Genomic DNA, 44,074 nt, shown 5'->3' with positions numbered 1-44,074 from the left:
GCCGATGGCGGGAACGCAGTCCAGCTGATCAAGCTGTTGCAGCGCTGCGCGGGCGCACAGGCGGCCGGCGAGGAATTCGGCCTGGCGCTTTGCCACCGAGCGCTGGATGCTGGCCGGGGGCGGCACGGCGCAGCGCAGGAAGTCGCCCTGCGCGAGCAGGGTGGGGTCGAAGCGGGTGCTGAGGAACACCGTATCCGGCAAAGGGTCGGGCAGCGGCCAATGGGCGTCGAGTGGGGTGCAGCAAGCGGGTAGGGGCGTCATGGGCGGTATTTTGCTTCAGTTGGCGCGCCAGAGGATAGCCCGCAGCGGTTCAGGCCCGGTTCAGAGCCCGTTCAGGGGGAGTTCAGGGGCGCCTGCGTAGTCTGGCCCTACAGCCAAAACGCGTAGAGGTAAGCCCCATGACTGCGATCAAAAAGCTGATGTTGGCGTTATCCATGCTCAGTGCCACTGCTGGCGTCCAGGCGTCCGATGGCGCCTTTGCGGCATTCGGTAGCGAGAAAACCAAGAAATCCAGCACGTTGATCCAGCGTGTCAGCTTTAAAGAAGCGGGCAGCCAGGCCGCGCCGTGGGGCCAGTCCCTGGGCCTCGTCACGCCGCAACCGGCCTACCGTACCGGTTATGAACACCTGACGGGCCAATACAATGGCATTAAACTGCGCCCGCAAGACCTGCAGGGCCGCTATGATATCCCTCTGTCGGACAGTTGAATCGCCTTGGAGAGCCTTATGAAATTGCTGGTGGTAGAAGATGAGGCGTTGCTGCGTCATCACCTGTTTACCCGCCTGACCGACAGCGGGCACGTGGTCGAAGCTGTGGCCAACGCCGAAGAAGCCTTGTACCAGACCGGGCAATTCAACCATGACCTGGCGATCATCGACCTGGGCCTGCCCGGCATGGGCGGCCTGGACCTGATCCGCCAACTGCGCACCCAGGCCAAGACCTTCCCGATCCTGATCCTTACCGCCCGTGGCAACTGGCAGGACAAGGTTGAAGGCCTGGCCGCCGGCGCCGACGACTACGTGGTCAAGCCGTTCCAGTTCGAAGAGTTGGAGGCGCGGATGAACGCCTTGCTGCGTCGCTCCAGCGGCTTTACCCAGTCGACCATCGTCGCCGGCCCGTTGCTGCTGGACCTCAACCGCAAGCAGGCGTCCCTGGATGAACAACCGCTGGCGTTGACCGCGTACGAGTATCGGATTCTCGAATACCTCATGCGTCACCACCAGCAGGTGGTCGCCAAGGACCGCCTGATGGAACAGCTCTATCCCGATGACGACGAGCGTGATCCGAATGTCATCGAAGTGCTGGTCGGTCGCCTGCGTCGCAAGCTGGAAGGCCCGGCCGGTTTCAAGCCGATCGATACCGTGCGCGGCCTGGGTTACCTGTTCAATGAGCGCTGCCGTTGATTCGCTCGCTTCGTGTGCGCTTGATGCTGGCGGCCGCCACCCTGGCCGTGTTGTTCATGCTCGGTTTGTTGCCCGCCATGCAAGGGGCGTTCAGCCTGGCGCTGCAGGATTCCATTGAGCAGCGCCTGGCGTCGGATGTCACCACGCTGATTTCAGCGGCGCGCGTTGAAAACAATCGCCTGTTGATGCCGGCGCAGTTGCCGGACGAACGCTTCAACCTCACCGATAGCCGCCTGCTCGGCTATATCTACGACCGCGAAGGCCACCTGGTGTGGCGTTCCCGCGCCACCCAGGAAGAAAACATCAACTACAAGCCGCGCTATGACGGGCGCGGCAACGAATTTGCGCGGATTCGCGAGGCCAATGGCCAGGAATTTTTCGTGTATGACGTGGAGGTCAAGCTGCTGGGCGGCAAGAGCGCGGCGTTCAGTATCGTGGCCCTGCAACCGGTGCGCGAATACCAGCTGACCCTCGAAGGGCTGCGCGAGAACCTTTACCTGGGGTTCGGCGCGGCCCTGCTGGTGCTGTTGACCCTGTTGTGGCTGGGGCTGACCTGGGGCCTGCAAGCCCTGCGGCGCCTGAGCCAGGAACTGGACCAGATCGAAGGCGGTACCCGTGGAAGCCTCAGCGAGGAACACCCGCGTGAATTGCTGCGCCTGACCGGCTCGCTCAACCGCCTGCTGCACAGCGAGCGTGAACAGCGCGCACGTTATCGCGACTCCCTGGACGACCTCGCCCACAGCCTGAAAACCCCGTTGGCGGTGTTGCAGGGGGTGAGCGAAGACATGGCCCAACGCCCGGAAGACCGTGGCCAGGCCTGGGTGCTGCAATCGCAGATCGAGCGTATGAGCCAGCAGATCGGCTATCAATTGCAGCGCGCCAGCCTGCGCAAAAGCGGCCTGGTGCGCCACCAGGTGCGCCTGGAGCCGGTGGTGCAAAGCTTGTGCGACACGCTGGACAAGGTGTACCGCGACAAGCGTGTGACCGTGGCCTTTGAGCTGCCCGAAGAATGCGATGTGCCGATCGAGAAGGGCGCCTTGCTCGAAATGCTCGGCAACCTGCTGGAAAACGCCTACCGCCTGTGCCTGAGCGAAGTGCGCATCAGCCTGGTGGAAAGCCTGGAGGGCACCGAGTTGTGCATTGAAGACGATGGCCCGGGCGTACCGCCCGACCAGCGTGCTCGGATCCTGCAGCGGGGCGAGCGCCTGGACCGTCAGCACCCGGGGCAGGGGATCGGGCTGGCGGTGGTCAAGGACATCATCGAAAGCTACGGCGCGCGGTTGACCTTGGGGGATTCGCCTTTGGGTGGGGCGGCCTTCAAGATTCACTTTCCGGCGGTGTGATCTCTATTGACCGTGCTGGCCTCATCGCAGGCAAGCCAGCTCCCACATGTTGAACGGTGAACCCCTTCGAATGTGGGAGCGGGCTTGCTCGCGAAAGCGTCAGTCGCATCAACAGTCATCTAGCGCCATCGCCGGCAAGCCGGCTCCTACAGTTAATGCGTTCACACACATTTTGAATTGTGAACGCGATCGAGTGTGGGAGCTGGCTTGCCTGCGATAAGGCCGACCCAGCCAACCCACCCCTAACTCTCCTGCGCCCGATACGCCCCCGGCGTCACCCCCGTCCACTTCTTGAACGCCCGATGAAACGCCGACGGTTCGGAGAACCCCAGCTGCTCGGCAATCTCCTGCAGCGACAAATCCGCCCGCCCCAAATGATAGATGGCGATGTCCCGCCGCAGCTCATCCTTGAGCGCCTGGAAACTGGTGCCTTCTTCGCGCAAATGTCGGCGCAGGGTCTGCGGGCTGATGTGCAGGTGCTGGGCCACGGCCTCCAGGTCTGGCCAGGGCGTGCGGTCACGGCTGAGCAAGCGGCGCAACTGGCTGCTCAGGCTGTCGCCCTCGTCCGGGCGGGACAGCAGATCGGCCGGGGAGCGTTCGAGAAAATGCTTGAGGGTGCGTTCGTCCTGCAGTAGCGGCAGGCTCAGGTAGCGGCTGGGAAATACCAGGCTGCTGTTCGGAGCGCCGAACACATGGGGGCAGGGGAACAGCAAGTCATATTCGCCCGCGTGGGCCGGCATCGGGTAGCTGAACGTGGCCTGGTTCAGGCGAATGCGCTGGCCGATCAACCAGCTGCCCAGGCGATGCCAGATCACCAGCAGGCATTCGCTGAGGAAGTGGTCCGGGTCCCACAGCTGTGAGTCGTCCAGGCTCAAGCGGGCCATGTCGCCCTCTCTTGTCAGCTGCCAACGCGGACCCTGCGGGAATAGACTATAAAAGAGTAAGCCGCGTTCCAGAGCCTTCTCCAGGGTGCGGCAATGGATCAGCGCATGGCACATCATGGCGAAGGTGCCGCGTTTGCTCGGGCCTTCGGCAAACCCCAGGTACTCGTCGTCCAGCGCCAGCCAGAGCATTTGCAACAGCCGGGTAAATTGCTCCGGTGCTATGCGGGCGCGGGGTTCGGTCAGCAGTTCGGGGGGGATGCCCACCTGCTGCAAAAGGCCTGAGTAGTCGAAACCCGCCCGGCGCGCACCACCGAGGGCTGCCCGGGCGTAGTGACTGGCGATGGTGCGTTCACGCATGTGAGGGCCTCGTCCATGGAGTGGCGGATGTTAGCCATCACTTGCCAGGGCGACAAGGCGGATATCCGCCATTTTGTAGGACAGGATTGGGCCTGCGGGCGGAAATCCGCCACCTCCCTGGATGGGCTGGCGAGGGTGTGAAAACCTCAAGCCCTGATGTCTAAAGGCCTTCAGGGTTTTTCGGCAAAGTGGCACGGCGTTTGCGATAAGGATTACAGCGCAGGCCTGCTTTCAAGGACCTCGCAAACAACAAATCCCTCCAGTGCAGGAGGGTTCGCAATTCAAGTGTCGTGGGCAATGGCGGATCTTTGCCACACGGGACGATTGAGGAACTTTGCAATGACGACTCGTCAGCCACTGTACAAATCCCTGTATTTCCAGGTGATCGTTGCAATCGTTATCGGTATTTTGCTCGGTCACTTCTACCCGCAGACCGGTGTGGCCCTCAAGCCACTGGGTGACGGCTTTATCAAGCTGATCAAAATGGTCATCGCCCCGATCATCTTCTGCACCGTTGTCAGCGGCATCGCTGGCATGCAAAGCATGAAATCGGTCGGCAAGACCGGCGGCTACGCGCTGTTGTACTTCGAAATCGTTTCCACCATCGCCCTGTTGGTAGGCCTGGTCGTGGTCAACGTGATCGAGCCGGGCGCCGGCATGCACGTCGACGTTACCAAGCTCGATGCGTCGAAAATCGCTACCTACGTGACTCAGGGTGCGGACCAGAGCGTTGTCGGCTTCATCCTCAACGTGATCCCGAACACCATCGTCGGCGCCTTTGCCAACGGTGACATCCTGCAAGTGCTGATGTTTTCGGTGATCTTCGGTTTCGCCCTGCACCGCCTGGGTGCCTACGGCAAGCCGGTACTGGACTTCATCGATCGCTTCGCCCACGTGATGTTCAACATCATCAACATGATCATGAAGCTCGCGCCAATCGGTGCCCTGGGCGCCATGGCGTTCACCATCGGTGCCTACGGTGTGGGTTCCCTGGTGCAACTGGGCCAGTTGATGATCTGCTTCTACATCACCTGCATCCTGTTCGTGGTCGTGGTGCTGGGCGCCATCTGCCGCGCGCACGGTTTCAGCGTGTTGAAGCTGGTTCGCTACATCCGTGAAGAGCTGCTGATCGTACTGGGTACGTCCTCCTCCGAATCCGCACTGCCACGCATGCTGATCAAGATGGAGCGTCTGGGCGCGAAGAAATCCGTAGTAGGCCTGGTGATTCCAACCGGCTACTCCTTCAACCTCGACGGTACTTCGATCTACCTGACCATGGCTGCCGTGTTCATCGCCCAGGCGACTGACACCCACATGGACATCACCCACCAGATCACCCTGCTGCTGGTGCTGCTGCTGTCCTCCAAAGGCGCTGCAGGTGTGACCGGTTCGGGCTTCATCGTGCTGGCTGCCACCCTGTCGGCCGTGGGCCACCTGCCGGTTGCCGGCCTGGCGCTGATCCTGGGTATCGACCGCTTCATGTCCGAAGCCCGCGCACTGACCAACCTGGTGGGTAACGCCGTTGCCACCATCGTCGTGGCCAAGTGGGTCAAGGAACTGGACACCGACAAGCTGCAAAGCGAGCTGGCGTCCGGCGGTACCGGTATCTCGGAAACCCGCGAACTGGATGACCTGGGCGTGGCCGAAGGCCCTGCACCTGTCGTCAAGTAAGCCGCTGATGGCGTGAACTGACGCCGCAGCCACCCACAAACGCCCCGACTTGTTCGGGGCGTTTGCGTTTCTGCCCGATCACTCCCGGGTTTTTTGGTTTACATTAAGTCATTGCTCCATCAAAGGCCCGGTGAAGATCCGTCTTCGCAAGAGAGCCTCCTTCAGCCTGAGCCCATCTGCGCGCACCGAACCAGTACCACCTCCCGCGCCGGATGGCTCGCCCCTCAACGCAGTGTGAATAGGCGGGCGTGCCCATGATTACCCTGAAACTCAACGGTCAAGACCATCAACTGGATGTCACCGAGGATATGCCGCTGCTGTGGGCGATTCGCGACGTGGCGGGCTACAACGGCACCAAGTTCGGCTGTGGTATGGGCCTGTGCGGCGCCTGCACCATTCATATCGACGGCTCGCCGGCGCGCAGTTGCATCACCCCGATCGGCTCGGTCAAAGGCCAGTCCATCAGCACCATCGACAACCTGCACACCGACCCCATCGGCCAGGTGGTGCAGCAAGCCTGGCTCGACACGGCTGTAGCCCAGTGCGGTTACTGCCAGGGCGGGCAGATCATGTCGGCCACCGCTCTGCTGAAAACCAACCCCAACCCCAGCGATGAGCAGATCGAAGAGGCGATGGTCGGCAACATCTGCCGTTGCGGCACCTACAACCGTATCAAGACAGCTATCCGCCAGGCATCGACCCACCTGCAGGGGGCCAAGGCATGAGCCAGTTACCTGCTGATTTCGTCCTGAGCAACCTCAGCCGCCGCGGCTTCCTCAAAGGTGTGGGCGCCACCGGCGCACTGGTGGTTGCCGCCAGTTGGGGCTTGCCCGATGCGTTCGCCGCCGATGCGGTGAAGAAATACGGTGGCGACGCCATGCCCAACGGGCTGATCGATGACCCCAAGGTCTACGTCAGCATCGCCACCGACGGTACAGTGACCGTGGTGTGCAACCGTTCGGAGATGGGCCAGGGCGTGCGCACCAGCCTGAGCCTGGTGGTGGCCGATGAAATGGACGCCGATTGGGCGCACGTGAAAGTCCAGCAGGCGCCGGGCGATGAAGTGCGCTACGGCAACCAGGACACCGACGGCTCGCGCAGCATGCGCCATTGGTATGAGCCGATGCGTCGCTGCGGGGCCAGTGTTCGGGCGATGCTTGAACAAGCGGCTGCCGATCAGTGGAAAGTCCCGCTGGCTGAATGTCGGGCGCAATTGCATAAAGTGATTCACCAGCCAAGTGGCCGTGAGCTGGGTTACGGCGAATTGGCAGCCGCCGCCGGCGCGCTGGCGGTGCCGGCGCGGGATAGCCTGCGCCTCAAGCCAGCGTCGGAGTTCCGTTATATCGGCAAGGAAGGCGTCAAGGCCATCGACGGCGCCGACATCGTCAACGGGCGCGCGGTCTACGGCGCGGACGTGCATTTCGACGGCATGCTCTATGCCACCATCGCACGGCCCAAAGTGTATGGCGGCAAGGTGAAATCCTTCGATGCCTCGGCAGCGTTGAAGGTACCGGGTGTGATCAAGGTGCTGGAAATCGAAAGCCGGCCCTTGCCCTCCGAGTTCCAACCCCTGGGCGGTGTGGCCGTGGTGGCCAGCAACACCTGGGCGGCGATCAAGGGCCGGGAGGCGCTGAGCATTGTCTGGGACGACGGCGTGAATGCTGGCTACAACTCCATCGACTATCGCAAGGAGCTGGAAGCCGCTGCGCTGAAACCGGGCAAGGTGGTGCGCAACACCGGCACCCTCGACCAGGCCATGGGCGAGGCCGACAGTACCCTGGAAGCCGCCTACTACTTGCCACACCTGTCCCAGTCACCGATGGAGCCGATGGTCGCCATTGCGCGCTTCGACAAAGGTGAGTGCCAGGCCTGGGGCCCGAGCCAGGCGCCACAGGTGACCCGCGAGCGCATCGCCGAGCGCCTTGGCCTGCCGTTCGATAACGTGACCTTCAACGTGACCTTGCTCGGCGGTGGCTTCGGGCGCAAATCCAAGCCTGACTTCATCATCGAAGCCGCCGTGCTGGCCAAGGAATTTCCGGGCAAGGCCGTTCGGGTGCAATGGACCCGCGAAGATGACATCCACAATTCCTACTTCCACACCGTATCGGCCGAGTACCTCAAGGCCGGCCTGAACAAGGATGGCCTGCCGTCGGCCTGGCTGCACCGCACCGTGGCGCCGAGCATCACGGCATTGTTCGCGCCGGGCATGAACCACGAAGCGGCCTTTGAGCTGGGCATGGGCTTTACCAACATGGCCTACGCGATTCCCAATGTGCGCCTGGAAAACCCCGAGGCGGCGGCCCACACCCGCGTCGGCTGGTACCGTTCAGTGTCGAACATCCCCCATGGTTTTGCGATCCAGAGCTTTGTCGACGAACTGGCCCACAAGGCCGGCCAGGATCCGCTGCAGTATCAGCTCAAGTTGCTGGGGCCAGACCGTCAGATCGATCCCAAGACCTTGAGCGATGAGTGGAACTACGGCGAATCCCCTGAACGCTACCCGATCGACACCGCACGCCTGCGCGGCGTGTTGGAAACCGCGGCCAAGGCGGCCGGCTGGGGACGCACGCTGCCCAAGGGCCGTGGCCTGGGCTTGGCGGTGCACTACAGCTTTGTGACGTACGTGGCGGCCGTGATCGAGGTGGAGGTCAAGGGTGATGGCACGTTGATCGTGCACAAGGCCGATATTGCCGTGGATTGTGGCCCGCAGATCAACCCGGAGCGCATCCGCTCGCAGTTCGAAGGCGCGTGCGTGATGGGCCTGGGCAACGCGGTGCTGGGCGAGATCAGCTTCAAGGATGGCAAGGTCCAGCAGGACAACTTCCATATGTACGAGGTGGCGCGCATGTCCCTGGCGCCGAAGGAAGTGGCGGTGCACTTGGTGACGCCCAAAGGTGAGGTGCCCTTGGGCGGCGTCGGTGAGCCCGGCGTGCCGCCGATTGCGCCGGCGCTGTGCAATGCGATCTTTGCCGCCACCGGCAAGCGTATCCGCAACCTGCCGGTGCGTTACCAGTTGCAGGGCTGGCAAGAGGCGAAGGCCTGATGGACAGCGTGGATCTGAATGTCTTGCGCAGCGTGCTGGAGTGGCGCCGCGCCGGGCAAACGGTGGTGCTGTACAGCGTGGTGCAGACCTGGGGCAGTGCGCCGCGCCCGCCAGGGGCGATGCTGGCCCTGCGCGGCGATGGGGTGGTGATTGGCTCGGTGTCGGGCGGCTGCATCGAGGACGACCTTATTGCGCGCCTGCAGGACGGTCGGCTGGCGGATGACGGGCCACCGGTGCAACTGGTGACCTACGGCGTGACCCGCGACGAGGCGGCCCGGTTCGGTTTGCCGTGCGGCGGCACGTTGCGCCTGACCGAGGAACGTGTGGTGGAATGGGCCTGGGTGGCTGAGCTGCTGACGCGTTGCGAAGCTCATCAGATCGTTGCGCGGGAGCTGGACCTGAAGACCGGTGAAGTCACCCTGAGCGATGCCAGCAAGACCGACGTGGTGAGCTTTGACGGCCAACGCCTGCGTGCGATCTACGGCCCGCGCTGGCGCTTGCTGCTGATCGGCGCGGGGCAACTGTCGCGTTATGTGGCCGAGATGGCGCGGCTGCTGGACTTCGACGTGCTGATCTGTGACCCACGTGAAGAGTTTGTCTACGGCTGGGAAGAGCAGCAGGGCCGCTTCGTGCCGGGTATGCCCGATGAAGCGGTGCTGAATATCCAGACCGATGAACGCACCGCCATTGTCTGCCTGACCCATGACCCGCGCCTGGATGACATGGCCTTGCTCACGGCATTGAATTCCAGGGCGTTCTACATTGGCGCGCTGGGGTCGCGGGTCAACAGCCAGAAGCGTCGGGAAAACCTGGCGCAGCTCGGCCTGTCGGCGGAGGCGATTGCGCGCCTGCACGGGCCGATCGGCGTGTATATCGGCAGCCACACCCCGGCGGAAATCGCTTTGTCGCTGATGGCGGAAATTGTCGCGATCAAGAATGGCGTGGCGGCGGTGCAGAAAAAACCGCTGCCGGTGCTGGCCGAGTGACAGTCACGGCGATTGTGCTGGCGGCAGGGCAGGGCAGGCGTTTTCGCGCTGAAGCGGGGGCGGATAAGGATAAATTGCTGGCCGATTGCACGGGCCGGGATGGCGTGACGCGAGCGGTTATCGAGCAGGTGCTGGCAAATCTGCCTGAGCGGGTTGCACGGCGTCTGTTGGTGACATCGCCCGAACGAGCGGACGTCATCCGATTGGCCAGGGCCTTTGGCTGTGAGGTCTTGCTGCTGCAATCGGCCGGCATGGGCGATAGCCTGGCGGCGGCGGTGGCGGCCAGTGCTCCGGCTGACGGTTGGCTGGTGGTGTTGGGGGATATGCCGTTCATTCAGTCGTCGACTATCGATCAGGTGGTCGAGGGGCTGGAAGCGGATCGCATCCACGTCCCGGTGCAGGCGGGGCAGTATGGTCATCCGGTGGCGTTTGGCCGCGCGTTCGGGCCGGGGTTGATGGCGTTGGCGGGTGATCGCGGCGCTCGCTCGCTGTTTGCCGCTGGCGCTGTCAGGGAGATCCCGGTGGATGACCCTGGTGTGTTGTGGGATGTCGACGTGCCCTCCCTCCTGAGCTACACCCCCACCTCCTGAACTGCCCTCCAGGTCCTGAATTGTCCTCGACCCTGTAGGAGTCCGGCTTGCCGGCGATGGCGTCCTCGAACATGTCGCATGGTTCAAGGGCCTCATCGCCGGCAAGCCGGGCTCCTACAGGGGGTTGGGGGCGGTCTTGGATTTTGGATTTATGAGGCCAATAAAAAGCCCCGCCTGATCACTCAGGCGGGGCTTTTCAGTTACGGCTGGACTCAGGCGAGAGGCTTGCTCTCGTGTTCTGCTTCCAATGCAGCAGCGGCGGCTGCAGCGGCCTCGGCTTCCTTGCGACGACGACGCACTTCACGTGGGTCGTTCGGCGCACGGCCGTTTTCGGTCAGGGCGCTGGCCGGGGCGGCTTCGACCACAGGGGCTGCCACTTCGGCAACCACGGGGGCTTCAACCACCGGCGCAGGCTCAACCACCGGAGCCGGTTCAACCACTGGGGCTGGCTCGGCAATCACGACTTCGGCAACCGGTGCAGGCGCTTCTTCTACCACTTGGGCAGGAGCTGGCGCTTCGACCTGAGCAGCTGGCTCGGCAGTCCATTGGAAGGCGGTCTGTTCTTCGCGAACTTCGCGCACTTGCGGAGCTTCTTCCACAACCGGTGCTTCAACCGCGGCTTCAATCACTGGCTGTGGTTCAACGACCGGCGCAGGCTCAACTGCTGCCACTTCAACTTCTGGCAGGGTTTCTTGAACCGGGGCAACCTCCACTTCCGGAACAACTGGCGCTTCGATCGGGGTAGTGGCCTCGACAACCGGTGCTTCTACCACAGGGGCTTCAACCACTGGCGTTTCGACTACGGGTGCTTCAACCACGGGCGCTTCGGCTGCTGGAGCCTCGACGACAGGTGCTTCAACAGCAGCCGTTTCTTCAACGGCCGCAGTGGCGCGTTCAGCCTGCTCGTGAGCCTGGGCTTCAGCAGGTGCACTGATGACCGAGCTGGCAACGGCAGCAGTCACGGCCAGGCCGGCAGCCAGTTCGGCGCCTGTTGGCTCCTGGGTGGTGCCTTCAGCGTTCTCGCCGGCTTCTTCCGAGCCTTCGATCACGTTGCCGTTGGCATCACGCTGACGCTCACGACGGTTGCTGCGACGACGCTGGCCACGGGAGCGGCGGCGCGGACGATCGCCTTCGGCGCCTTCCTGACCGTCTTCCTGCACGTGCTCTTCGCCGGTCAGTACTTCTTCTTCGCTGGCGGCAGCGGCCTGTTCGGCACGTGGCTGGCGTTCTTCGCGCGGGGCGCGTGGTTGACGCTCTTCACGTGGCGCACGTTCTTCACGCGGCTGGCGAGCCGGACGTTCTTCAGCCACAACGGCAGCGCCGGCAACGGCTGGGGCCGCGTCCAGAGGCTCGCGCAGTTCACGCACGCGTTCTTCACGCTCGCCACGCGGCTTGCGATCTTCACGTGGCGCACGTGGCGTGCGTGGTGCACGCTCTTCACGCGGTGCACGTTCTTCACGGGCTACGGCCGGGGTGTCTTCACGGGCTTCGCGAGGTGCACGTTCTTCACGCGGTGCGCGCTCTTCACGTGGGGCACGCTCTTCGCGCGGCTTGCGTTCTTCGTCACGGCGACCGTTGCGGTTACGGCTCTGCTGGCGACCGTTGCGACGTTCTTCGTTGCGTGCCGGGCGCTCGGCGGCTGGTTTTTCAACCACAACCGGTGCAGCAGGCTCTTCCTTGGTGGCGAACAGGCTGACCAGCGACTTCACCAGGCCCTTGAACAGGCTCGGCTCAGGCAGGGCGGCCGGTGCGGCAACCGGGGCGGCGGCTTCGGTTGGCACTGGAGCGTTGGCACGGGCCGGTGCAGTCTTGACCGCCGCTTCCTGGCGAACCAGGGTGCGTGTCGCGGCGGCGGGCTGGACTTCTTCCACTTCGGCAGCGGCAGCGGCGATTTCGTAGCTGGACTGGTTGTTGTGGGCTTCCGGGCTGTCATCACGCAGGCGCTGCACTTCGAAGTGCGGCGTTTCGAGGTGATCGTTCGGCAGGATGACGATGCGGGCACGGGTGCGCAGTTCGATCTTGGTGATCGAGTTGCGTTTTTCGTTGAGCAGGAAGGCGGCAACCGGAATCGGCACTTGGGCGCGGACTTCAGCGGTGCGGTCTTTCAGGGCTTCTTCTTCGATCAGGCGCAGGATCGCCAGGGACAGCGATTCAACGTCACGGATGATGCCGGTGCCGTTGCAACGCGGGCAGACGATGCCGCTGCTCTCGCCCAGGGATGGACGCAGGCGCTGACGGGACATTTCCAGCAGGCCGAAGCGCGAGATGCGGCCGACTTGCACGCGGGCACGGTCGGCTTCCAGGCATTCGCGGACTTTCTCTTCCACGGCGCGCTGGTTCTTGGCTGGGGTCATGTCGATGAAGTCGATCACGATCAGGCCGCCGATGTCACGCAGGCGCAGCTGGCGGGCGATTTCTTCAGCCGCTTCCAGGTTGGTCTGCAGGGCGGTTTCTTCGATGTCGCTGCCTTTGGTCGCACGCGCCGAGTTGATGTCGATGGACACCAGGGCTTCGGTCGGGTCGATCACGATGGAGCCACCGGAAGGCAGTTCGACCACGCGCTGGAAGGCGGTCTCGATCTGGCTTTCGATCTGGAAACGGTTGAACAGCGGCACGCTGTCTTCGTACAGCTTGATCTTGCTGGCGTACTGCGGCATCACCTGGCGGATGAAGGTCAGGGCTTCGTCCTGGGCTTCAACGCTGTCGATCAGCACTTCGCCGATGTCCTGGCGCAGGTAATCGCGGATGGCGCGGATGATGACGTTGCTTTCCTGATAGATCAGGAACGGCGCGGAGCGGTCCAGGGACGCTTCCTTGATGGCGGTCCACAGTTGCAGCAGGTAGTCGAGGTCCCACTGCATTTCTTCGCTGCTGCGGCCAAGGCCCGCAGTGCGCACGATCAGGCCCATGTCGGCCGGTGCGATCAGGCCGTTCAGCGCTTCACGCAGTTCGTTGCGCTCTTCGCCTTCGATGCGACGGGAAATGCCGCCGGCACGTGGGTTGTTCGGCATCAGGACCAGGTAACGGCCCGCCAGGCTGATGAAGGTGGTCAGGGCGGCGCCCTTGTTGCCACGCTCTTCTTTTTCGACCTGGACGATGACTTCCTGGCCTTCGCTCAGGACGTCCTTGATGTTCACGCGGCCTTCAGGGGCTTTCTTGAAGTATTCGCGGGAGATTTCTTTGAGGGGCAGGAAGCCGTGGCGCTCGGAGCCGAAATCGACAAAGGCAGCCTCAAGGCTTGGTTCGATGCGAGTAATACGGCCTTTATAGATGTTGGCCTTCTTTTGCTCGCGTGCACCGGATTCGATGTCCAGGTCGTAGAGGCGTTGGCCATCTACCAGTGCAACACGCAACTCTTCGGGTTGAGTTGCGTTAATCAGCATTCTTTTCATGTTGTACCGTCGGTTTCCGGGCTGCCGGAAACGGCGTTCGGCACACACGACTTCTCACGGTCGGTGTCAGGTGCGTCAAGAGTGGTTGGCCACTCCAGTGTCCAGCGACATCTGCCCAGAGGGGGCAAAGGCGCGACGGACGCGTCCTGCTTGTCTGCTGCGGCGCCACAGGCGCCACTTCAACAAAAGCTAAGGTCAGGAGGAGGAATCAACCGGCGACTGTGGACGAGATGAAGCGTCTAAATATAAGCCTAGTGCTACACGGTCCGACGGTTGTGCATCTCCACCCTACACGTATCCCTGATAATTCGGGTGCTGCCGCGCGCAGAATCCGCAGCGGGTTGGCATTTACCGTGTTCTCCAATGGGGAGTCCACGCTCATGGCTAAACAAGACTAGGTGTGGGCGACTGCGCTCTCACTCAGCTCTTAACAGGCGTTGTTTCCGAAGCATTCGCCGTGGTCTGGCTCAAGACTGACTGCACTTTGTGAACTGGCCGTAAATATCGGCGCAGAACGCGAGTTTTCACTCTGCGTGTCGCGCTCGCTTCAGGCCTCATGTCACCTGCGCTTGTTACAATCTAGAGCCTTCCAGGGTGGCGAAAGCCCCGTAGGACGGCCTCGCGTCCTGATGAATTGCGATGGTCAGGGCCGGCAGTTTGCCGCATGTCCTCTGGCCAGGCCGCTTTTGGCGGCGTTCGCGACTATAGCAGCAATGATTAAGTGCTTCAATTCCATAAAAAATTGTTATCATCGCCGCCATGACGACTCCCGACCCCCAGACCCCCAGCGTTCAGCTGCTTGAGGTCTCGCCGGAATATGCCGGCCAACGCATCGACAATTTTCTCCTGGCCAGGCTCAAAGGCGTGCCCAAGACCTTGATTTACCGCATCTTGCGTAAAGGTGAAGTGCGTGTGAACAAGGGCCGGATCAAGCCCGAGTACAAGTTGCAGGCGGGCGATATCGTCCGTGTGCCACCGGTTCGCGTGCCGGAACGCGACGAGCCTGTGCCGCTGGCCCAGGGCCTGCTGCAACGCCTGGAAGCCTCGATTGTCTTCGAAGACAACAAGCTGATCGTGATCAACAAGCCTTGCGGCATTGCGGTTCACGGCGGCAGCGGCTTGAACTTCGGCGTGATCGAGGCCTTCCGCCAGTTGCGCCCGGACGCCAAGGAGCTGGAGCTGGTCCATCGCCTGGACCGCGACACTTCCGGCCTGCTGATGATTGCCAAGAAGCGCAGCATGTTGCGTCACCTGCACACCGCCCTGCGGGGCGATGGCGTGGACAAGCGCTACATGGCGCTGGTGCGTGGCCACTGGGCCAGCTCGATCAAGAGCGTGCGCGCGCCGTTGCAGAAGAGCAACCTGCGTTCCGGCGAGCGCATGGTGGAAGTGGACGAGGAGGGCAAAGAAGCCCTGACCCTGTTCAAGGTGCTGCGCCGTTTCGGTGACTTCGCCACCCTGGTCGAGGCCAAGCCGGTGACCGGGCGTACCCACCAGATCCGCGTGCACACCCTGCATGCGGGCCACTGCATCGCCGGCGATACCAAATACGGCGACGAGGATTTCTCCAAGGAAATCCGCGACCTGGGCGGCAAGCGCCTGTTCCTGCATGCCTACATGCTCACCGTGCCGCTGCCCGATGGTGGCGAATTGAAGCTGCAGGCGCCGGTCGATGAAATGTGGGCCAAGACCGTGGAGCGTTTGAGTGTCGCACCTTGATTACAAGCTGCTGATTTTCGATTGGGACGGCACCCTGGCAGATTCCATTGGCCGCATTGTCGAGTCGATGCATGCGGCGTCGACCCGGTCCGGCTATGCGCTGTGCACCGATCACGCGGTCAAGGGCATCATTGGCCTGGGGCTGCCCGAGGCGATTCGCACCTTATATCCCGAGATCAGCGACGCTGAACTGGTCACGTTCCGTGATCACTACGCCGATCACTACATCGCCCTGGAAGCCACGCCTTCGCCGTTGTTTGATGGTGTGGTGCAGTCCATGGAGGCGTTCCGCACCGAGGGTTATCACCTGGCGGTCGCTACCGGCAAGGCCCGTCGCGGGCTGGACCGCGTGCTCAAGGCCCATGGCTGGGAGGATTATTTCGATATCACCCGTGCCGCCGATGAAACCGCCAGCAAACCTCACCCTCTGATGTTGGAGCAGATCCTGGCCCATTGCGGCGTGTCGCCACGCCAGGCATTGATGGTGGGGGATGCCTCCTTCGACCTGATGATGGCGCGCAACGCGGGCATGGACAGCGTGGCTGTCAGCTACGGCGCCCAGTCCGCCGAGGCGCTTCAGCAGTACGAACCGCGCCTGACGATCAATCATTTTTCCGAATTGCAGGCCTGGCTCAGCCGGGCCCGATAAGTCTTTGCTGGGGTTAATGGCATGAGTGACGAGTGGAAGGCGCCCGAAAAGGCTGAAAGCGGTGATGACAAAAGCTGGAAGCTGCTGGAGAAAACCCTCCTGGCCAGCGTTCAGGAGCAGCGTCGTTCGCGGCGTTGGGGGATCTTTTTCAAGTTGCTGACCTTTGTGTACCTGCTGGGGATGCTGGCATTGTTCAGTCCGCTGGTGGACATGGAGAAAAGCGCGGCTCGCAGCGCCAATTACACGGCACTGATCGAGGTGCGTGGCGTGATTGCCGACAAGGAGTCCGCCAGCGCCGACAATATCGTCAGCAGCCTGCGTGCCGCGTTTGAAGATTCCAAGGTCAAGGGCGTGATCCTGCGCATCAACAGCCCGGGCGGCAGTCCGGTGCAGTCGGGTTATGTGTATGACGAGATTCGTCGCCTGCGCGCCTTGCACCCGGACATCAAGCTGTATGCAGTGATTTCCGACCTGGGCGCCTCGGGTGCCTATTACATTGCCAGCGCCGCAGACCAGATCTATGCCGACAAGGCCAGCCTGGTGGGTTCCATTGGCGTCACGGCGGCCGGTTACGGGTTTGTCGGCACCATGGAGAAGCTGGGGGTGGAGCGTCGCACCTACACGTCGGGCGAGCACAAGTCGTTCCTCGATCCGTTCCAGCCGCAAAAGGCCGATGAAACCCAGTTCTGGCAGGGCGTGCTCGACACGACCCATCGTCAGTTCATCGCCAGCGTGAAGCAGGGGCGTGGGGATCGCTTGAAGGACAAGGATCATCCGGAACTGTTTTCCGGCTTGATATGGTCAGGCGAGCAGGCGTTGCCGCTGGGGCTGATCGATGGCCTGGGCAGTGCCAGCTCGGTGGCGCGGGATGTGATTGGCGAGAAAGAACTGGTGGATTTCACCGTTCAGGAATCGCCGTTTGATCGCTTCTCCAAGAAGCTGGGCGCCAGCGTGGCAGAGAAGCTTGCCTTGTATATGGGCTTCCAGGGCCCGACCCTGCGCTGATCTGACAGGCGCACCGATTCAACTGTAGGGGCCGGCTTGCCGGCGATGGCGGTGGTCCAGTCGACATTTATATTGGCTGATCCACTGCGATCGCTGGCAAGCCGGCTCCTACAGTTGTTTTTGGGGTGGGCTTAAGGGATTTGCACGCCTTCGATGAGTAGCATGTCCACTAGGCGGATAAGCGGCAGCCCGATCAGGCTGGTGGCATCTGGCCCCTCTGTGCTCTGAAACAAGCTCACGCCCAACCCCTCGGCCTTGAAACTGCCCGCGCAGTCATACGGCTGCTCGATTCGCAGGTAGCGCTCGATCCGTTCAGCGTCCAGCTCGCGCATGTGCACGGTAAAAGGCACGCAATCCACCTGGCAGCGCCCGGTCTGGGTGTTGAGCAGTGCCAGGCCGGTCAGGAAGCTGACCCGCTTGCCGCTCGCGGCCAATAGCTGATCCCGGGCGTTTTCAAAGGTATGCGGCTTTCCGATAATGCGGCCTTCCAACGCTGCCACTTGATCGGAGCCGATAATCAGGTGGCCTGGATGGCTGGCGGCGAGGGCGCGGGCTTTGTGTTCGGCCAGGCGTTTGACCAACTCCACGGCAGACTCATTTGCACGATGGCTTTCGTCGATATCCGGCGAGCTGCAGATGAACGGCAGGTGCAGGCGGCTCAGCAATTCCCGGCGATAAACCGAGCTGGATGCGAGTAATAAAGGCAGCATGGGCGTCTCCTCAAGGCAGCCGGGGATTCTAGCGGGGCGACCGGCTGACGCACAGGGCTGAATTTCCTTTGACATGGCCGGGTGCATCCCTATAATGCTGCGCCTATGTTGAATGACCCGATTCCACCTCACGTTGACCCGCGCAAATTGGCTGATCGTGGCACTTCCCTTCAAGGTGAGTTGCTGCTGGCCGATTTGGAGAGACTCTGCGACCCGCTTTCCGACACTGTCGGTACGGTGCAGGCCAAATTCGTTTTTGAACGAGATGAACGTAAGTCTGTGGTAATCCACAGCTTTATCGACACCGAAGTCAAAATGATTTGCCAGCGTTGTCTTGAGCTGGTCACCCTGCCGATCCATAGCGAATGCAGTTATGCTGTGGTGAAGGAGGGTGCGAATACCCAGTCGTTGCCGAAAGGTTATGACGTGCTGGAACTGGGCGAAGATCCTTTGGATCTGCATGCACTGATCGAGGAGGAGCTTCTGCTCGCCTTGCCCATTGTGCCTGCTCATCATCCGGAAGAATGCCAGCAGCCGGCGGGCCTCGATGACGAGCCCGAACCGAGCGAGGACGAGGTAACGCGGTCCAACCCGTTCAGTGTATTGGCGCAGTTAAAGCGTGACCCAAACGTTTAGGAGTTAATCAATTATGGCTGTTCAGCAGAACAAAAAATCCCGCTCCGCCCGTGACATGCGCCGTTCGCACGACGCTCTCGAGGCTAGCACCCTGTCCGTAGAAAAGACCACCGGTGAAGTTCACCTGCGTCACCACGTATCGCCAGAAGGCGTATACCGTGGCCGTAAAGTGATCGACAAGGGCGCTGACGAGTAATCACTTGTCTGCTCTAGTCATCGCGATTGACGCAATGGGCGGGGACTTCGGTCCCCGCAGCATTGTTCAGGCCTGCATTGCCAGCCTGTCTGCAACGCCCTCGCTGCACCTGACCCTCGTCGGTCAACCCTCCCTCCTTGAAGAATTGATTGCCAGCCATCCGGCGGTGGATCGCGCGCGCCTGACGATTACGCCGGCCAGCGAAACCATCGGCATGGATGAAAAGCCGGCGGCGGCCCTGCGTGGCAAGCCCGACTCTTCAATGCGGGTGGCGCTGGAGCTGCTGCGTGATGGCAAGGTGCAAGCCTGTGTCAGCGCGGGCAATACCGGCGCCTTGATGGCCTTGTCGCGGCATGTGCTCAAAACGTTGTCCGGCATTGATCGGCCTGCAATGGTGGCGGCGATTCCGACGCAAAAGGGCTATTGCCAGTTGCTGGACCTGGGGGCCAACGTCGATTGCAGTGCCGAGCACCTGTTCCAGTTCGCCGTAATGGGTTCGGTCGCCGCCGAGGCGCTGGGCGTGGCCCGGCCTCGTGTGGCCTTGCTGAATATCGGTACCGAAGACATCAAGGGCAATCAGCAGGTCAAGCTGGCTGCCACCTTGCTGCAAGGTGCGCGCGGCTTGAACTACGTCGGCTTTGTCGAGGGTGACGGTGTGTACCGGGGCGAGGCGGATGTGGTGGTGTGCGACGGGTTTGTCGGCAATATCCTGCTCAAGTCCAGCGAAGGCCTGGCGACCATGATCGCCACGCGCATTGAGGCATTGTTCAAACAAAATCTGGCCTCTCGTGTGGTGGGTGCCCTGGCGCTGCCATTGATGCGTCGCTTGCAAGCCGACTTGGCACCTGCGCGGCACAATGGGGCGAGTTTTCTTGGCTTGCAGGGCATTGTGGTAAAAAGCCACGGTTCGGCAGGTGTAGAGGGCTTTCAGAGTGCGATTGCGCGCGCCCTGATCGAGATCCAGGAAAACCTGCCGCAACGCTTGCACGGCCGTCTCGAGGACCTGTTGCCTTAGGCGAATCGGCCCGGGAGTGCTTAAATGTGACCGGCCAGTTCAATTGACCATCCAATCTGTCAGTTTCGTGCGCTCCCATCGTAGGAGTGCGCATTTTTGACGACCAGATCATTAGGGGCTTGTTACATGTCTACATCCCTCGCATTCGTCTTTCCAGGGCAGGGTTCGCAGTCCCTCGGCATGTTGGCCGAGCTGGGCGCGCAGTACCCGCTGATCCTGGACACCTTCAAGGAAGCTTCCGACGCTCTGGGTTACGACCTGTGGGCATTGACCCAGCAGGGACCGGAAGAGCGACTCAACCAAACCGACAAAACCCAACCGGCCATCCTGACCGCTTCGGTCGCCCTGTGGCGCCTGTGGCTGGCTGAAGGTGGTGCGCGCCCTGCATTCGTCGCCGGTCACAGCCTGGGCGAATACAGTGCCCTGGTGGCGGCGGGCAGCCTGACCCTCGGTGAGGCGGTCAAGCTGGTCGAGCGTCGCGGTCAACTGATGCAAGAAGCCGTTCCAGCCGGGCAGGGCGGCATGGCCGCTATCCTGGGCCTGGACGATGCTGTCGTGATCGAAGCCTGTGCCGAAGCGGCCCAGGGCGAAGTGGTCAGCGCGGTGAACTTCAACTCCCCGGGCCAGGTGGTGATCGCCGGTGCCAAGGCCGCCGTCGAGCGCGCCATCGAAGGCTGCAAGGCCCGTGGTGCCAAGCGTGCGCTGCCGTTGCCGGTGAGCGTACCGTCCCACTGCGAGCTGATGCGTCCGGCGGCCGAGCGTTTTGCCGAGTCCATCGCTGCCATCAACTGGCAGGCGCCGCAGATCCCGCTGGTGCAGAACGTCAGCGCGGCCGTTGCCGCCGACCTCGACACGCTCAAGCGCGACCTGCTGGAACAACTCTACAAGCCCGTACGCTGGGTCGAATCCGTCCAGACCCTGGCAGCCAATGGCGCCACTGAACTGGTTGAGTGCGGTCCGGGCAAAGTCCTGGCCGGCCTGAACAAGCGTTGCGCCGATGGCGTGTCGACTGCCAACCTCAATACCCCGGATGCCTTCGCTGCCGCCCGCGCGGCACTGGCCTGAATCCCCGAACTTAGGAGAAGCCTGCATGAGTCTGCAAGGTAAAGTTGCACTGGTTACCGGCGCAAGCCGTGGCATTGGCCAGGCGATCGCCCTGGAACTGGGCCGTCAGGGTGCCGTTGTGATCGGTACCGCTACATCCGCCTCGGGCGCCGAGCGTATCGCCGCGACCCTGAAGGAAAACGGCGTGCAAGGCACCGGCCTTGAACTGAACGTGACCAGCGACGAGTCTGTGGCTGCCGTACTGGCCGAGATCACCGCACAGTTCGGCGCGCCGGCGATTCTGGTGAATAACGCCGGTATCACCCGCGACAACCTGATGATGCGCATGAAAGACGACGAGTGGTACGACGTGGTCGATACCAACTTGAACAGTCTGTTTCGCCTGTCCAAGGGGGTTTTGCGCGGCATGACCAAGGCGCGTTGGGGTCGAATTATCAATATTGGCTCTGTAGTGGGTGCCATGGGCAACGCAGGCCAAGTAAACTACGCAGCCGCCAAGGCCGGTCTGGAAGGTTTCAGCCGTGCACTGGCGCGTGAAGTCGGTTCGCGGTCGATTACGGTCAACTCGGTGGCCCCAGGGTTCATCGACACCGATATGACCCGTGAACTGCCGGAAGCACAGCGTGAAGCCTTGCTGACGCAGATTCCGCTGGGTCGTCTGGGCCAGGCTCAAGAGATCGCGAATGTGGTCACTTTCCTGGCGTCCGACGGTGCGGCATACGTGACTGGGGCTACAATCCCGGTTAACGGCGGGATGTACATGAGTTAAATTGTGACGGATCGCTTCAAAAAAATGTCATACGAGCTGTCTAAAATCCGTTATAAAGCTGCAACTTAATTTATAGGCAGGTGGCCAACCGGGTACAGGGTGAAGCTTTCAGTTGAAAAGCTGAAATGGCTTTCTATACACTTACCCACTGGCCAGCTGCCTGAATTTGTCCATTAGGAGTGAAAACAAGGTATGAGCACCATCGAAGAGCGCGTCAAGAAAATCGTTGCCGAGCAACTGGGCGTTAAAGAAGAAGAAGTGACCAACTCCGCTTCCTTCGTTGAAGACCTGGGTGCCGACTCCCTTGACACCGTTGAGCTGGTGATGGCTCTGGAAGAGGAATTCGAGACCGAAATCCCGGACGAAGAAGCTGAAAAAATCACTACTGTTCAAGCTGCTATCGACTACGTTACTGCCCACCAGGCGTAATAGTTTTTAGTCGTCGCTTGCTGTTGGGAAAAACCGCACTGCTGTTACAGCGTGCGGTTTTTTCTTTAGCTCTATAGCAAAGTGTCGTCATTAGAAAAAGGAGAGTGCTGTGTCGCGTAGACGCGTCGTAGTCACCGGTATGGGTATGTTGTCGCCACTGGGTACGGATGTGCCGAGCAGTTGGCAGGGCATTCTGGCTGGCCACAGTGGTATTGGTCTGATTGAACACACGGACCTTTCTGCCTATTCCACCCGTTTTGGCGGCTCGGTAAAGGGTTTCAATGTCGAGGAATATCTCTCGGTCAAGGAATCCCGCAAACTCGACCTGTTCATTCAATACGGCCTGGCAGCCGGTTTTCAGGCGGTGCGCAATGCCGGCCTGGAAGTCACCGACGCCAACCGTGACCGCATCGGCGTGGCCATGGGTTCGGGTATTGGCGGCCTGACCAATATCGAAGAAACCAGTCGCACGCTGCATGATTCCGGCCCCCGTCGAATTTCACCGTTCTTCGTACCGGGCTCGATCATCAACATGATTTCCGGTTTCCTGTCGATCCACTTGGGCGCACAGGGGCCTAACTACGCCATTGCCACGGCATGTACCACGGGTACGCACTGCATCGGCATGGCGGCGCGCAACATCGCCTACGACGAGGCCGACGTGATGATCGCCGGTGGCGCCGAGATGGCGGCCTGCGGCCTGGGCATGGGTGGCTTCGGTGCATCCCGTGCATTGTCGACCCGCAACGACGAACCGACCCGCGCCAGCCGCCCCTGGGACAAAGGCCGTGACGGTTTCGTCTTGTCCGACGGCGCCGGCGCCCTGGTACTCGAAGAGCTGGAGCACGCCAAGGCGCGTGGTGCCACGATCTACGCCGAGCTGATCGGCTTTGGCATGAGCGGTGACGCCTACCACATGACCTCGCCACCGTCCGACGGTGCCGGCGCGGCGCGTTGCATCTCCAACGCCTTGCGCGATGCGAAGGTCAACGCCAACCAGGTTCAGTACATCAACGCCCATGGCACCTCGACCCCAACGGGCGACCTGGCGGAAGCCGAGGCCATCAAGTCGGTGTTCGGTGAGCATGCCTACAAGCTGGCGGTCAGCTCCACCAAGTCCATGACCGGTCACCTGTTGGGTGCGGCGGGCGCGGTCGAGGCGATCTTCAGTGTCATGGCCATCAAGGATCAGGTCGCTCCGCCGACCATCAACCTTGATGAGCCGGATGAAGGCTGCGACCTGAACTTCGTGCCGCACGAAGCCCAGCCAATGCCAATCGACGTGGTGTTGTCCAACTCGTTCGGCTTTGGTGGCACCAACGGTTCCCTGGTGTTCCGCCGGTTCGCCGAGTGATGCACAGCTGGGTCGACGGTCAGCCAGCGGACAGCGTGCCCCTGAAAGATCGTGGCCTGGCATACGGTGATGGTCTGTTCGAGACCATTGCCGTCAAGGCCGGGCAGCCTGTGCTGCTCGACCGCCACCTGCATCGCCTCGAAGAAGGATGCAGGCGGCTTGCCTTCACTGCGGATCACGGGTTGATCCGCAGTGAAGTGCTGGCCTACGCCGCAACCCTGGGCAGCGGTGTACTCAAGCTGATCCTCACCCGTGGCGACAGCCAGCGCGGGTATGGCGCCAACCCTGGCGCACCAGTGCGCCGCATTTTGCAGGGCAGTCCGCCCGCAACCTATCCCCCTGCCCACGGAGCCGACGGCATCCGCCTGTTTCCGTGCGCGACCCGCTTGGCCGAACAGCCCCTGCTGGCCGGTCTCAAGCACCTCAACCGCCTGGAGCAGGTGATCGCCCGCGCCGAATGGCAGGACGCCGAGCATGCCGAAGGCTTGATGCTGGATAGGTCCGATCGTGTCATTGAAGGCGTGTTCAGCAACCTGTTCCTGGTGCGCAACGGCTTGTTACTAACCGCTGATCTGACGCGTTGCGGCGTGGCTGGCGTGATGCGCGCCGAGATTCTGGCCCAGGCACATGCCCTGGGAGTCCCCGTGGCCGTGGCCGACATCAGCCTGGAGCAGTTGCAGCAGGCGGATGAAGTGTTCATGTGCAACAGCGTTTATGGCATTTGGCCGGTGCGCGAGTGCGCTGCGATGAGCTGGTCGGTTGGGCCGCTCACCCGTAAACTGCAGGGCATTGTTCGCGCGCTATTGGATATTTGAGTTGATACGAAAACTGGTTTTACTGCTGCAGATCGGCCTGGTCTCGGCGGGCTTGCTGCTGGGCTTTTCGGCCTGGAAGCTTGACTCTGCCTTGAAGCAGCCCTTGAACCTGCCCCAGGAACAATTGCTCGATGTACCGGCAGGGGCCACCCCAACCGGCACGTTCAATCGCCTTGAAGCCGATGGCGTGCTCGATGATGCGTTCTGGCTGCGCCTGTACTGGCGTTTCAACCTCGATGGCCAGCCATTGCACAGTGGCGAATACCGCATGACGCCGGGCCTCACCGCCCAAGGCCTGATCGGCCTGTGGCAGCGCGGCGAAGTGGTGCAATACAGCCTTACCCTGGTGGAAGGCTGGAACTTCCGCCAGGTGCGTTCGGCGTTGGCCAAGCATGAAAAGATCGTGCAAACCCTCTCGGGCCTGACGGACAGCGAAGTGATGGACAAGCTGGGTCACCCCGGCGTATTCCCCGAAGGGCGATTCTTCCCCGACACTTACCGCTTTGTGCGCGGCATGACCGATGTCGAGTTCCTGAAAAAAGCCTACAACCGCCTCGACGATGTGCTCGCCCAAGAGTGGAGCAAGCGCGCTGCCGATGCGCCGTACACCGACCCTTACCAAGCCCTGATCATGGCCTCCCTGGTCGAGAAAGAAACCGGCGTGCCCGAAGAGCGCGGGCAGATTGCCGGGGTGTTTGTGCGACGCATGAAGATCGGCATGCTGCTGCAGACCGACCCGACCGTGATCTACGGCCTGGGTGAGCGCTACAACGGCAAGTTGACCCGCGCTCACCTGAAGGAAGCCAACCCCTACAACACCTACATGGTGGCCGGCCTGCCGCCGACACCCATTGCCATGGTCGGTCGCGAGGCTATCCATGCGGCGCTGAACCCGGTGCCAGGCAGCAGCCTGTATTTTGTTGCCCGTGGCGATGGCAGCCATATTTTTTCTGACGACCTGGATGCGCATAATGCCGCTGTGCGCGAGTTCCAGCTCAAGCGCCGCGCCGACTACCGCTCCAGCCCTGCACCCGTAGTGAAGCCTGCGCAAGACGCAACGCCAGCGGCCGATGCGCCAGCGCAAGCGCCGGTAGAAACGCCGGCCGATCCTGCGCCGGATACGGCCGCGCCGCAAAGCCCGCAATAATTCTGACTAAGGACTGCCTGTGACTGGCTTGTTTATGACCCTGGAAGGCCCGGAAGGCGCCGGCAAAAGCACCAACCGCGATTACCTCGCCGAGCGCTTGCGCGCCGAAGGAATCGAAGTGGTGTTGACCCGCGAGCCCGGCGGCACGCCGCTGGCCGAGCGTATCCGCGAGGTGCTGCTGGCGCCGGGTGAAGAGCAGATGAACCCGGACACCGAGTTGCTGCTGGTGTTCGCAGCCCGTGCCCAGCACCTGGCCGAGGTGATTCGCCCAGCCCTGGCGCGGGGTGCCGTGGTGATCTGCGACCGCTTCACCGATTCCACCTATGCCTACCAGGGCGGTGGACGGGGCCTGTCCCTGGAGCGCATCGCCACGCTCGAAACCTTCGTTCAAGGCGACCTGCGCCCTGACCTGACCCTGGTCTTCGACTTGCCGGTTGAAGTCGGCCTGGCCCGCGCCAGCGCCCGGGGTCGCCTGGACCGCTTCGAGCTCGAAGGCCAGGCTTTCTTCGACGCAGTACGCACCGCGTTCCTCAAACGTGCCGCGGCCGAGCCTGCGCGCTACTACCTGCTGGATGCCGCCCAACCGCTGGCCCAGGTGCAGCACGCCATCGATGCCCTGTTGCCCACCCTGCTGGAGCGTGCCCGTGGCTGAAGCCTACCCGTGGCAGGAAGGCCTCTGGCAGCAATTGGCCGGCCGTGCCCAGCACGCCCATGCCTACTTGCTGCATGGCCCCATCGGTATTGGCAAGCGCGACCTGGCCGAACGCCTGATGGCCAGCCTGCTGTGCCAGAAACCGGTCAACCTGGAAGCCTGCGGCGAGTGCAAGTCGTGCCTGCTGCTCAAGGCCGGCAGCCACCCGGACAACTACCTGCTGGAGCCTGAAGAGGCCGACAAGGCGATCAAGGTCGATCAGGTACGTGATCTCGTCAGTTTCGTGGTGCAGACCGCACAGATGGGCGGGCGCAAGGTCGTGCTGATCGAGCCGGTGGAGGCAATGAACATCAACGCCGCCAATGCCCTGCTCAAGAGTCTGGAAGAACCGTCCGGCGATACCGTGTTGCTGCTGGTCAGTCACCAATCCAGCCGTTTGCTGCCGACGATCCGCAGCCGTTGCGTGCAGCAGGCGTGCCCGCTGCCTAGCCAGGCCATGAGCTTGCAGTGGCTGGCGAAGGCGTTGCCGGACTGTTCCGAAGATGAACGTGTCGAGCTGTTGACCCTGGCCGCAGGTTCGCCGCTGGCTGCCGTGAAGCTTCAGGCCCAAGGTGTGCGTGAACAGCGTGCCCTGGTGGTGGACGGCGTCAAGAAGCTGCTCAAGCAGGAACAGTCCGCGACCCAACTGGCCGAAGGCGCCTGGAAGGACATCCCGTTGTTGCTGCTGTTCGACTGGTTCTGCGACTGGTCAAGCCTGATCCTGCGCTACCAGTTGACCCAGGACGAAAGCGGGCTGGGCCTGCCGGACATGCGCAAGGTCGTGCAGTACCTGGCGCAGAAGAGCGCCCAGGACAAGGTGCTGGCCATCCAGGACTGGATCCTCGCCCAGCGCCAGAAAGTCCTGGGCAAGGCCAACCTCAACCGCGTGCTGTTGCTTGAAGCGCTGTTGGTACAATGGGTCGGGCTGCTCGGCCGCCGTTAATTTCCGTGGCCGACGGGTGTATTGTCGGTCAGACCTTTTCCGTGAACCAAGTTGTCTTTTTCCTATGCTCGTAGATTCCCATTGCCACCTTGACCGCCTCGACCTTGCCCAGCACGCCGGCTCCCTTGACGCAGCCCTTGAAGCGGCGCGCGGTCGTGGAGTAGGGCACTTCCTGTGCATCGGCGTGAGCGCCGAGAACGCCGCCGACGTCAAGGCCCTGGCCGAGCGTTATGCCGATGTGGATTGCTCGGTGGGTATCCACCCGCTGGACCTCAAGCCTGGCGAAGCCCCGGCCCTCGACTGGTTGCTGGCTGAGCTCAACCACCCGCGCGTGGTGGCTATCGGGGAAACCGGCCTGGACTACCACTACGAACCCGAAGCCGCCGAGTTGCAGCAGGCGTCTTTCCGCCTGCACCTGCAAGCCGCCCAGCAGACCGGCAAGCCGGTCATCGTGCATACCCGTGGCGCCCGCGTTGATACCCTGGCATTGCTGCGCGAAGCCGCGTTGCCCCAGGCCGGCGTGCTGCATTGCTTCACTGAGGATTGGGAGATGGCCAAGGCGGCCCTGGACCTGGGGTTCTACATTTCGCTGTCGGGGATCGTCACCTTTCGCAATGCCGATGCCCTGCGTGATGTGGCGCGCCAAGTGCCGGCCGACCGTTTGCTGGTCGAAACCGATTCGCCGTACCTGGCGCCGATCCCCCATCGCGGCAAACCGAACCTGCCGGAATACGTACGTGACGTGGCCGATTATCTGGCAATGCTGCGGGGTGAGTCCTACGAGCGCTTCGCCGAACAGACCACCGAGAACTTCAAGCGCCTGTTCCCGCTGGCGCATGTTGTCGGCTGACGAGGCCAAATCGCAGGCAAAAAAAACCCGGGTTCTGGGGGGTGAATCCGGGCTAAGACCATTAGGAGTAAAACAAGGGCACACAGTCCGTCGGTACCCAGGTCGACGCGTCACTTGGGGGAGATGCCACGCCGACAATTGAAGTATTGATCAGTATCCCATTCAGTCCAGTCGCATCTGATCGTTTTTTAAACAGATTTGGAATACGCGCGCTTCGCTTGAGTTCTCATCAAGCCAGTGCACAGGTGTATATATTGCGTATTGTTTCTGACTGATAACGATGAAATCGTTGGCACATTGAAAGTTAAGTGCATAACGGGTTCACATAGACATTGCCCAACGACTGTTCAGTCGGGATAATCCCTCGCACTGGGTAAATCGTATCGCCACGTATCCGTGGCCCTGCGCAGCCCTCCCACATTGACCTCTGCAGACCTCTTCCTCATGCAAAAAGAACCCCGTAAGGTCCGTGAGTTTCGCCGCCGTGAGCAGGAAATTCTCGACACAGCACTCAAGCTGTTCCTCGAACAAGGTGAAGACAGCGTCACCGTCGAGATGATTGCGGATGCCGTGGGTATCGGCAAAGGCACGATCTACAAGCACTTCAAATCCAAGGCCGAAATTTACCTGCGCCTGATGCTCGACTACGAGCGTGATTTGAACGAGCTGTTGCATTCGGCCGATGTCGACAAGGACAAGGAAGCCCTGTCCCGGGCCTATTTCGAGTTCCGCATGCGCGACCCGCAGCGCTACCGCCTGTTCGACCGCCTGGAAGAGAAGGTGGTCAAGGGCCACCAGGTGCCGGAGATGGTCGAGGAGTTGCACAAGATCCGTGCCTCGAACTTCGAACGCCTGACCTTGCTGATCAAAGGCCGAATCACCGAAGGCAAGCTTGAAGACGTGCCACCGTATTTCCACTACTGCGCCGCATGGGCGCTGGTGCATGGCGCCGTGGCGCTGTACCACTCGCCGTTCTGGAGCAATGTGCTGGAAGATCAGGAAGGTTTCTTCCAATTCCTGATGGACATCGGCGTGCGCATGGGCAACAAGCGCAAGCACAGCGCTGATCTGCCAAACCCGGATTCCAAGGGCGGCGAAACCCCTGCTGTATAAGTCATTCGCCACAGTGATGGCCTAATGATTTACTGCCAGGCGCAGTGTCCCAGGAATATACTCAGGCAAGGATCTTGCTAAAAGCTGATTTATGAGTCAGTTTTTAGCGCGCCCCCATTATCCTCTGCCGGAGTGATCCATGATCGTTGATCGTCAAGGCAGGCGTTTTCGCAATTTGCGAATCAGCCTGACCTCAGCCTGCAATTACGCGTGTACCTACTGCGTGCCTAACGGCAAGCGGCTGGTGGCTGCCCAGGACGAACTCTCGGCCGAGGCCATGGCCCGTGGCGTGGCTTACCTGATCGAAGCGGCGGGCATCGACCGCCTGCGCATCACCGGGGGCGAGCCACTGGTCAGTCCCAAGCTGGAAGCCTTTATGGGCGCGGTGGGGCAGATGGGGCTCAGTGATATCAGCCTGACCACCAATGGCCAGCTCCTGGCGCGCAAGTTGCCGCTGCTGGTGGAGGCGGGTATCCGGCGCATCAACGTTTCCCTCGACACCCTCGACGCGGACGCTTTCCGCAGCATCGCCCGGGGCGGCGACCTCGCCACCGTGCTCGACGGTATGGACCAGGCCAGCGCTGCCGGCCTCAAGATCAAAGTAAACATGGTGCCGTTGCGCGGGCAGAACCTTGACCAGGTCATGCCGTTGCTCGACTACTGCCTGGCGCGCGGTTACGAGTTGCGCTTCATCGAGCTGATGCGCATGGGCCACTTGGCCAAGGACTCCAACGCGTTCCTGCAGCAGTTTGTCAGCTTGCAGCAATTGCTCAGCTTGATCGGCGAACACCACGAATACCTGCAAGCCAACGCCCCGGTGGACGCCACCGCCGTGCGTTACGAGGTCCCGGGTAAAGGCTTCTTCGGCGTGATCGCCAATGAAAGTGTACCGTTTTGCCGGACCTGTTCACGGCTGCGGCTGTCCTCCACCGGCTGGCTGCATGGCTGCCTGTCGTCGAGTAACCGTCACTACATCGGCGACTTGCTGGACAAGCCCCGCCACCAGGCGCTTCCAGCACTGCAAGGTTTGCTGATGAAGGCCCTGGGCGACAAGCAGGAAGTCGCCTTCTCTGGCGGTGCCACCATCATGAAGATCATCGGCGGCTGACCCCATCCCTTGTAGGCGCTGGCTTGTATGGGAGCTGGCTTGCCTGCGATTGCATCAACTCGGTGTGACTGATACACCGAGGTGCTTGCATCGCAGGCAAGCCGGCTCCTACAGATGTTCGCCATTGCGATGAATGGCCTGGATTCTGCATCTCACGCCCATTCGCCGGTTTTCCGTCACCGGCTTCTGGAGGATTAGGATGCGTAGTCTGGTGTTGTTGCTGGCGTCGTTGACGCTGAGTGGTTGCATGACCGTCAGCGATATGGCCGAAGGCACCCGTTATCAGATGAGTGACGCCGGGCTGCTGGACCACAGTGATACACGCCGTAGCGCCTCGATCCGCGTGCAGCCCGACTCGTTCATCTTTATCGCCCAAGGCGCCTTTGTACCGCCGGGCAGCGCCTACCCGCGTCCCAACGTGGTGGCCGAGGAAGCCTTCAACGGTTTCGTCGAGTATTTCCCCATGGTGCGTCGCGCCCGCCAGACCGAGGGCCTTGAACAGGCGATGTCCGAAGCCCGTGCGGCCGGTGCGCACTACCTGTTGTACTGCCGCTTTGCGGCAGCCGATGACCGCATCGGCAATGCCGACGAGTGGACCGACCAGCAAGCCCTGGACCGCGTTGGCCTGGACAGTGGCGTGATTCAGGTCATGCTGATCGAGACCAGCACCCAGTATTTGATTGATACTGTGCGCATTCGCAGCCGTGGCGGTTTACTGACGTTCCACGACAACAAGCCTCAAGACCTGATCGCCCGCCCGCTGGCGCAATACGCACGCAGCCTGCTGGGGATGAGTGACCAGTAATTCAAAGGAGACCCGCATGACCGATTCCGCCAAGGCCAACGACCTGTTGGCCCAACTGCCCAAGGGCAAGGGACCGGCGCCGGTGCACCTGTGGAACCCGGATTTCTGCGGCAACATCGACATGCGCATCGCCCGCGACGGCACCTGGTTCTATCAGGGCACGCCGATTGGCCGCAAACCGATGGTCAAGTTGTTCTCCAACATCATCCGCCGCGACGGCGATGAGTATTTCCTGGTGACCCCGGTGGAAAAAGTCGGGATCACCGTCGATGATGCGCCGTTTGTCGCGGTCACCCTCGAAGTCGAAGGCCAGGGCGAAAGCCAGGTCCTGCGCTTTACCACCAACGTCGACGATCAGATCGAGGCCGGCCTCGAACACCCGCTGCGGGTGGTGATCGACCCTGTCACCCAGGAACCTGCGCCTTACCTGCGGGTGCGCACCAACCTTGAAGCTCTCGTGCACCGCAACGCGTTCTACCAATTGGTGGAGCTGGCGGTGAGCCGTCCGATCAACGGTCAGAACTGGCTGGGCGTCTGGAGCGGCGGGGAATTTTTCCCCATTGGCCTGGAGCCCTGAGGCGGTTTTTTTCATCTTCCTGAAATAATTCGCTTGCTGCCATCGGGTGCTTTCGGTTATCAATTTGTACATGATTAGACATGTTCGATTTGATAAGAAAAAACGCGTCGTCGACGAGCTCATCCGCCGTATCGAGGGTGGGGTGATGGCCGACGGTTTCCTGCTGCCGGGCGAGCATCAACTGGCCGAGGAGTTCGCGGTCAGCCGCGGCACCCTGCGCGAAGCCCTGGCCGAGCTCAAGCGTCGCAACTACATCGCGACTCAGAGCGGCGTCGGCTCCATCGTCACCTTTGACGGCATGGTGCTTGACCAACGCAGCGGCTGGGCCCAGGCCCTGGCCGACACCGGCGCACGGGTGACCACCGACATCCTGCGCCTGGAAGCGGTCACCCGGCCGGACCTGGTCAGCCGTTTCGGCAGCGACCAGTTCATCGCTCTGGATCGTCGCCGGCGCACCACCGATGGCGTCGCCGTGTCCCTCGAACGTTCACTGATGCCTGCCGCGGGAGGCCTGGAAAGCCTGCCGCGTGTGGGCCTGATCGATAACTCCCTGACCATCACCCTGGCAGCCTACGGTTACGTCGGTGCCGAGGGCGACCAATGGATCGGCGCCGAGCCCCTGAGCGACGAAGACGCCGAGTTGCTCGGCCGACCTGTCGGCACCGTGTTTCTCAAAGCCTCGCGCACCACCTACGACCGTCGCGAGCGCTTCATGGAGTACGTCGAGAGCTTGCTCGATCCCTTGCACTTTCGCCTGCACCTGCAGTTTGGAGCCTTGAAATGACCCCGGATATTCGCGCACTCGGCGCCTTTTACGGCCTGGCGCTGGGCGATGCCCTGGGGATGCCCACCCAGTCCCTGAGCCGCGAGCAAGTCAGGGCTCGCTTCGGTGCCATCACCGGCCTGGAAGACGCCGATGCCGACCAACCGATTGCGCCGAACATGCCCGCCGGCTCGATCACCGACGACACCGAACAGGCAATCCTGGTCGGCGAGTTGCTGGTGGAAGGCCACGGCAAGATCGAGCCCACAGTACTGGCCCAGCGCCTGATCGAGTGGGAGGCGGTGATGCGCGCCAAAGGCTCCCAGGATTTGCTCGGGCCGTCGACCAAGCGTGCCATCGACATGATCCTTGCTGGCCACACGCCTGAAGAATCCGGGCGTTATGGCACCACCAACGGCGCGGCCATGCGCATCACCCCCGTGGGGATCGCGGCCGACGTCAGCGACCCGGCGCACTTCATCCAGGCGGTGATCCAGGCCTGTCAGGTCACCCACAACACCAGCCTCGGCATTTCCAGCGCTGCTGCTGTGGCGGCAGTGGTCTCGGCCGGCATCAACGGCACCGACCTTGGTGAAGCCCTGAACATCGGTGTGCAGATCGCCCAGCAGGCGGAAAACCACGGCCACTGGATCGCTGGTGGGCGCATTTCCACCCGCATCAGTTGGGCGCGCACCTTGAGCGTCGGCAGTGGCGACAAAGCCTTGTTCGCCGACTTGCTCTACGAATTGATCGGCACCTCCGTCGCCTCCCAGGAGTCGGTGGTGGTGTCGTTTGCCCTCGCGCAGCAAGTGGCGGTGGGTGAGATGAATGCTTTCGAGGCCCTGTGCCTGGCCGCCAGCCTCGGCGGTGACACCGACACCATCGCCGCCATTCTCGGTGCGATGTTGGGCGCGTGCCTGGGCCTGCAGTGCTGGCCCGAGGCGCTGATCGAACAGGTCAAGCAGGTCAATGGCCTGGAGTTGCAGCCGCTGGTCCAAGGGCTGCTGAAACTGCGATAAGCGCCGTAGGCAAACATGTGGGAGCGGGCTTGCTCGCGAAGGCGATGTGTCAGGTGGCACATCAGTTGGCCGACCCACTGCTTTCGCGAGCAAGCCCGCTCCCACATTCGATCGTGTCGAGTCATGGAGACCGAATAAAAGTTTCGCTTTGATTCTCTGCCACAACCACAACAATACAGGCACCAGGAGCACCCTCTCATGAGCAGCACCTCTTCCGGCCAAAGCGCCGGGCAATTGGAAACACGCGGCATAGAACCGGTCCCCGAAGGCGAGTGCAACGGCCACCCGCTGCAACTGTTCTGGGTGTGGTTCGCGGCCAATATCAGCATCCTCGGCTTGCCCCTGGGCGCGACATTGGTGGCGTTTCGTGGCCTGGCCATCTGGCAGGCGATCATCGTGGCGATCCTCGGTGCCGCAGGCTCCTTTGCGGTGGTGGGCATCATCTCCATCGCCGGGCGTCGCGGTCGTGCGCCGAGCCTCACGCTGTCGCGGGCGATCTTCGGCGTGCGCGGCAATATCGGCCCCACCCTGGTCTCGCTGATGTCGCGCCTGGGTTGGGAAACCGTCAACACCACCACCGCCGCGTTCGTGCTGCTGTCGTTGTGTTCGATCCTGTTCCATTCGCCGGTTGAGGCGAAAAGTGCGCCGGTACTCACCCTGATCTTCATCGCGATCTTCGTGCTGTTGACCCTGTCGGTGTCCGGCCTGGGCCATGCCACCTTGCTGGTGATCCAGAAGTGGGCCACCTACGTGTTTGGCGCCTTGAACATTTTGGTGGGTGGTTTCCTCTGCGCCACCATCGACTGGAGCGCGGTGTTCAATGCCACGCCGGCACCGTTGAGCGCGATGATCATCGGCGTGGGCACCATGGCTGCCGGCACCGGTATCGGTTGGGCCAACGCCGGTGCCGACATGTCGCGCTACCAGCACCGCAGCGTCAAGGCCGTGCGCCTGGTGGCGTCGGCCGCGTTTGGTGCGGGTATCCCGCTGGTGTTGCTGATCACCCTAGGCGGCCTGCTGTCGGTGGGCAATAACGACCTGGCGTCGGCCACCGATCCGATCATCGCGATCCGCGACATGCTGCCGACCTGGATGGCCGTGCCGTATCTGATCACAGCGTTCGGCGGGTTGCTGCTGTCCAACAACCTCTCGGTGTACTCGGCGGGCCTCACCACCTTGACCCTGGGCCTCAAGGTCAAGCGTGTGCACGCGGTGATCGTCGACATCGTGGCGATCTTCGCCGGGTCGATTTACTTCATGCTGATCGCCGACAGCTTCTACGGCCCGTTCATTACCTTCATCTCGCTGCTGGCGGTGCCGATCACGGCGTGGGTCGGCATCTTTGTGGTCGACCTGATTCACCGCCATTACTACAGCCCCAAAGACTTGCTGGATGTCTCCCCAAGCAGCGCCTACTGGTATCGCGGCGGCGTGGAATGGCGTGCGTTCGGCGCCTGGGCGGTGGCGATCGTGCTGGGCTTCAGCTTCACCACCATCGGCACCACCGCTGAAAATATCTGGTTCGCCGGGCCATTGTCCGACTCCTGGCTGGGCCACAACGGCCTGGGCTGGATCGTCACCTTCTTGGTCGCCGGTGGGATTTACGCCGTACTGGGCGGCGCCGCTGATCGTCGCCCGGCTTTAGTAGAGAGCCCCAATGTCTAGATTGCTGCACACCGGCCAGGTCATCGTCGACCTGGTCATGGCCCTCGACACCTTGCCCGCAACCGGTGGCGACGTACTGGCGCAATCGGCCAGTTTCGAAGCCGGCGGCGGCTTCAACGTGATGGCCGCCGCCCGGCGCAATGGCTTGCCGGTGGTTTACCTCGGGCGTCATGGCAACGGTCGTTTTGGCGACCTGGCCCGCGCCGCGATGCAGGCCGAGGGCGTGGAAATCGCCCAGCCCGCCAGCGAGGGCAAAGACACCGGTTTGTGCGTCTCGCTCACCGAAGCCAGTACCGAGCGAACGTTCATTTCCCATATCGGCGCCGAAGGTGACTTGAGCGCCGACGACTTGGCAGGCGTGACGCCGCGCGCTGACGATTACGTGTACGTCAGCGGTTACAGCCTGTTGTTGGACGGCAAGGCCCAGGCGCTGCTCGATTGGCTGCTGGCCTTGCCGCGTGAAATAACCGTGGTGTTCGACCCGGGCCCGCTGGTCAAGGCACCGGATTCGGCGCTGATGATTGCGCTGCTGCCGCGTATTGATATCTGGACCAGCAACGGCCCGGAAGCGTTGGCATTTACCGGCGCGGGCGCGGTTGCGGATGCATTGGGCGAACTCAATCGCCATCTGCCGGATGAAGCGTTGCTGGTGGTACGCGACGGGCCGAATGGCTGCTGGATCAGCCGCCAGGGCAAGGCCGAACATGTGCCGGGTTTCAAGGTTAAGGCCGTGGACAGCAACGGCGCGGGCGATGCCCATGCCGGCGTGTTCCTCGCCGGGTTGGCCAACGGCTTGCAACCGGCCGAAGCGGCACGCCGTGCCAACGCGGCTGCAGCCCTGGCTGTCACCCGCTGGGGCCCGGCCACCTCCCCAGGCACCGCTGAAGTCGACGCATTGCTCGCCGAATAATCACCCGCCACTGTAGGAGCCGGCTTGCCGGCGATATCGGTCTATCGTGATGCACCGCCATCGCCGGCAAGCCGGCTCCTACAGAAAGGGGTGGATAGTTGGCAGAATAGGCGCCACTCAGCACGGAGCAGCGCCATGACCCAGAACATCTACGACACACCGGCTTTCTTCGAGGGCTACAGCAAGATGGGCCGTTCGGTCGAGGGCCTTGCCGGCGCGCCTGAGTGGCCTGCGTTACAGTCCCTGTTACCGCCGATGCCTGGCTTGAGGGTGGTAGACCTGGGCTGCGGCTACGGCTGGTTCAGCCGTTGGGCGCAGGAGCAGGGCGCTGCCCAAGTGCTGGGGCTGGACGTTTCAACGAGGATGTTGGCGCGTGCCACCGAGATGACCTCGGCCACCGCCATCACCTACGCGATTGCCGACCTGGAACACCTTGACCTGCCCGACGCCAGATTCGACCTCGCCTACAGCTCCCTGGCCTTCCATTACATCGTCGACCTCAAGGGGCTGTTTGCGCGCCTTCATCGCGCATTGGTCCCGGGCGGGCGCCTGGTGTTCTCCATCGAGCATCCGATCTTCATGGCGCCGCGCAACCCAGGCTGGCTCGTGGATGAACAGGGGCGCAAGAGTTGGCCGGTGGACGGCTATCAACGGGAAGGGCCACGGGTGACCCACTGGCTGGCCGAGGGCGTGATCAAACAGCACCGCACCTTGGGGACCTTGCTCAATCTGTTGATCGAGGCGGGGTTTACCTTGAGCCACGTCAACGAGTGGGGCCCAAGTGACGCGGACCTGGCCGCACGTCCCGAGCTTGCAGAAGAACTGGAGCGGCCGATGATGCTACTGGTAGCCGCCCAACGCTGACCCAACACAGGTGTAAAAATGTGGGAGCAGGCAAGCCAGCTCCCACAGGGGTTACTGCAAGGCTTTAGCCTGCCTGACCGTCCAGCTTACGCGCCTCATCCACACCGGACGCGGTCAGCTTGATCGGCAAGTTCAGCGCATATTCACCGGCATCGTCGGTGGTCACATGCCCATCCTTGATAAGCCCGCGGTCTTGCAGGAATGCCAAGACACTGGCCACCTCTTTTTCGCCGCGGTAGTTATCCAGCACCTCCTTGCCCAGGCCATTGGGGTGGGCGTGCAGCAGGCGGGTGAGGACTTCTTTCTCAAGGTTTCTATCGACGTTCATGCGTACCTCTTCACTGGGAAATGATCGGGTGTCGGTGGTGCGTGCGATGGATCAAGGTGCAGGTTGTTTCGGCGCGCCCGGGATGTTCGAGTCATCGCCTTTGTTGATCTTCGGCTGGTTGACCGCCGGGCCCATCTTGCCGTTACCCACTGCGGGCGGGCTTTGACGGCCGGTGTCCTGGCCCTGGGTGCGTGGGTCGGCACCTGGGGCACCTGGGGTGGTGTTATCGATGACAGCACCGCCGTTGGTGTCCAGGCCGGTGCCCATGGATTTCTGGGATTCTGACGTCGCCGGGTTGGTCGGGCCGGTCGACGAGGTGGCGGCGAAAGTGCTCAGGGAAGCGGCAGACAGCAGGCCGGTGAGGGCGAGGGCGGCAAACGTGGAAGGCTTCATGAGGGTATCTCCATAGGGTTGATGTCCTTACCCTTTATTGGTCCGCCCCTCTTTGCGGTTCGTGCCTGGGTGGCGACGAACGGTCTTGGGTCACCTGTAAGATTTTGTGTGACAGGCCTCGCTGTTCGACAGACGCCTGCGCCAGATCAGCCGCGCCACCGTGATGAACCAGTTGAACAGCGCCACCCCCAGCACGCACGCCAGCAGCGTCGGCAGGCCGTGCTCGACGATGAGCTTGCCCGCCAGCAGAGGGAAGCCGAACACCCCTACAAAATACGCCAGGCTGAACAGCAACAACGCCTGGGACGTGGTGCCGGCCGGTGCTTCATTGGCCACTAACCCGTTGATCACCGAATACGTCAGGCCATACCCGACTCCCAGGATCACGGCCGCCAGCAAATAGCTGCCACTGCCCGATACCCCATAACCGAACAGCACCACCGACAGCACCATCAAGCCTGACAACACGCACGCCGCGCGATAGGCATCTCGCTTGACCACAAACCCGGCAATCAGCAGGCGACTGGTGATCGCTGCGCTGAGAAAGCCCAGGAAGAACAGCGAATAGTCCAGCGAGCGGGCCGCCGCATAGCTGGTCTGGAACGACGACAAACCACCGAATACACAGCCACCCAGGCCAACCATGACAATCGCAAACGCGGCCTTGGACGACAGCACCTGGCGCGTCGCCGCCCAGGAAATCCGCGCCACCGGTGCATTGGCATGTCCCTTGAGATGTGCGCCCAAGCGCCAGAACATCACCATTCCAACCAAGCTGGCGAACGCTGCGAGCAGGAACGCACTCGTCAACGGCAACCCCAGCGCGCTCGCCCCGCGCCCCAGCAAAGGGCCGGAACCGATGCCGCTCATCATGCTGCCCGACAGCAACGCAAAGTACCGGGCGCGGTGCTGGGGCTCTACCAGCAAGGCCACGATGATCGGCCCCAGGGTATAGAACACCCCCCAGCCCAGCCCCAACGCCAGGCCGAACACCATCATCCCTTCGCCAAACCCCGGCACCAGGGCAAAGCCCAGGCACGCTACCACCAGCAACAGGCCGAGCACGGCAATCGAGCGCGCGGCGCCCAGCCAGTCCGCCAAGTGGCCCGACACCAGCACCGCGACAAAGGTGCTCAGCATCGCCATGGAAATCACGCTGCCGGCGTCGTGCTCGTTGCCGCCGCGTGTGTGGATCAGCAGCGACAGCAGGAACGTCGAACCGTAAGACAAAGACAACAAAAAACTCGCCAGGCAGAACAACACGAAGTGTCGCCGGGAGAACGTGGAAGCGGAGGGCATGGGCAAACCTGGCGGTTATTGGATGTATGGCGCCAGTTTTTAGCACGGGTGAACCCGGGGTTTGTTGTGGGGTTACTGGTCTCAGCATTAGCCCGGGGCGGAGTAAAGCCGCTGTTTGCCTTGCCTCCAGACCAGTGGTCAAGCCGAATGAGTTTGTTCAACCGCCGTACAGCTGGCCTTTGCGATAGTCCTGATGCGTGATCCGGGTCGTGAGGTATCTGTCGCTTTCAAGGCAGAACCTGAGGGCCTCGTTCGCCTGTGAATGTATCGAGGCGGATACCAAGTGGACACGCAGCATTACAAATCGGCGCCTTGGCCGGATTGACCCCACACAGCGAACACTGCCGCCATGACTACTGTGACCTTGCTGAAAGACCCCGTTATCACCCGACCGACAGAGGTGTTGTACGGTCCCCTCCAGCCTGAATTGTTGCGTCACGAAGTGCTGGCCGACCTGCTCGAGGCCACGGTGCGGCGCGACCCACATCAGGTGGCGCTGATCGATGGCGAACGCCAGCTCAGCTATGGCGAGCTGGACCGCCAGGCCAGTGTCGTGGCGTCACGGTTAATTGAGGCGGGTGTGGCGCCGGGCCAAATCGTCGGCCTGTGGATGCCGCGCGGGCTGGAGCTGCTGGTCATGCAGGCCGGCATCGCCAAGACCGGGGCCGCGTGGTTGCCGCTGGACCAGGACACACCGCTGGAGCGCCTACAGATCTGCATGGACGATGCCCAGGCGGTTGGCGTGTTGAGCTGCGAAAGCAACGCTGCGGCGCTGCGCAGTGTCGGGCTGGTCGCCTGGACCGCCGAAGCGTTGCTCGCGCCCACCGATGCGCCGTTGCTGCGTCGCACAAACGCCAAGCCGGAAGACCCGGCCTACGTCATCTACACCTCCGGTTCCACCGGCAAACCCAAGGGTATCCTGATTTCCCAGGGCAGTATCTGCCACTTCCTGCGCAGCGAGAACGCGATTCTCGGCATCCAGGCCAGCGACCGGGTGTACCAGGGCTTCTCGGTGGCCTTCGACATGTCGTTTGAAGAAATCTGGATCGCCTACCTGGTGGGCGCCACCTTGTGGATCGGCCCCAAAGACATCACCGGTGACCCCGAAGCCTTGCCGCGCATGCTTAACCAGCAGCGCATCAGCGTGCTGCACGCGGTGCCTACGTTGCTGGCGCTGTTCAGTGAAGAGGTGCCGAGCCTGCGCCTGATCAACCTCGGTGGCGAGATGTGCCCCGAGTCGCTGGTGGAGCGCTGGAGCCGCCCCGGCCGGCAGATCTTCAACACCTACGGGCCTACCGAGGCCACGGTGTCCGCCAGCCTGGCGCGTTTGGTGCCCGGTACCCCGGTGACCATCGGCACGCCATTGCCCAACTACGGTTTGCTGGTGATCGACGCCGACCTGGCCCCGGGCGCTACCCCGACCTTGTTGGGCCGTGGGCAGACCGGCGAGCTGTGCATCATTGGCCCGGGCCTGGCCGACGGCTACCTGGGGCGGCCGGACCTGACCCGCGAAAAATTCATCAGCAACCCGTGGTCCACCGGTTATTACGATGAGCGCCTGTACCGTACCGGCGACCTGGCGCGTATCGAGGCCGACGGCCAAGTGATGTGCCTGGGCCGCGCCGATGACCAAGTGAAGATCCGTGGCTTTCGCGTCGAGCTGGGCGAAATCGAGGCCTTGCTGGCCCAGCAGCCGGGCGTCGGCACCGTCGCGGTATTACTGCGCAATGACGGCGGTATGGATCAGTTGATTGCCTACCTGGTGCCGGAAGGCGGCGTGGCGGTCGAGGGCTTGCCCGCGCAGTTGCGCAAGGCATTGCAGGCGCGCTTGCCGGCGTACATGGTACCGGGTCGTTTTGAATTGCTCGACAGCATGCCCCGGCTGACCTCCGGCAAAATCGACCGCAAGGCCCTCAAGGCACGGCCGTTGGGCGTAGACACCGGCGGCGCGAACCTGGAGTCAGACACCCCGGAAAATCCCGGCGAAACCGTCCTATTTGCCGCCTTGGAAAAACTCTTCCCCGGCCAACCGATCCGTCGCGACGCGGACTTCTTTTGCGACCTCGGCGGCCACTCATTCTTTGCCGCGCGGCTGGCTTCGGCCTTGCGTGCCGACGAGCGTTTTGCCCACATCACCGTGCGCGATATCTATCAGCAACGGCGCGTCGGTGCGATTGCTGAGGTGCTGCAAACCACGCCACAGCCTGCCGTGCAGGAGGCCGCCTGGACGCCGCCTTCGCCCCTGGCGCGCTGGCGTTGCGGGCTGGCCCAGGCGGCGGTGATACCGGCCATGGTGTGCCTGCGCATGAGCCAGTGGCTGGCGCCGTTTTTTACCTATCACTACCTCACCGGCAGCCCCGGAGATTCGGTGGCCACGGCCACGGTGGCGTCCATCGGCGTGTTCCTGCTGGCGACGCTGTTGCAGTTCGTGCTGGCCATCGCCGGTAAATGGCTGATCGCCGGGCGCTTGAAACCGGGTGTCTATCCGTTGTGGGGCCTGACCTATTTTCGCTGGTGGGCCGCATCGCGCATGGTTGAGTCGGCGCCGGTCTACCTGCTAAGCGGCTCTTCGCTGTATGGCCTGTGGCTGCGAGCACTGGGGGCCAAGGTCGGGCGCGAGGCCAACATCGGCTCGCTGGGCGTGCGGGTGCCAGACCTGCTGCACATCGGCAATGAGGTCAGCATCGGAAATGGCGTCAGCCTGGAAAACGCCCGGGTCGAGCGCGGCCAATTGCACCTGGGCCAGGTGGTGATCGACGACAACGCCTGCCTGGGTTCGTACAGCATTCTGGAAGGCAACACCGCCGTCGGCCACAGTGGCCACCTGCAAGGGCAATCGGCATTGGCCGACGGCCGCCGTGTACCGGCCGGGCGCATCTGGAGCGGTTCGCCGGCGACCGATATCGGCGCGTTCGACCCTGCCAGCTTGCCACCTCGGCCTGTGGTCGGTCGCGGGCAACTGGCGCTGGAAAACCTGTTCTACGTGTTCGGTATCCTGCTGGTCGCCACGCTGTTTTTCATCCCGGTGTTCCCGACGTTTTTCCTGATCGACTGGTTCGATGAGCAACACATTCTGCCGCTGTTGCAGGAGCAGCACGTGAGCCTGCAATTGTTGCGCTACTTTGCCCTGGCGCTGCCTGCGGCTGCGGTGCTGATCGTAGTGATGATGCTGGTCTCGGCCGGCTTGCGCTGGGCCGTGTTGCCTCGCTTGAAGGCCGGCCACTACCCGGTGCACAGCCGGGTGTATTGCAGCAAATGGTTGGTGAGCCACATTCAGGAAGCCAGCCTCAATGTGCTGTCGGGCCTGTATGCCACGGTGTACGCGCCATTGTGGTATCGCCTGCTGGGCGCGCGAGTGGGCCGCGACGCGGAGATCTCCACGGCCCAGGGCGTGATCCCTGACATGCTTACCCTGGGCGACGAAACCTTCATCGCCGACGCGGTCATGCTCGGCGACGAACAGGTGGACGGCGGCTGGATGCGCATTCAGCCGACGGTGGTGTCGCACCGCAGTTTTGTCGGCAATGGCAGCTACATCCCCGACGGCACCACCTTGCCCGAGAACGTGCTGATCGGCGTGCATTCCCGCGCACCAGCCAATGCGCAGATCGCCAACGGCGACACCTGGCTGGGCTCGCCGCCGATCAACCTGCCGGCGCGTGAGCAAGTCAGTGGGTATGCCGACCACCTCACGTTCCGTCCGTCTCTGTGGCGCCGCCTGGCCCGTGGCGCGATCGAAGGGCTGCGCATCGTGCTGCCCCACGCCACCGTGATCGCCGTGGGCTACACCGTGATGATCGACTTGATGCCCGTGGCTGAAGACGAGCGTTGGGGGGCCGTGCTGGGCTACCTGGCGCTGATCGGCCTGGCCTACAGCCTGGGCAACTACCTGCTGGTGGCGGCGCTGAAATGGCTGGTGATGGGGCGCTATCGCAAACGCTCAGCCGCCATGTGGACGCCGTTTGTGTGGTTGTCCGAAGGCATCACCAGCCTCTACGAAGGCATGGCCGCGCCCAATTTCATGAGTTACCTGCGCGGTACGCCGTGGCTGCCGCTGGCCTTTCGCGGCCTGGGCTGCCGCATTGGGCGAGGCGTGTACATGGACACCACCGACATCACCGAATTTGACTGCGTCACCCTTGGCGATTACAGCGAACTGAACGCCGGCGCCTGCCCGCAGACGCACCTGTTTGAAGACCGTGTGATGAAAATCGACCAGGTGCTGATCGGTGAGCGGGTCTACATGGGGCCACGCAGCGCGGTGCTGTACAGCGCCGAAGTGGGTGACGGTGCACGGCTCGGGCCGCTGACGCTGGTGATGAAAGGCGAGTGCATTCCGGCCTCCAGCAGTTGGGTGGGCTGCCCGGCGGCGCCGGCGCGGGGTGAGTAGCGATGCACGTATTCATGTGGCCGCAGACACGGCCGCGCTGGCAAGACGGTGTGTTGTTGATCGGCTTGCGACACGTGCCCGGCATGACCCGCGAAGCCGCCCGGGCGCGTGTGCGCCAGGCACTGAGTGAGGCGTTGTTGCAGGCGCTCGATGTGCCCCAGGACCGCATCCGCTTTCACTCGTCACCGGGCCAGGCCCCGCAGATTCGTGTGCCCGGGCATGAAGACGCCGGGCTTTCCATCAGCCACGACGGCGATTTTTCGGTGGCGGCGGTGCACTTGCATGGCCCGGTCGGCATCGACGTGATGGCGGTGCAGGACACCCCGGACTGGCAAAGCGTGACCAGCGACTACCTGGGCCCGCACGTGCTGGCGCGCTTGTGCGCCGCGAGCCAGGCCCAGCGCGCTCGCCTGTTCACGCGTGCCTGGTGTGAGCGCGAGGCACGGCTCAAGTGCGTGGGGCAAGGGTTGGGTGAGTGGTCGCCACGGGCCGCGCGGGGCTGTCGCACCGTCGAGGTGGGGTTGCCGGCAGGGCTGGTCGGCGCCTTGGCGCTGCGCGCATAAATTGCGCTGCAATCGGTCATCAAAGCGCCTTAGTATGTGAGCTTTGAAATTGCCCAAGGCTCGCCCATGACCATCGAGATTCGCCCTGCCGTGCCCAGCGATGCTGCGCAGATCCTGACCTTCATCACCGAGCTTGCCGAGTACGAAAAGGCCCGGCATGAAGTGATCGCCAGTGTGGCGGATATCGAGCGCAGCCTGTTCAGCGAGGGCGCCACCGCCCACGGTCTGATCTGCTCGCGGGACGGTTTGCCGATCGGTTTTGCAGTGTTCTTTTTCAGCTATTCCACCTGGCTGGGCAGCAACTGCCTGTACCTGGAAGACCTCTACATCAACCCCGAGCAACGCGGCGGCGGCGCTGGCAAGAAGCTGCTGCGCCACCTGGCGAAGATTGCCTGTGACAACGGCTGCGGACGCTTCGAGTGGAGCGTGCTGGACTGGAATGAACCGGCGATTGCCTTCTACAAATCCATCGGCGCCCAGCCACAGGAAGAGTGGGTGCGCTACCGCATGGAAGGCGACGCGCTGCGCGATTTTGCCCAGGGCTGAAGCCACCTCCCTGAGAACAATGTAAATCCCCTGTGGGAGCGGGCTTGCTCGCGAAGGCGGTGTATCAGT

General features: G+C 62.4%; 41 protein-coding genes and 1 pseudogene. 35 read left to right on the top strand and 7 right to left on the bottom strand.

Features of this window, described 5'->3' with window-relative positions; translation table 11 throughout:
* Window positions 1-261 (bottom strand): annotated as a pseudogene (locus HX803_RS22155) (4'-phosphopantetheinyl transferase); the annotation flags it as partial.
* Window positions 262-398: 137 nt separating this feature from the next.
* Between HX803_RS22155 and HX803_RS22150 the strand changes: the two are divergent.
* Genes HX803_RS22150 through HX803_RS22140 form a run of 3 tightly spaced genes read left to right on the top strand, consistent with a single transcriptional unit; the run spans window position 399 to window position 2,746 of the window.
* Window positions 399-707, top strand: coding sequence for a hypothetical protein (locus HX803_RS22150; RefSeq protein WP_178923507.1), 309 nt, complete (start codon window positions 399-401; stop codon window positions 705-707).
* A gap of 18 nt (window positions 708-725) precedes the next feature.
* Window positions 726-1,403, top strand: a complete 678-nt coding sequence (locus HX803_RS22145; RefSeq protein WP_010208358.1) for a response regulator — start codon at window positions 726-728, stop codon at window positions 1,401-1,403.
* Window positions 1,400-2,746 carry an ATP-binding protein gene (locus HX803_RS22140; protein WP_178923506.1) on the top strand — a complete coding sequence of 449 codons (1,347 nt, stop codon included), beginning with the start codon at window positions 1,400-1,402 and terminating at the stop codon, window positions 2,744-2,746. The genes HX803_RS22145 and HX803_RS22140 overlap by 4 nt, the downstream gene beginning before the upstream one ends.
* 242 nt (window positions 2,747-2,988) lie before the next feature.
* On the opposite strand, the gene HX803_RS22135 is transcribed toward HX803_RS22140, so the two are convergent.
* Window positions 2,989-3,987 (bottom strand): AraC family transcriptional regulator, encoded by a 999-nt coding sequence (locus tag HX803_RS22135; RefSeq protein WP_178923504.1) that lies wholly within the window; start codon window positions 3,985-3,987, stop codon window positions 2,989-2,991.
* Window positions 3,988-4,326: 339 nt separating this feature from the next.
* Here HX803_RS22135 and HX803_RS22130 point away from each other — a divergent pair, with 339 nt between their 5' ends.
* From HX803_RS22130 to HX803_RS22110, 5 genes are all read left to right on the top strand, one after another.
* Window positions 4,327-5,658, top strand: coding sequence for a dicarboxylate/amino acid:cation symporter (locus tag HX803_RS22130; RefSeq protein WP_178923502.1), 1,332 nt, complete (start codon window positions 4,327-4,329; stop codon window positions 5,656-5,658).
* A 254-nt stretch (window positions 5,659-5,912) separates the two neighbouring features.
* Entirely contained in the window at window positions 5,913-6,383 is a 471-nt protein-coding gene (locus HX803_RS22125; RefSeq protein WP_178923500.1) for a (2Fe-2S)-binding protein, read from the top strand.
* Window positions 6,380-8,701 carry a xanthine dehydrogenase family protein molybdopterin-binding subunit gene (locus HX803_RS22120; RefSeq protein WP_178923499.1) on the top strand — a complete coding sequence of 774 codons (2,322 nt, stop codon included), beginning with the start codon at window positions 6,380-6,382 and terminating at the stop codon, window positions 8,699-8,701. The genes HX803_RS22125 and HX803_RS22120 overlap by 4 nt, the downstream gene beginning before the upstream one ends.
* Window positions 8,701-9,687: an XdhC family protein gene (locus HX803_RS22115; protein WP_178923496.1), complete on the top strand. Its 987-nt coding sequence runs from the start codon at window positions 8,701-8,703 to the stop codon at window positions 9,685-9,687. Before HX803_RS22120 ends, HX803_RS22115 begins: the two co-directional genes overlap by 1 nt.
* Entirely contained in the window at window positions 9,684-10,277 is a 594-nt protein-coding gene (locus tag HX803_RS22110; RefSeq protein ID WP_178923494.1) for a nucleotidyltransferase family protein, read from the top strand. The genes HX803_RS22115 and HX803_RS22110 overlap by 4 nt, the downstream gene beginning before the upstream one ends.
* A gap of 212 nt (window positions 10,278-10,489) precedes the next feature.
* Here the strand turns inward: HX803_RS22110 and rne are convergent, their stop codons facing one another.
* Window positions 10,490-13,669: a ribonuclease E gene (gene rne / locus HX803_RS22105; RefSeq protein WP_372339938.1), complete on the bottom strand. Its 3,180-nt coding sequence runs from the start codon at window positions 13,667-13,669 to the stop codon at window positions 10,490-10,492.
* A 759-nt stretch (window positions 13,670-14,428) separates the two neighbouring features.
* On the opposite strand from rne, the gene rluC reads away from it, so the two are divergent.
* From rluC to HX803_RS22090, 3 genes are read left to right on the top strand one after another with little or no spacing between them, the layout of a single operon-like run.
* Complete coding sequence (rluC, locus tag HX803_RS22100; protein ID WP_178923490.1) at window positions 14,429-15,388, top strand: 23S rRNA pseudouridine(955/2504/2580) synthase RluC; 960 nt, start codon at window positions 14,429-14,431, stop codon at window positions 15,386-15,388.
* On the top strand, window positions 15,375-16,037 hold the full coding sequence (locus HX803_RS22095) for an HAD-IA family hydrolase (RefSeq protein ID WP_178923488.1): 663 nt from the start codon (window positions 15,375-15,377) through the stop codon (window positions 16,035-16,037). Before rluC ends, HX803_RS22095 begins: the two co-directional genes overlap by 14 nt.
* A gap of 21 nt (window positions 16,038-16,058) precedes the next feature.
* Window positions 16,059-17,042, top strand: coding sequence for a S49 family peptidase (locus HX803_RS22090; RefSeq protein WP_178923486.1), 984 nt, complete (start codon window positions 16,059-16,061; stop codon window positions 17,040-17,042).
* A gap of 131 nt (window positions 17,043-17,173) precedes the next feature.
* On the opposite strand, the gene HX803_RS22085 is transcribed toward HX803_RS22090, so the two are convergent.
* Window positions 17,174-17,752: a nucleoside triphosphate pyrophosphatase gene (locus tag HX803_RS22085; RefSeq protein WP_178923484.1), complete on the bottom strand. Its 579-nt coding sequence runs from the start codon at window positions 17,750-17,752 to the stop codon at window positions 17,174-17,176.
* A gap of 105 nt (window positions 17,753-17,857) precedes the next feature.
* Here HX803_RS22085 and HX803_RS22080 point away from each other — a divergent pair, with 105 nt between their 5' ends.
* The 21 genes from HX803_RS22080 (at window position 17,858) to HX803_RS21980 (ending at window position 36,486) form a co-directional block, all read left to right on the top strand.
* Window positions 17,858-18,388: a YceD family protein gene (locus HX803_RS22080; RefSeq protein WP_178923482.1), complete on the top strand. Its 531-nt coding sequence runs from the start codon at window positions 17,858-17,860 to the stop codon at window positions 18,386-18,388.
* Between the two features lie 13 nt (window positions 18,389-18,401).
* Window positions 18,402-18,584, top strand: a complete 183-nt coding sequence (gene rpmF / locus HX803_RS22075; RefSeq protein ID WP_003179396.1) for a 50S ribosomal protein L32 — start codon at window positions 18,402-18,404, stop codon at window positions 18,582-18,584.
* A 4-nt stretch (window positions 18,585-18,588) separates the two neighbouring features.
* Window positions 18,589-19,599 (top strand): phosphate acyltransferase PlsX, encoded by a 1,011-nt coding sequence (gene plsX / locus HX803_RS22070; RefSeq protein ID WP_178923480.1) that lies wholly within the window; start codon window positions 18,589-18,591, stop codon window positions 19,597-19,599.
* A gap of 126 nt (window positions 19,600-19,725) precedes the next feature.
* On the top strand, window positions 19,726-20,664 hold the full coding sequence (gene fabD / locus HX803_RS22065; protein ID WP_178923478.1) for an ACP S-malonyltransferase: 939 nt from the start codon (window positions 19,726-19,728) through the stop codon (window positions 20,662-20,664).
* A 25-nt stretch (window positions 20,665-20,689) separates the two neighbouring features.
* Window positions 20,690-21,433 (top strand): 3-oxoacyl-ACP reductase FabG, encoded by a 744-nt coding sequence (fabG, locus tag HX803_RS22060; RefSeq protein ID WP_015885432.1) that lies wholly within the window; start codon window positions 20,690-20,692, stop codon window positions 21,431-21,433.
* Between the two features lie 192 nt (window positions 21,434-21,625).
* Window positions 21,626-21,862: an acyl carrier protein gene (gene acpP / locus HX803_RS22055; RefSeq protein ID WP_016973676.1), complete on the top strand. Its 237-nt coding sequence runs from the start codon at window positions 21,626-21,628 to the stop codon at window positions 21,860-21,862.
* Window positions 21,863-21,971: 109 nt separating this feature from the next.
* Complete coding sequence (gene fabF, locus HX803_RS22050; RefSeq protein WP_176997924.1) at window positions 21,972-23,216, top strand: beta-ketoacyl-ACP synthase II; 1,245 nt, start codon at window positions 21,972-21,974, stop codon at window positions 23,214-23,216.
* Window positions 23,216-24,031 (top strand): aminodeoxychorismate lyase, encoded by an 816-nt coding sequence (gene pabC, locus HX803_RS22045; protein WP_178923476.1) that lies wholly within the window; start codon window positions 23,216-23,218, stop codon window positions 24,029-24,031. The genes fabF and pabC overlap by 1 nt, the downstream gene beginning before the upstream one ends.
* Window position 24,032: 1 nt before the next feature.
* Window positions 24,033-25,178, top strand: a complete 1,146-nt coding sequence (gene mltG / locus HX803_RS22040) for an endolytic transglycosylase MltG (RefSeq protein ID WP_178923474.1) — start codon at window positions 24,033-24,035, stop codon at window positions 25,176-25,178.
* A 19-nt stretch (window positions 25,179-25,197) separates the two neighbouring features.
* Entirely contained in the window at window positions 25,198-25,830 is a 633-nt protein-coding gene (tmk, locus tag HX803_RS22035; protein WP_178923472.1) for a dTMP kinase, read from the top strand.
* A complete protein-coding gene (locus HX803_RS22030) occupies window positions 25,823-26,812 on the top strand; it encodes a DNA polymerase III subunit delta' (RefSeq protein ID WP_178923470.1) in 990 nt (329 codons plus the stop codon). The genes tmk and HX803_RS22030 overlap by 8 nt, the downstream gene beginning before the upstream one ends.
* A 64-nt stretch (window positions 26,813-26,876) precedes the next feature.
* Window positions 26,877-27,662 (top strand): TatD family hydrolase, encoded by a 786-nt coding sequence (locus HX803_RS22025; protein ID WP_178923468.1) that lies wholly within the window; start codon window positions 26,877-26,879, stop codon window positions 27,660-27,662.
* 444 nt (window positions 27,663-28,106) lie between these two features.
* Window positions 28,107-28,775, top strand: a complete 669-nt coding sequence (locus HX803_RS22020; protein ID WP_178923466.1) for a TetR/AcrR family transcriptional regulator — start codon at window positions 28,107-28,109, stop codon at window positions 28,773-28,775.
* 139 nt (window positions 28,776-28,914) lie between these two features.
* Window positions 28,915-29,883 (top strand): GTP 3',8-cyclase MoaA, encoded by a 969-nt coding sequence (locus HX803_RS22015; RefSeq protein WP_178923464.1) that lies wholly within the window; start codon window positions 28,915-28,917, stop codon window positions 29,881-29,883.
* Window positions 29,884-30,082: 199 nt separating this feature from the next.
* Window positions 30,083-30,688 carry a DUF4823 domain-containing protein gene (locus HX803_RS22010; protein ID WP_178923462.1) on the top strand — a complete coding sequence of 202 codons (606 nt, stop codon included), beginning with the start codon at window positions 30,083-30,085 and terminating at the stop codon, window positions 30,686-30,688.
* 16 nt (window positions 30,689-30,704) lie between these two features.
* On the top strand, window positions 30,705-31,265 hold the full coding sequence (locus HX803_RS22005) for a DUF1285 domain-containing protein (protein WP_176997916.1): 561 nt from the start codon (window positions 30,705-30,707) through the stop codon (window positions 31,263-31,265).
* Window positions 31,266-31,335: 70 nt separating this feature from the next.
* Window positions 31,336-32,049 (top strand): GntR family transcriptional regulator, encoded by a 714-nt coding sequence (locus tag HX803_RS22000; protein ID WP_178923460.1) that lies wholly within the window; start codon window positions 31,336-31,338, stop codon window positions 32,047-32,049.
* Window positions 32,046-33,047 (top strand): ADP-ribosylglycohydrolase family protein, encoded by a 1,002-nt coding sequence (locus HX803_RS21995; RefSeq protein ID WP_178923458.1) that lies wholly within the window; start codon window positions 32,046-32,048, stop codon window positions 33,045-33,047. The genes HX803_RS22000 and HX803_RS21995 overlap by 4 nt, the downstream gene beginning before the upstream one ends.
* A gap of 198 nt (window positions 33,048-33,245) precedes the next feature.
* Window positions 33,246-34,712 (top strand): cytosine permease, encoded by a 1,467-nt coding sequence (locus tag HX803_RS21990; protein WP_176997913.1) that lies wholly within the window; start codon window positions 33,246-33,248, stop codon window positions 34,710-34,712.
* A complete protein-coding gene (locus HX803_RS21985; RefSeq protein ID WP_178923456.1) occupies window positions 34,705-35,622 on the top strand; it encodes a PfkB family carbohydrate kinase in 918 nt (305 codons plus the stop codon). The genes HX803_RS21990 and HX803_RS21985 overlap by 8 nt, the downstream gene beginning before the upstream one ends.
* A 135-nt stretch (window positions 35,623-35,757) precedes the next feature.
* Window positions 35,758-36,486: a class I SAM-dependent methyltransferase gene (locus HX803_RS21980; protein WP_178923454.1), complete on the top strand. Its 729-nt coding sequence runs from the start codon at window positions 35,758-35,760 to the stop codon at window positions 36,484-36,486.
* Between the two features lie 64 nt (window positions 36,487-36,550).
* On the opposite strand, the gene HX803_RS21975 is transcribed toward HX803_RS21980, so the two are convergent.
* From HX803_RS21975 to HX803_RS21965, 3 genes are all read right to left on the bottom strand, one after another.
* Window positions 36,551-36,814 carry a hypothetical protein gene (locus HX803_RS21975; RefSeq protein ID WP_178923453.1) on the bottom strand — a complete coding sequence of 88 codons (264 nt, stop codon included), beginning with the start codon at window positions 36,812-36,814 and terminating at the stop codon, window positions 36,551-36,553.
* A gap of 51 nt (window positions 36,815-36,865) precedes the next feature.
* Window positions 36,866-37,207: a hypothetical protein gene (locus tag HX803_RS21970; RefSeq protein ID WP_178923452.1), complete on the bottom strand. Its 342-nt coding sequence runs from the start codon at window positions 37,205-37,207 to the stop codon at window positions 36,866-36,868.
* A 90-nt stretch (window positions 37,208-37,297) separates the two neighbouring features.
* Window positions 37,298-38,506 (bottom strand): MFS transporter, encoded by a 1,209-nt coding sequence (locus tag HX803_RS21965; RefSeq protein WP_178923451.1) that lies wholly within the window; start codon window positions 38,504-38,506, stop codon window positions 37,298-37,300.
* Window positions 38,507-38,855: 349 nt separating this feature from the next.
* On the opposite strand from HX803_RS21965, the gene HX803_RS21960 reads away from it, so the two are divergent.
* The 3 genes from HX803_RS21960 to HX803_RS21950 all read left to right on the top strand — a co-directional run bounded on the left by HX803_RS21960 (window position 38,856) and on the right by HX803_RS21950 (window position 44,005).
* The gene (locus tag HX803_RS21960) at window positions 38,856-42,896 is read left to right on the top strand and encodes a Pls/PosA family non-ribosomal peptide synthetase (RefSeq protein ID WP_178923450.1); all 4,041 of its coding nucleotides are present in this window, start codon (window positions 38,856-38,858) and stop codon (window positions 42,894-42,896) included.
* Window positions 42,897-42,898: 2 nt separating this feature from the next.
* A complete protein-coding gene (locus HX803_RS21955) occupies window positions 42,899-43,459 on the top strand; it encodes a 4'-phosphopantetheinyl transferase superfamily protein (RefSeq protein WP_178923449.1) in 561 nt (186 codons plus the stop codon).
* A gap of 66 nt (window positions 43,460-43,525) precedes the next feature.
* Window positions 43,526-44,005, top strand: a complete 480-nt coding sequence (locus tag HX803_RS21950; RefSeq protein WP_119742815.1) for a GNAT family N-acetyltransferase — start codon at window positions 43,526-43,528, stop codon at window positions 44,003-44,005.
* The last annotated feature ends 69 nt before the right edge of the window (window positions 44,006-44,074 follow it).

This window comes from Pseudomonas sp. P7548, from assembly GCF_013386585.1.
Lineage (GTDB): Bacteria > Pseudomonadota > Gammaproteobacteria > Pseudomonadales > Pseudomonadaceae > Aquipseudomonas.
The sequence above is the reverse complement of the archived record's forward strand: the minus strand, read 5'-3'. Positions and strand labels throughout refer to the sequence as shown.

Coding starts and splice junctions, on each gene's coding strand:
- rpmF (WP_003179396.1), top strand. CDS start 18,402: ATGGCTGTTCAGCAGAACAAAAAATCCCGCTCCGCCCGTGACATGCGC.
- fabG (WP_015885432.1), top strand. CDS start 20,690: ATGAGTCTGCAAGGTAAAGTTGCACTGGTTACCGGCGCAAGCCGTGGC.
- HX803_RS22130 (WP_178923502.1), top strand. CDS start 4,327: ATGACGACTCGTCAGCCACTGTACAAATCCCTGTATTTCCAGGTGATC.
- HX803_RS22090 (WP_178923486.1), top strand. CDS start 16,059: ATGAGTGACGAGTGGAAGGCGCCCGAAAAGGCTGAAAGCGGTGATGAC.
- HX803_RS22025 (WP_178923468.1), top strand. CDS start 26,877: ATGCTCGTAGATTCCCATTGCCACCTTGACCGCCTCGACCTTGCCCAG.
- rne (WP_372339938.1), bottom strand. CDS start 13,669: ATGAAAAGAATGCTGATTAACGCAACTCAACCCGAAGAGTTGCGTGTT.
- HX803_RS21995 (WP_178923458.1), top strand. CDS start 32,046: ATGACCCCGGATATTCGCGCACTCGGCGCCTTTTACGGCCTGGCGCTG.
- HX803_RS21990 (WP_176997913.1), top strand. CDS start 33,246: ATGAGCAGCACCTCTTCCGGCCAAAGCGCCGGGCAATTGGAAACACGC.
- HX803_RS22115 (WP_178923496.1), top strand. CDS start 8,701: ATGGACAGCGTGGATCTGAATGTCTTGCGCAGCGTGCTGGAGTGGCGC.
- HX803_RS22080 (WP_178923482.1), top strand. CDS start 17,858: ATGTTGAATGACCCGATTCCACCTCACGTTGACCCGCGCAAATTGGCT.
- HX803_RS22120 (WP_178923499.1), top strand. CDS start 6,380: ATGAGCCAGTTACCTGCTGATTTCGTCCTGAGCAACCTCAGCCGCCGC.
- HX803_RS22135 (WP_178923504.1), bottom strand. CDS start 3,987: ATGCGTGAACGCACCATCGCCAGTCACTACGCCCGGGCAGCCCTCGGT.
- HX803_RS22020 (WP_178923466.1), top strand. CDS start 28,107: ATGCAAAAAGAACCCCGTAAGGTCCGTGAGTTTCGCCGCCGTGAGCAG.
- acpP (WP_016973676.1), top strand. CDS start 21,626: ATGAGCACCATCGAAGAGCGCGTCAAGAAAATCGTTGCCGAGCAACTG.
- HX803_RS22125 (WP_178923500.1), top strand. CDS start 5,913: ATGATTACCCTGAAACTCAACGGTCAAGACCATCAACTGGATGTCACC.
- HX803_RS21955 (WP_178923449.1), top strand. CDS start 42,899: ATGCACGTATTCATGTGGCCGCAGACACGGCCGCGCTGGCAAGACGGT.
- HX803_RS21965 (WP_178923451.1), bottom strand. CDS start 38,506: ATGCCCTCCGCTTCCACGTTCTCCCGGCGACACTTCGTGTTGTTCTGC.
- HX803_RS22005 (WP_176997916.1), top strand. CDS start 30,705: ATGACCGATTCCGCCAAGGCCAACGACCTGTTGGCCCAACTGCCCAAG.
- HX803_RS21970 (WP_178923452.1), bottom strand. CDS start 37,207: ATGAAGCCTTCCACGTTTGCCGCCCTCGCCCTCACCGGCCTGCTGTCT.
- rluC (WP_178923490.1), top strand. CDS start 14,429: ATGACGACTCCCGACCCCCAGACCCCCAGCGTTCAGCTGCTTGAGGTC.
- HX803_RS22010 (WP_178923462.1), top strand. CDS start 30,083: ATGCGTAGTCTGGTGTTGTTGCTGGCGTCGTTGACGCTGAGTGGTTGC.
- HX803_RS22000 (WP_178923460.1), top strand. CDS start 31,336: ATGATTAGACATGTTCGATTTGATAAGAAAAAACGCGTCGTCGACGAG.
- HX803_RS22145 (WP_010208358.1), top strand. CDS start 726: ATGAAATTGCTGGTGGTAGAAGATGAGGCGTTGCTGCGTCATCACCTG.
- fabD (WP_178923478.1), top strand. CDS start 19,726: ATGTCTACATCCCTCGCATTCGTCTTTCCAGGGCAGGGTTCGCAGTCC.
- HX803_RS21975 (WP_178923453.1), bottom strand. CDS start 36,814: ATGAACGTCGATAGAAACCTTGAGAAAGAAGTCCTCACCCGCCTGCTG.
- HX803_RS22015 (WP_178923464.1), top strand. CDS start 28,915: ATGATCGTTGATCGTCAAGGCAGGCGTTTTCGCAATTTGCGAATCAGC.
- pabC (WP_178923476.1), top strand. CDS start 23,216: ATGCACAGCTGGGTCGACGGTCAGCCAGCGGACAGCGTGCCCCTGAAA.
- HX803_RS21960 (WP_178923450.1), top strand. CDS start 38,856: ATGACTACTGTGACCTTGCTGAAAGACCCCGTTATCACCCGACCGACA.
- HX803_RS21950 (WP_119742815.1), top strand. CDS start 43,526: ATGACCATCGAGATTCGCCCTGCCGTGCCCAGCGATGCTGCGCAGATC.
- HX803_RS22150 (WP_178923507.1), top strand. CDS start 399: ATGACTGCGATCAAAAAGCTGATGTTGGCGTTATCCATGCTCAGTGCC.
- HX803_RS22085 (WP_178923484.1), bottom strand. CDS start 17,752: ATGCTGCCTTTATTACTCGCATCCAGCTCGGTTTATCGCCGGGAATTG.
- HX803_RS21980 (WP_178923454.1), top strand. CDS start 35,758: ATGACCCAGAACATCTACGACACACCGGCTTTCTTCGAGGGCTACAGC.
- HX803_RS21985 (WP_178923456.1), top strand. CDS start 34,705: ATGTCTAGATTGCTGCACACCGGCCAGGTCATCGTCGACCTGGTCATG.